The sequence below is a fragment of the Mesobacillus thioparans genome (genome assembly GCF_965138835.1).
Taxonomy (GTDB): Bacteria; Bacillota; Bacilli; order Bacillales; family Cytobacillaceae; genus Mesobacillus; species Mesobacillus thioparans.
The window spans coordinates 57,672-113,463 of sequence record NZ_CBCSFH010000013.1 but is presented as its reverse complement, the minus strand read 5'-3'; the positions used below and the strand labels follow the sequence as shown (position 1 = coordinate 113,463).

Below are 55,792 nucleotides of genomic sequence, written 5' to 3'. Positions count from 1 at the left end.
AAGATTGAAGGTCAATGTTTCATTCTCATTCTTCAGATCATTCGCGACCCTCGACCGGTCTACCAATTTTCCCTCCAGCCCGGCAACCTTCTCTTCTAGTTGCTTTTTATCCTCCTCAAGCTTCGCTGCAGTATCTGCTGTTCTGGCATTATCCAAAAGAGCAATCGCCGTGATGACTAATAAAATTACAAAAGCGGAAATTGTATAGTCTTTCTTCCATTTCATCGGTAACCCCCCTTAAAAAAATGATCATCTCAATATAATACGAATCACCCACTCATTAGATTCAAATAATACAAAAATATCCACCTCAATGTATACGAGGTGGATATCGTTTATTTCAGCTCAAAATAATCCATAGTGGATGTCTCTTCAAAACCGCATGATTTATAGAGGGTAAGCGCATTGGAATTGTCTGCCGCTACCTGCAGCATGATTTCCTGCGCTTTCGCTTCTTTTAAGTTTCCAATCGCCAGCAGCAATAGTGCCCGCCCGTATCCTTTACGGCGGTGCTCCGGCAGCACGCCAAGGCCAAAAATCGCACCAAGCTTCGAGGTCAGCTGCAGATTTACTTTCCCGATCACTTGCCCGTCTTTTTCAACAAGGTACGAAGTCATCCCGCGCTTTTCCTCTTCCTCAGGAAGGATCATATCCTCGACTTCGACACTCTCTCCTGTATCGTTAAAATAAATCACATTCTGCCTGGCGATTTCCTGCGCATCCGCATTCGTCGCCTTCCTGAAAGTGAGGCCTCCCAGCTGCTCAGGCGCAAAGCCCGGCGCCTCTTTTTTCAAGAACATCTCATACTCTGAGTGTTCGTATTGGGCTCCAGTCCCCGCGATGAACCCTTGCCCAGATACCGAGTTGCGGTCACTTAACAACAGCATGCTTCCTGAGCCCCTGCTTTTCCACTCATCCAAAACAAGCTCAAACAGTTTGGAAAAAATCCCCTTGCCGCGATACTCCGGATCGACTACCCCATTCACTTCCCATGGGCCGCCGAAGCAGCAAATCCCAATATAACCAATCAGCTTCTCTCCATCGAAGTACATGAATTCATTCACTGCCTGAATTCCCATGTCATTGCCGCTTACACCCAATTTATAATCAAGCTCCAGCTTTAATGCCGTCTGGTCATGTTCTATGCATCGCTCCTGGAGCTGGCCGACCCTTTTATAATCCTCTTCATCAAGACCCTCTTTTAACTTAATCCACGGTTTCGAGATTTCCCTCACGAGCAGCACTCCTTCTGTATAAAATCCCCACAATAAAGGATGTAACCATCATAACAATCGGGATGACCACACTGCGGTCCAACCCTTCAATGGTTCCAGCCACCAAGATCCCCACCAGCATCACTCCCGATATGATGAAAAAGATCAATGACCGCTCCTTCTTCTGTTTGGTCGTATATTTTATTCGCTTAAACATAGGCTCACTCCTCTTTCTCCTATGAAAATTATAGCAAACAGCCACACTTGCCTGGCATCAACTAAAAAAAATGGCTCCCAGTCATACTGGCAGCCATTTCTATATTAAAGGGGGATTTTACAAAGCTTAAGCAGCGTTGCGTTCGACGGCTTCACCGCGTTTGAAAACTGTTTTGCGGATGAATGGTACAACCCAGCGGTCCAATCCGTATTTACCTGCGTTGAAGCCAGCAGCCAGGATGATGAAACCGAAGAAGATGTCTGTTGGGTTGTGAGATACAGTTCCGGCTAGGAAGAAGCTGAAATTCATCACTAGTCCGAAGAACATTGCGGCAGTTGTCAGTGTACCAAGAAGTAACCCAAGACCAACAAGGAATTCCCCGAGCGGAACGATTGTGTTGAAAATATCGACATTCGGGATCGCGAAGTTTTCAAGGAAGTGCACATACCAGCCATATACCATGTGTCCGTCCGGACCTTTGACCGGGTTTGCGACCGCTCCTTTTAAAAAGCCAGTAGCGTCGAATCCAGGGCCAGTCAATTTGCCCCACCCAGCAGTCATCCAGTTGTATCCAAGCCATACCCTAATGACAGTCAATATACCAGCGGCAACATTGTTTTCTCTTAACCATTTTGCAAACATGTTCCTCACTCCAATAAGTTAATTAGTATTAGTACACTTATAAGATAACAAATATATCTTGGAAATAGAGGGTTTTGTGAATGAATTCACAATTCCGTTGAAATCTTTTGAACAATTGGTAACACTGGCATTTTTGCGGACATTTTTACACATCATTAATCATTTTAATCCCTCTTCCACCATGTATCAGAAACTGCGGATCTTGCCTCATACTCCAGAAAGAAACAAAAAATCTCTTCTCCCCTGCATATCATTCCAAATTTTAGACATCATATAGACGACTAAACCAACTAGGAGTGATCTGGATGAAAAAATCAATCATCATCGCAGGGTGTGCTGTTTTTACAATGGGCCTGGCCGGATGCGGGGCGAATAATAATGCAGCCGATAACAATCGTGACCAGCAGGTAGAAATCAACCAGGTCAGACGAGGCCCGGTTACTAACGCAGACAACAGACTTCAGCTTGCTGACCGTGCAGAACGCCAGGTTGAGCAGATGCCGGAAGTTGATGATGCACGGGTCATCATTTCCGACAACAATGCGTACGTAGCAGTAAGACTTGCAGACAATAACATCGACAACGATGGAAATGCACGAGTAAACGATGCAATGGATGGCAACGGCAGGACTTTTGCTGAAAATGGCCGTGTTGACCAAGATGACAACGCCGCCGGGAATGATGGCGTCATTGACGGCCAGGGCGATGCTGGAAAAGGAAACCGCCGGAACGCTGGCACATTTGGCACCGATAACGACCGGACTGACATGAATGGAACGGCCAGCAATAATGGCGAGGATTTAACTTCATTGGAACAACAGATTGAGCAAAGAGTCCGCCAGGCGAACAAAGGCATCGACAGTGTGTATGTTTCCGTTGACCGCAACGCGTTTGACAGAATGGGATCCTTCACCGACGATATCCGCACCAACAGAAACAGGGACGGCCTGTTCGATGACTTCCGCAATACAATGGACGGTTTCTTCGGGAGATAAGATCAAAAGCATAGGATTCAGTTCCTATGCTTTTTTGTTGCCCAGTAACTTGGATTCACTTCCTACGCTCATTTGTTGTTCTTTTCAAACAGGATTTCTTCCCTTCCCTCGCGAAATATAGCATAGGTCTATATTAAGGGAGAATAACATGGTCGTTGACACTGAGATAAAAGAGGAAATTTTTGAAGCGGTCACTCAATTGTTTGGATTTGAAATTCAAGACTGGAGACAAATCCATTTAGGATACAGGAACTTAAAATGGCAGGTCAAAACAGCGAACGGCGATTTATTTGTGAAGCAATATAACAAGCAGCGATATCCGCAGGAAAGGGTTCCGGGCCTGGAAAAAGCTCTGCAAATTCAAAACAGGTTGTTCAATGAAGGATTGCCCTGTCCTGAGCTTTTCTCATATAAAGGGAAGTTTGTTTTGAATACCGGGAATGGTGAACGTTTCGTTCTCATGGGTTTTAATCAGGGATTCACCCTACCACCTGGCAGTGCGAACCCCTTGCAAATGTACAGTCTGGGGAAGGTGATTGGCAGGATGCACGTGCTGCTAGAAAAGCATATTGTCAGGGAACCTCTGCATTGGGATCTTTCATCCAAGACTGAGATGCTGGAAAACTTGAATGAGAGATATGATGAAGCCATTGGTCTTGATTGCAGCAAAACCCTTCATCATTTGGAGAAACAAAGAAGGATCCTCGAGGAAAACGATACAGACTTATTTGCGCAATGTGAAAAAGGGTGGGCACATTGGGACTTGTTTGCGGACAATATTTTATTCAGTGAAAATGAGGTTTCTTCGATTCTTGATTTTGACCGAATGAGTGTGGTCTATACCGATTTTGATATTTCCAGGCCGATCTTGTCCTACTGCATTCATGAGAATCACATAAGCGTTGAGGGCGTTTCGGCATTTGTCAGCGGTTATCAGGAATTCAAACCGTTGCCGCTTGAAAAACTGGTTCGATCGATAAAATTAACCTGGTGGAGGGAAGCTGAGTGGATCACCGTTGAGAAGCCGGGAGACTCCACTCCCCTTAAACGTTTCCGGAAAGAGAATGTGTGGATAGCGGAAAATTGGGATAGGCTTGAGGACATGTTTTCATGAAGATAAAAATGCTGCCGGGATCTCCCGGCAGCACTATTTATGAATATGGGGGGAGTTAACTCAGGTTATGCAGCGTTACGGACGCCATCCTCTCCGCGTTTGAAAACTGTTTTGCGGATGAATGGTACAACCCAGCGGTCAAGGCCGTATTTACCAGCGTTGAAGCCAGCAGCCAGGATAATGAATCCGAAGAAGATGTCTGTTGGGTTGTGAGATACAGTGCCGGCTAGGAAGAAGCTGAAATTCATCACTAGGCCGAAGAACATCGCAGCAGTAGTCAGTGTTCCAAGCAGTAATCCAAGACCAACAAGGAATTCCCCTAGCGGCACGATTGTGTTGAAGATATCCACATTCGGAATCGCGAAGTTTTCAAGGAAGTGCACATACCAGCTATATACCATGTGTCCGTCCGGACCTTTGACCGGGTTGGCGACCGCTCCTTTTAAAAATCCGCTAGCGTCGAATCCAGGGCCAGTCAATTTGCCCCAGCCAGCAGTCATCCAGTTGTATCCAAGCCATACCCTAATGACAGTCAATATACCAGCAGCAACATTGTTTTCTCTTAACCATTTTGCAAACATGTTCCTCACTCCAATAATTTAATTAGTATTAGTACACTTATAAGATAACAAATATATCTTGAAATTAGGGTGGTTTGTGAAACTGTTCACATTTCTGTTGAAATCTTTTGACCGAATGGTGACAGCCCCTCACTCTAAACGCACTCTTAAAATTGCATTTTAGGCAGCATAAGGGTCGCTCCTCCTAAAATGCACATTATCCTTTTCTTCTGTATTCACCGAGTTGTCCGAAGTCGACCCTNGTTCGGACAGCTTTTCGGCTGGGATCACTAAACCTGTCCGAAGTTGACCCTAGTTCGGACAGCTTTTCACCTTGAAGCACTTAACTTGTCCGAAGTCAGCCCTAGTTCGGACAGCTTTTCGTCTGGGATCACTAAACCTGTCCGAAGTTGGCCCTAGTTCAGACAGCTTTTCACCTGGGAGCACCAAACTTGTCCGAAGTCGACCCTAGTTCGGACAACTTTTCGCCTGGAAGCACCAAACTTGTCCGAAGTCGACTCCAGTTCGGACAGCTTTTCGGCTGGGAGCACTAAACCTGTCCGAAGTCGACCCTGGCTCGTTCCCTTTCCGGCACCATACAAAGGATTTATACCACTTGTTCTAGAAAGTACATATAATGGTCAGGCTGAAAACAAAGAAGGAGGATTTGTCAGATGTACGAACTGAAGACGAAAGAAAATGACAATAGTGTTATTGAGTTCATCGAGTGTGTCGACAGCCCCAAGAAGCGTGAGGATGCGTACAGATTATTGGATATCTTCACAGAAACGACTGGGTATCCAGCTAAAATGTGGGGACCCAGCATCATTGGATTTGGTTCGTATCATTATAAATATGAATCCGGTCACGAAGGTGATGCTCCTCTTGTTGGCTTTTCACCACGCAAAGCCAAGATCAGCTTGTATTTTGCCACTGGCGACACAGAAAGGGAAGCATTGTTGAAGGAGTTCGGCAAACACACCTCAGGAAAAGCATGTGTGTACATAAACAAATTGATGGATATTGATATTGATGTATTGAAAGCCCTGATCAATCAGTCTGTTGCCTTTTTAAAAGAAAGATATCCTGCCAGATAAGGAGGATTACTAATGGAACCTATAACGATGCCTGATCTTACTGCCAGACCACATGGCTTCACCGTCGAACGGATTATGAGTTCCCCGCCAGATGTTCTTTTTGAGGCGTGGACCGAGAAGTTCGATGAATGGTTTGCGGCACCCGGTACGCTAATCATGAAGGCAGAGGTCAATTCAGTGTTTTTCTTTGAGACCGTTTTTAAATTAGACGAAGAAAGTGAGGAACAGCGGCACCCCCATTATGGAAGATTTCTGCAGATCGTCCCGAATCGCCTGATTGAATTCACCTGGCTGACCGGTGCAGGCGGAACTGAGGGTGCAGAAACTGTGGTCACTGTTGAACTAAATGATCATCAAAATGGAACACTTTTAACCCTGTCCCACAAAGGTTTTCCCGATGAAGAATCAAAAAGCCGCCATGATTCGGCATGGGAAATGATCCTTGAACATCTCGATCAGAAAATGAGTTAAATGGTTCTCACTCTTCCCTCACGCAACACAACTGTAAATAACTGGTCTTGTTAACGTCATATTAAACAGGAATCAAGTATTTAAGAGGAGTTTTTTCAAATGGAGGGAAACGACGATGAAAAAATCGACCAAAAATTTTGTCCTGGCTTCCATGCTTTCAGCCGGCGGCGCAGTTCTTTTGACAGCTGCTTACCGCAAGAGCCAGCGGGATGCGATTCGTTTTCTTGAAGATATCGACATGAGGAACAGCGAGAAAATCGACCAGATGGAAAGTGTCGATGCGGGCATCGATCCGGCGGAAAGAGGGCTTACCCAGCTTGATTCAGCCATGCGTGCCGAGTGGCAGGCCAATGGTTTCCCACAGACTCATATGGAGATGGAAGAATTGGAAAAGGAAACGGATGTTGAAAACAACACGAATTATGCACCAATGTAATAGATAGGAAAGAACCTCACCATCTGCTGGTGAGGTTCTTTTTATGCATCCTGCACAAATCTGTTCTCTTTTTTACCATGTAAAAAGTAATAAAGGACAAATCCTGCGAGAATTAGCGGCACCATAGCAAGATACAATCCATTATAGCCGTATTTCGGGATCATGAATCCTAGCATGAATGGCCCGACTCCTATGCCCATGTCCATCGCGATGAAGAACGTCGAGGTTGCGAGTCCCATGCGGTGCGGCGGCGTCATCTTGATGGCAACCGTCTGGGCGATGGATTGGAAGTTTCCATATCCCAGGCCGATCAGTGCGGCAGCTGTCAGGAAGATCAGGCTGGAACTGACCTGGCTCAGGGCATACATTCCCACAGCAAACACAAGCAACGCAGGATATGCCACACTGTTGGCGCCTTTGGCATCCATCAGTTTGCCGGTGAATGGCCGGGAAAATAATACCGCGAGTGCGTAAACGAAGAAGTACAAACTTCCTACCTCTGCCAGGCCTACCTCTTTCGCAAATGAGGCGATAAATGAGAGCGTTCCTGAATACGCAAGTGCAATGATGAACATGACAATCGATACTGGCAGGGCATTCGGCTCAAAATAATTCGACAGGCTGAATCTCCTGCTTTTGGTGCCGTCTGCGTGATAATCCACGACCGGTTCCTTGATCGTGAGCGCTAATGGCAAGCACGCCGCGCCGACGACCAGGGAGAATATGAACATGCTCAGATAGCCAAACTCATTGATCATCGCCAGGCCGATAAGCGGGCCAATCGCTGTCGATAAAATGACACTTAAACTAAAATAGCTGATTCCTTCCCCTTTCCTGCTGGCAGGGACCACCTGCGCAACAATCGTTCCGGTAGCGGTCGAGGCAAAACCGATCCCAATCCCATGCAAGAAACGGATGACCAGCAGGAAATAGATGTTGGAGGGAATGAGATAAAGAGCAGAAATAAGAACAAAAAACAGAATTCCTCCAAGTAACATTTTTTTGCTGCCAATCCGCAATATTTCCTTACCGCCGTATAATCTGGCAAAAAGAACCCCGATGATGAAAATGCTCGAGGCCAGTCCAGCCATACTGCTGGATGCGCCATATGTATCGGTCGCGTACGAGGCCATCGTCACGATCAAAAGATACATCGACAGCATAATGACGAAATTCACGAGCGAAATCGAGATGAAATCTCTCGTCCATAATTTTTCTTTTGACATCAAGCTTCCTCCTAGGTGTAATTTTTGAATGGTGATTGATATAATTATTTCGAAAAACGAATTAAATTATAACGCGTAAATGTCATTGTGTCCAGTAGCGACCATGGGTTCATATGCCGGGAACAATGGGATGATAATATCTTTTTAGTCAGGATAGAATAAAAATACTTCAGCCTTCCCCCTTCACGCCACAGTTTTGTTTCAATCATAAGTGGGTAGTTTTATTTATTATGAAAGGAGAGTACTTATGTGGAATGCAGCATTTTGGGGGGCAGTTTCGGGATCTGCAGTATTGCTAGGTTCCGTGGCGGCCATGATATTTTCCATTCCTACAAAGGTCATTGGCTGGATCATGGCCTTCGGCACAGGTGTCCTGATTGGCGCCGCCTCCTATGAACTGTTAGGAGATGCGGTTCATAATGGCGGGATCCTCGCCAGCAGCATCGGGTTTATCGCAGGAGCTTCCATCTTCACTCTGCTAGATATACTGGTATCCAAAAAAGGCGCATCCCACCGGAAACGTTCTGGGAAGCAAGCGACTAAAAATGCCGGAATTGCGATCTTCATAGGAACAGTCATGGATGCGATACCAGAATCGATCATGATCGGCGCGAGCCTGCTTGAACAAAATACCGTCAGCTTCCTTCTTGTCATCGCCATATTTCTCAGCAACATCCCTGAAGGACTCTCCAGTACGGCAGGATTAAGGAAAAATGGCTATTCCCACTTGAAAATAACAGTGATGTGGCTCTCCGTCCTGGCAATCGCCACTTTCTCCTCCTGGTCAGGCTACTTTTTCCTCCAGGATGCCTCGGAGGCTATAATGTCAGGAATCTCAGGATTCGCAGGCGGCGGCATCATTGCCATGATCGCTTCCACGATGATGCCAGAAGCCTATGAAGATAGCGGCCCCGTCACCGGCCTGATCACCGCGCTTGGCCTGCTGGCTTCATTGGTCCTGGATCATTTTTCCTGAACACCTATTGGAACCGACACGAATCCTAACGGGCACTTTGTGTCCGTACTTCTGCGGTTCCCCCCTTTTTTGGGAACATGTTGATTCTGCTTGTGACCGTGAACCAGCTTCCTCCCTTTTTTGGAACACATATTGATTCTACTTGTGACCGTGAACCGGCTTCTTCTCCCTTTTCGGGCACATATTGGCTCTACTTGTGACCGTGAACCGCCTTCTTCTCCCTTTTCGGGCACATGTTGGCTCTACTCGTGACCGTGAACTGCCTTGTTCTCTCTTTTGGGGCACATGTTGATTCTACTCGTGACCATAAACCGCATTTCAACCTTCTTCGCCCACAACATCTTTTTGTAAAAAAGAAAAACGGTCCTCAAATGCGAGAACCGTCCTTCAAGTGCATTCATTATTTCGGCAAAAGTACTTTATCAATCACATGGATGACACCATTTGATGCTTGGACGTCCGGGGTTACTACATTTGCATCATTCACCCGGACGGGGTTGAGCGAGATGGTGACGTTTTTCTTCGCCAGTGTTTCTGCTTTCATTCCTTCCTTCAGCTGGTTTGACATTACCTTTCCTGGAAGGACATGATACAAGAGGATTTGCTTTAGATCCTGTCGTGCCAGCAGTTCGTCTGCAGTGATGCCTAAATCTTTCAGAAGCTTGTTGAATGCTTCATCGGTCGGGGCAAAAACTGTGAACGGCCCTTCACCCTTCAGTGTTTCTACAAGGCCTGCTTTCTCAAGGGCAGCGGCAAGGATTTTAAAGTTTCCTGCTGAAACTGCAGTATCGACAATGTCCTTCTTATTGTCCGAGTTTCCAGCTGCAAAGCCTGGATTCGCCATCGATAGGACCATCATCATTACAAACGATAACACCATAAGTTTTTTCATCATGAGAATCTCTCCTTTTTAAAATTGAGGCATATCCGTCCTCTTTTTTTACAAGTCTCTGTTATACAAGGCTGTTGATTTTCGTTCGACTACAATCAACAGGTGTAAAAATAACATTGGGCTTTAACAGAGCCTTTTACAAAAGTAGTATTCACCATTGATGCAAAATCATCCATCATTATCAAAGACTGCTTCATTTTGGACAATTTGTAATTCTGACAAAGGTTCTTGAAACTTACTGCCTCGCAAAAACGTACTTACAACTAAAGGGAGTTGTTTTTCGAAAGGATGAAGGAAATGAACTATGCGAAGGAATGTCCTAAATGCGGCGGTACGGATATTGGAAAAGGCAAGCAAGCTGGGTATGCTGTCATGTACCCCGAAAACAAGGTGGTGAGCCTGGGTTCTGAGATTGTACATGTTATTTGCACAGACTGTGGCTTCGTCATCGAAAGTTATGTCAAGAAACCGGAAAAATTCAAATAAAGGCTGCCAGCATCAAACTGGCAGCCTTCACTCTTTTATTCAGACATAATGTTTTCCATTTCATTGAATTCTTCTTTTACCGCTTTGCCTGGTCCTGTTGTAATCTTACTTACAACGATCACGGCAATCAGGCTCAGAAAGAAGCCTGGGATCATTTCATACATGAACTCTGATAGTCCATCAATGCTGATCCAGATGATGACGGTTAACGCCCCGACAATGATACCGGAAAGCGCACCCCAGCGATTCATCTGCTTCCAGTACAGGCTCAGGAGCATGACCGGTCCGAATGCGGCACCGAATCCGGCCCATGCATTACCCACCAATGAAAGAATCGTATCGTTCGGAGTGTATGACAGCGCGATTCCGACCAATGCAACAAGCAATACTGCCATACGGCCAACGAATACCAATTCTTTGTCACTTGCTTCGCGGCGGAAGAACGCTTTGTAAAAGTCCTCCGTCAATGCACTGGATGTGACAAGCAGCTGGGATGAAATCGTACTCATGATCGCAGCCAAAATCGCAGCGAGCAAGAATCCAGTGATATAAGGATTGAACAGGATGTTCGCAAACATGATGAATACTGTTTCAGGATTCTCAAGCGCCACATTATTCACCTGGACATAAGCAATCCCGACAAGTCCGACAGCCAATGCACCGATGATGGAAACTATCATCCATGTCATTGCGATTCTGCGTGCCGGCTTCAATTCTTCAACTGAATTAATTGCCATAAAACGTACAATGATGTGAGGCTGGCCGAAGTAACCAAGGCCCCATGCCAATAATGAAATGATTCCAAGGAATGTCGTCCCTTGGAAAAGATCCATCAAAGTCGGATCGATGGCACTTACTGTATCCATGACATTCGCTGTTCCGCCAAGGTCCGTAAAAGCAACGACCGGCACAAGGACAAGCGCTAGGAACATGATGACACCTTGAACGAAGTCCGTCATACTAACGGCTAGGAAGCCGCCGAAAAGTGTATAAATGATGACAACACCCGCTGTCACGAACAATCCCATACGATAATCGAGCCCAAATGCCGACTCGAACAAAGTACCGCCTGAAACTAGTCCCGCTGATGTATACAGCGTGAAGAAAATGATAATGACGATTGCAGATACAGACCTAAGGATCTTCGTCGTATCCGAAAAGCGGTTTTCAAGGAAATCGGGGATTGTGATTGAATCATTCGCCAGCTCCGTATAGGTTCGAAGTCTGGGAGCCAAAATGAGGTAGTTCAAATAGGCACCAACCGATAAACCAATTGCGAGCCACGCACTGGAAATACCAGATGTGTACATCGCACCAGGCAAGCCCATCAGCATCCAGCCGCTCATATCAGACGCACCGGCTGAAAGTGCTGTTACCGAAGGTCCAAGACCACGGCCGCCAAGCATATAATCTGATAGATCAGACGTTTTGCGGTATGCATACAATCCAATCAGGATCATGGCGATAAAATAAATCGCTAAAGAAATAAAAATTTCAAAAGACACCAAATCTCTCCTTTTCGTTTTCCCTAAACGAAATAATTAACATAGTGGTATTGTATCCAGGCATCCAAAAAATACAGCCTAACCACACTAAAAAATCGATATGTTAATTATGCCGTCCAAGTTTTTCTTGCCCTCAAGGGGGCTTACGGTTATCTAACCTAACAAACATCCAGAATTGTTTCAAGGATGTTACACGGTATTGAGAATAGCCAAAAACCGCGCCATGACTAGTCTGTTAGGAATGGTAGCGCTTTCAAATTTTATTGAAGTAAATATATTATGAATATTCAGAAACACCGATTCAGCGATCAGGCAAGCACATTTTTGTAAAAATAAAAACCCCCGTGGAACAGGGAGTTTACTGTTAAAAATGCATTTTAATTTGTCGGTCAAATTGACTAATTACAGTCTTAATTGCACGGTCCAAAACCTGAATTGCACTCTTAACAGGATTAATTGCGCGTTCCAATACAAGATTTGCGCTCTCAACATGATTAATCGCACTTTCACCCATATCCAGGAAAAAAAAACTGCACGAGCAACTTCTAATGTGATGAATACATAAACAAATAAATCGCCATGATCAGGCTGCCGATTCCAAGCAGCATCAGGCTTCCATAAAACACTTTTCTCCATGTTCCACCGATGAAAAAGATGTTCAGCAAAAAGTAATAAATCAAGGCACTTCCTCCGATGAACAGCAGATATTCCTTGAGATATTTTGCTGGCATGTGGTTGGTGACACTGGTCAGCGCAAGTCCTGCAAAAATGAATGCACCGATGATATTCAAGGTCTTTTTGAAATTTGCTTCCGGGCTCCTCTCTATCTCAACATTATGTGATGTTTGCATTTTCGTTTCCATTTTCCCACCTCAAATAATAAGTCTTATACCTATTACGGTCCAACCCAAAAAATGTTCCGTCAAAAATGGGTTAACTTTTCCCAACCGAGACATGCACCCTTACCGATTTTATATTTTCACATAGTCTATAAGGACTAAGTAAAAGGAGGAGTTTAGATGAAACTTTATTTAGACCCCGGTCATGGCGGCTCAGATCCTGGCGCTCAGGGAAATGGTCTCCGCGAAAAGGATTTGACCCTCGATATCGCGCTTAAACTCCGTTCTATACTGGAAAATAACTATAACAACATCGAAGTCAGGATGAGCAGGACAAGCGATGTCACGAAAAGCCTGGCTCAGCGTACTAATGAGGCCAACTCCTGGGGAGCAGATTTTTACCTGTCAATCCACATCAACTCTGACAAAGGTTCAGCCAGTGGTTACGAGGATTACATCTACATCAGCCTTTCAAATAATTCAGCAACTGCGAGGTACCGCGACATCATCCACAACGAGGTGGTGAAGCTGAACAAGCTCAATAACCGCGGCAAGAAAAAAGCTGATTTCCATGTACTCCGGGAATCATCGATGGATGCGATGCTCTCAGAAAATGGCTTTATCGATAATGCCAAGGATGCCGCCCTTATGAAGCAGGATTCCTGGCGGCGCAGTGTAGCCCAGGGACACGCGAATGGGATCGCAAAAGCGTTCAATCTTACAGAGAAGAAAACTCCCGATCGCGAAGAACCAGCATCCGGCAGCGGACAATCTCTACACAAAGTGATTGCCGGATCTTTTAAGGATAGAGCAAATGCTGAGCAGCAAATCGCAGACTTGGACGCAAAAGGCTATGAAAGTTTCATTGCAACAGCGCAGATTTCCGGCGAGACCTGGTATCGTGTACAGGCTGGAGCTTTTTTGAATCGTGAAAATGCAGAAACTCGCGTAAAAGAGATTGAAAGCCAGGGAATTGAGGCATTTATCACGACAGAATAATATGTATAAACAGCCGAATCCTTACCGGATCCGGCTGTCTTCATGTCGTTACTTCTCGTAGCTTTCTTCCAGCTCGGTGATGAGCTCACCGACATATTCAACTGCCTCATGGTTTGGCTCCGTCCTGGACATGTCGACTCCAGCCTTTTTGATTAAGTCCAATGGCTTCATCGTACCTCCAGCCTTCAATACTTCGAGCCATTTTTTCACTGCCGGCTTGCCTTCTTCAAGGATTCGCCGAGAAACCAGCGTGGAGACGGTTAATCCGGCAGAATACGTATATGGATATAAGCCCATATAGTAGTGTGGCTGGTGCATCCAGGTCAGGCAGGCTCCTTCGTCCATTTCAACAGAGTTTCCCCAGAAATTTTTAAGAACCTCCAATTTTAACTTGGATAATAAATCCGCTGTCAACGGTTCACCTTTTTCAGCCAGATTATATACCCTGCGCTGCAGTTCACCCTCGAGCAAATGGGTAACAAAATTATGATAATATGTCCCCAACAACTGAAGGATGACCCCGCGCCTTTTATGAGTGTCCTCTGTGTTTTTCAACAAATGGTTTCCAAGAAGCATCTCGTTCATCGTCGAGGGTGCCTCGATAAAGTATCTTGATGGTCGGGTATTGGTCATCCTTTGATTTTTCCCTGCCAGGTAAAAATGTCCGGCCCAATTCATGGGCAAGTGTGAATGCACCGCGCATCGTATCTGGCCAGGTCATCAAAACGTATGGATGTGCGCCATGCGGACTCGAGCAAAATGCTCCCGTACTTTTCCCAACATTGTCCGCATAATCGACCCATCTCTCGGATAAAGCTGTCTTGATCATCTGGCTGTACTCTGGTCCCATGATTTCTAACGCTTCCTGCACTGTTTCAGCCGCTTCCTCGTAGCTAGTCTCTATTTTATAATCCGGATCCAAAGGGGCTTTAAGGTCGGCGTTTGTCATCTTATCCAGCCCCAAGACCCGCTTTTTTAAATTTGCATAGCGCCTCATATGCGGAGCCAGTTCTTTCTGGATGACATCCAGCTGGTTATCGTACATCTCCTGGGTGACCTGCTGATCATGCAGAAGCATGGCCGTGGCAGAATCATAGTTCCTTAGCCTGGCCATCGTCACCTCTTGATTCACCTGGGTTGCGTAGGTTGCAGCAAACGTATGTTTATACCGGTTTAATGTCTTGTTAAAAGATTCATATGAATTCCGCCTTACCGTGCTGGAAGGCGATGAGGCATATTTTCCTGCATACAAAGCAAAAGATAAAGGAATTTCATTTTCCTCATCATCAATAAAAGGCTCGAATTGCATATCAGACAATTTGCCGCGATTATAAATATTGTAAGGCGAACTAAACATTGACCCGAGGGCTGCCAGCGTTCCTTCCGTTTCCTCACCAAGTGCATGTGGTTTCCGATCCTGCAGGTCGCTCAAGTACTTTTTGAAAGGTTCCAATCCTGGCTCCTCATTTAAAAAACTCTCTAGTTTCCCATCCGGAAGCTTGATGATTTCCGTCTCTGCAAAAGCCAGCTCCGCTCTGACAGTTGACTGGGCATCACCTGCCAAAGCCGCATCCTTCTGTCTTCCGGAATCGGAATGGTCGACCGATTGCCGCAAATCTGCATACATCGAGACAAGGTTAAACCGCTCCAACAGCTTCTCCCTGGCCTCCAGGCATTCAAGCAGCTCAGCTGCACTATTCCCAAGCTTCCCCTTATATTTAGTGACTTCCGGCAAATCTTCTTTGACGGCCTTCAGTTCCCTCTCCCAGTCATCTCTCGTTTCAAAAAGAGCCGTCAAATCCCATGTTTGTTCTTGATCCACATCCTGCCTTTTCATTCTTTCATTTGATTTCGCCATCTTGCTCCCCTCCTCATGATTTTTCGTCTATTACAGCTATACCACAACAAAAAATCTATACACTTTGTATCTTTGGACGCCCAGGCACATGAAAAGCCCGGCACTCAAAAATGCCAGGCTTGGTTTCTCCGCTGTCAGATGTCCATCGTCCATCTTTCTTCTTGCGTCTTTTTAAGCTGCTTTTCCGTCTCTTCTGGATAGACCGTTCTGAATTTATGGTGGTCAGCAGGAATGATCTCCACCATTTTGGCGATCATGTCCTCAGGGTCAAACTGATCCTTCAATCCTTCTTCCTGCTTTTCCATATCCTCTTTCCTGGTAAAATTCTTCTCCTCATCGTACCACTTCCACTTTTCCTCGGCTGCCCGTTTATTGAAGCCCGTTTCGAACGCTCCAGGGTTAATCGTCGCTACTTTTACATTGAATTCGGCCAGCTCTGATTTCAATGTTTGCGCGATTCCCTCAACCGCATGCTTTGTAGCCGTATAAGGGCCGACATATGGTGTTGCCGAAATCCCAGCCATCGAGCTCATGAAAATGATCTTGCCACTGCCTTTCTCCACGAGCTTTCGCGCTGCGATTTGCACCGTTTCAAGTGTGGCAAACACATTCACCTCAAAAAGCGCACGGATGCGGTCCATCGGCACCTCAGCCAGCGGCCCGCCCTCATTGATCGCCGCATTCGCGACAAACACATCAAAATCATATTCACGGATCTGTTCACGATCCCGATCATTGGTTATATCAAGCTTGAACACTTCGATATCAAGCCCAAGCTCCTCAGCCTCCCGCATTAAATCCGTCTTCTGTGAAGTCAGCTCAGTCGTCGCAATCACCCGGTGCCCCTTTTTCGCAAGCCCGATAGAAGCCCCTCGGCCAAGCCCGCTTCCGGCACCCGTGATAAAAATCGTTTTCGCCATTTCCGATTCCTCCAATCCTATAACTCTAATAGTTCCCTCTTCCCACGAGGGTATCAGATGAAACATAGCGAATCTTGCAAAAAAACAAGCCCAGAGCATTAACTCTGGACTTGTTGCGGCTTGCAATCAATATAATGACTTGAGTTCGGATACCGATCACCTTTCGAGAATCCAATAGAACAATAAAATAGATCACCTTGTTCCGTGTCAGTATGAAGCACGAGAACCTTATAATGATTATTCGCTTCATCCATGATCCTTTTTACCAGAAGGCTTCCGATCCCGTGTCTCCTATACTCCTGCCTGACATAAAACCTTCTCAGCCTGCCAACTTCCCGTTCATTCGAAAACGTGTCTTGATTTAAGCCGCCAATCGCCATCAGCGTACCGTCCTCACTGAAAGCGCAAAACAAGCCTTCACCAGCATGGCTGAACGTATTACTGCCATTTTTATAGTCATTGATCAATCGTTCCAAAAACCGAAAGCCCTCTTCCTTGCTTTCAGCTAACAGGTCATCCAGTTCGATATCCAGCAGATTATCAAATTTTCTAACCTCATATTTTTCCATATGTAAATCCCCTATTCCCACACTTCCTTCAGCGTATCCCTGAAAAGCTGGTCAAGCTTCGGCGTAAGATCAGGCAAATCCACTTGAAGTGTTGATGCATATTCCCTTAATCGCGAAATCTCCTCATTAAGAAATTCGTTGATGACGTCAATTTTCGGTTCAAAGTCCAGTTCATCCCCGCTGATTTTCCTTTTCAGCAAGGTGTGGATTTCGTTCTTTAATTCCCCTTCAGGCAATAGGACCTCCACTAACTTTGGGAATTCTAATGGTGGAAATTCATTGTATTTCTCAATCCACTTCGCAGACAGCACTGGTCTCAGGACATTGAAATACTTCTTTATCCTGAATTCATCCCCCTGTAAACACACCCTGAAATTATTGCTCGCCATATTCAAATAATGGTGCAGGCAGGAATTCGGCGCAAAAACCTCTTTGCTGAGCTCCTTCATCTTATCGACCGTCGAAAAAGCCTCATAGTAAACGATCCCTGATCGCAGCCACTCCATTAATGGCGGATTCGATTTCCTGAATAACTTCAGGGCTTTTGTCAGCTCCCACCCGGTAATGTCCAGCAAATCATTGATTGGCAATTCGATCACATCTCTTTTCTTGCCGATGCCCATCTGGTCAATCGTCAAATAGTCTTCTTTTTTATGAACATAGATGAATCGGACATCATAATCGCTATCCTTCGACGGAAATTCCCAGGCCCTGCTGCCTGATTCAACTGCATACAGGATTTTCACATCAAAATCTTCTTCTATTTTTGCAAGGGATTGTAAAATGGTCTCTTTCAAAAGTATTCTCTCCATTCACTTTGCTGATTTAAAGGCCCATCTGATGGCCAAAAAGAGATACAGAACTGCGGCATATAAGACCACGCTGATCAAATAGAAAACTGGACTATCATATTTCCTGGTGATTCCATGCAGTCTGTCATATTCTTCAGCCGACAGAAAATATGACCTTATGCTCAAGATCGTAATCAATAACAGCAAGAATGCAAGAATCGCTTTTTTATGTAAAATCAACCTCTTCAAACCCAGCCTATAAGCTTTGGAAAACGCCAGCTTCCCATCCAACTCATTTCAATCGTTAAAAGGCGTCAGCAAATAGACCATCAGCCCGCCCCAGACTACCGCAAAAACCACTATTGCAGAGAATGGCACTAAAATCCCCTCTCTTTGCCTTCTAGATATTTCTTATAAGCATTTGGATTTTTCAAATGCTCGGGAACCGTTTTTATCACCTGTGCTTGAACCTCTTTTGACTCAGGCGAATGAAATGCCAGTCTTTTGCGGATAGCATTCAGCAGGTAGATTACACGAAATAAACTGCCTGCAATGATTCCAAAAGCAGCTATTCCGCCCACAATCGGTCCCATGACAAATAATAGATAGCCCAGAATCATACTTAATAATATGGATAAAATCAAATACATGCCGGTTCTCCCCTACTTCAATAAAATGAAATGACCCTGCAGTTCTTTCTCATTGACCGCAATCCTCGTCGTCAAATCTTTCGTACGCAGCACATACTCTTTGACACCGATGAATTCAGACTCAGCAATCAAAAAGAATTGCGTCCCCTTCTTCAAACCCCTGAAATTCTTTTTTAGCATATACCTCTTCATCTCGTTGCTCCTGTAGTTTCTCTTCGTTTAATTTCAACAAAAAGAAGCGTGAATCCTGCTGTGATTGACGCTTCTCCTGGTAATATTCACTTACTCTAAAAGAAAAATGCTGCCTCGATTGGCAGCATACATTCTATTCTATTAACGTGAAGCTTTCGGCGGCTGGCACACTTCGCATTTACGCTGGTGATTGTCCTTGAACTTCTTGAATGGTTTTTCGAAGTTGTTGCCGCATTCGCATTTAAAAAGCAGTTTTTGCGAAAAGCCATGGTACTCAGTCGTCAAAAGTTTACTCTCTGAATTTTTTTCCACAAACTCTTTAATCTTATCGATCGTCCATCGCTTGTTCATCTTCCTACCTCCATATTTGAATCGCCAGGCGGAGGCTTATCAGGCATCCGTGCAATTTTGGGCAAAATTCTTATGATTCTAAGTTCCTCATTATAACATGTGCTGACAGACAATAATATAAACCTTTTAATCCTTATTGTTCTTCTCAAGCAGTTCAATGATTCGATCCAGTTTTTGTTCGATGCTGTCCTGCTTATCAGGCTGCTTGGCCATAAGTGTCCGGACGAAATAGAAAACCGCAGCAAACATTCCGATTAAAAAAATGAAAAAGATTAACTGAAATAACAAATCCCCCATATTCACAGTAACACACCCTTTTTTGTTCAATTGTACTATACTTTGTTGCTCCGCTTTCGAGAAAAGCTGAATTCATTTACATTCCTCCCCTGCTGGATTTACTATTAAATTATATTCTGGACAGGGGTGGTAATTTTGGAAAAGTTTAGAGCAGGGATAATCGGAACGGGTTTTGGTGCAAAAGTCCATGCCCCAATGATGGATCATCATGAAGGGTTCGATGTTGTCGCCGTATCGAGTGTATCGCGAGGCAATATTGAGGAAGCACGGAAAGCCAGCGGGATCGAAAATATCTATACAGACTGGCGCCAGATGCTTGAACAGGAAACGCTCGATTTAGTGGTCGTCGCTTCTGCAGTCCATTTGCATAAGGAAATGGTGAAAGCTGCTTTCGAAAAAGGAATCCATGTTATGTGTGAAAAGCCAATGGCCCTGGATGTTACCGAAACGGAAGATATGATTGCCGAGCGGGACAAGGCGGGGAAACTAGGACTCATCAACCATGAATTCCGCTTCCTGCCGGCTCGTACAAAGGTAAAAGAAATCCTGGAGAGTGGGCAACTCGGGGAGATTTTGCATGTCCGTTACCAATGCTCTTTTGCAAGCTATACTGGCCTGGTATCAAAGCCCCGCGGCTGGCTGGGACAGGAAGAAAAGGGCGGCGGCATGCTCGGAGCGATCGGCTCTCATATGACCGATTCGCTTCAATGGTGGCTGGACAGCAACTTTAAAGAAGTGTTTGCCCAGCTCCCAATCCATGTTCCCACTCAGACGGACGAAAATGGGAATACCGAACACCGGACAGCGGACGATGCTTTCCAGATTATCGGTTCTCTAGAAAACGGCGCGACTGTAACAATGGAACTCATTTCTGCGGCGCGAAAAACCAAGACCACATGGCGCCTTGAGGTATTTGGCACAGAAGGCTCCCTGGTTATGCTCGACGACAACAAGGTACTGCATTCATCGGGTGACGAAGCTTTTGAAGAGGTCGGATTGGTTCCGGACATAGAAGCGCCTGATTCGATGCCAGATGTTGCAGCCCGTTATTATAACGGCTTCCAAAGAGCACTAAATGCACTCCACGAAACACTGGTTTCCGGAGAAAAGCACCCCTACCTCGCCGATTTCGAGCATGGACATTCGACTCAAAAAGTATTGGACGCAGTCAGGACCTCTGCTCGTGAAGGCAGGAAAGTAGAAGTGAAATAAATAATTCTAAATTGGAATTACGACCATAGGATTGGGAGGAAAAGGCTGCTATCAAAATATTAATCAAACGTTTGATTAAAAATGCCTAAAGCCCCTTATACCAGGCTTTTTACAAGTTCAAGCATGAGTCCATTTTGATCGGACTCATGCTTTTTTTGTCCACTGAAAAAACCTAATCCAGAGATTAGGCTTGTCATTTCTACAGGTCACGCAGCATTGTATTCAATGTGCTTAATTCCTCTTCGATTGCCGTAAGCCGCTTTTCCAACGGATGGAGATTGCCTTTCACAGATTCCAATTTTTCAAGATTATGCTGCAGCTGCAGGTACTCATCCTTCAGTTCGACGATTTTATATTCTATTTCTCTTTTATCCATTTGTTGATCCCCCTGTTTTGACGATTTTTCTTTAGAATACCATTCCAGGGGCATTAGGGCACACAAAAAGGCGTACAAAGTTGTACGCCTTTCATTTGATTATTTATTTACCTTTGATAAAAGCGTGAAACCGTAGAGGGCTGCGAGACCTACAAGGATGTAAACGACTTTTGCAATCGGGCTGTCCATGCCGCCGAAGATTCCTCCAACTAAATCCCATTCAAATAATCCAACAAGCAGCCAATTCAAACCGCCGACAATAAGCAATACTAATGATAACAGATTCAAAGTTTTCAAGATAACACCGCCTAATGTATAATTTTTGTATAACCTTACGAGATTAATTATACAAAACTTATACGTGTAAAGCAAACATTTTGTTAAAATTCTTCAAAAAGTTGATTTAACAGCTTTTTTTCTGTGTAATTATTGTATAACTTATCTATAATGAGGAGTGGAGGTGGAAAGTTTGTATAGCATTAAACAAGTTTCTGAACGATTGGATATCCCCGCCGTCACAATCAGGGCGTGGGAAAACCGCTACAATGTGGTCTCACCTAAAAGGACCGAGGGCGGTCACCGTCTGTATAGCGACAAAGATGTGGAAACACTCAAATGGATCAAGAAACAGGTGCATGAAAAAAACATGAAAATCAGCGACGCAGTCCGGCTTTTACAGGAAACCGCGACAGCACCTGCCACACCTCCATCTGAAAATAGCAAATTCAATGAATTGAAGGATCAGCTATACAATGCCCTGATCAATCTAGATTCCCAGAAAGCGAATCAGCATGCGGACCTCGCTTTTTCTTTATACGACTATGAAGAGGTATTCCAACATATCCTGGTCCAGGTTTTGTATAAGGTCGGGGATGAATGGGAAAATGGCGCCATCAGTGTTGGCCAGGAGCATTTCGCTTCACAGTTCATCCTCAACCGCTGCAGCCAATTTTTGCGGGTCCTCCCTGTCAATCCGACCCTCCCAAAAGTGCTGGCATTTTGTCCAGAGGGTGAACACCACCAAATCGGACTGATGGTCTTCAGCTTATTCTTGAAAAAGAAAGGCCATGACGTCATCTACCTGGGCCCGAACACCCCTCTTGAGGGTTTGGCAGATTTGATCAAAATGAAGGACATCAGCATTGTCGCCATTTCCATGACCAACCCGGATCCGGTCGGCAAGGTGGAGGATTGGATTCGCTCAAGTCTCAAAAGGTACCCAACCCTTAAATTCATTGTTGGAGGAAGCTGCGTCAAAGATTGTCCAAAGCTTGAGTCCAAATCGGTCACCTACTCGCTCGGTTCCGACTGGGATCAATGGTATGCCACGTATATGAGATGATTTTTTTAACAGAGATGCCATAGACAAGCTGCTTTTACAGAGCTTCTCTTAATAATGACTTACACTGTCCAGAAAAACTAGAGAGGGACTGTCCAAAATCTTAGGACAGTCCCTTTTTTACAAATCATGTTCCACAAAACGTCCGATATGGCCCAGCCGATGGCGGTGCGGGCTGGCAGAATTCCGTTTGCTCCGGTGAATGCTCATATGGGTTTGCGAGGATTTCAAGCAATTTCAGCATGACGCTCATGTCACCTTTTACCGCGGCATCCAATGCTTCCTCTACTCTATGATTACGCGGGATGACAGCTGGATTGCTGTTGCACATCAGTTCATGGACATCGTCCTTTGTTTGCGCCTGGCGCCCTAGTCTTTCCTGCCATTTTTCATGCCACTGTGCAAATTCTTCAGCCTTAAACAACCCGGTTTGTTCCAGCTTCCCGAAAGTCAGGGCTTTGAATGTATTCGTATAGTCAGCTTCGGTTTTATTCATGAGATTAAGGAGATCGGATATGAGTGCTTTGTCTTCTTTTTCCTCATGAAAAAGTCCCAGCTTCCGTCTCATGCCCGACAGGAATTCTGTCTCAAAGGCCTCCGGGTATTCAGAGAGAGCTTCCTCGGCCAGCTTCACGGCTTCATCTTCATCATCATGAAGCAAGGGCAATAAAGCTTCTGCGAATCGAGAAAGGTTCCAGCCGCCAATATACGGCTGATTTCCATAGGCATAGCGCCCCTCCCGGTCAATCGAACTGAAAACAGTTGCGGGGTCGAAGGTGTCCATAAAGGCACAAGGGCCATAGTCGATCGTCTCGCCACTGATTGTCATATTATCCGTGTTCATGACACCGTGGATAAACCCAACATGCTGCCACTTCGCAATCAGGGCTGCCTGTTTCTTGATCACTTTTTTCAGGAATGAGACGTATATGTTCTCCTCCCCTGCGAGTTCAGGGTAATGGCGCTTGATTGCATAATCAGCAAGCTCCCGGAGGTCGTCTTTCTTCCCCCAGTTGGCAGCGAATTGGAATGTACCAACTCTCAGATGGCTCGCCGCCACACGGGTCAGAACCGCTCCGTATTGCATCGTTTCCCGGATGATTTGCTCTCCTGTCGCCGCGACAGCCAGGCTTCTCGTTGTCGGGACCCCCAAACCTGCCATCGCTTCACTGATGATAAACTCGCGCAGCATCGCTCCAAGCCCCGCCCGACCATCGCCGCCACGGGAATATGGCGTCCAGCCTGAGCCCTTCAGCTGGATGTCAAACCTATCTCCATCAGGAGTGACCTGCTCCCCAAGCAGCACAGCGCGGCCATCCCCCAGCATCGTAAAATGCCCAAACTGGTGTCCCGCATATGCCTGAGCAAGAGGATTCCCGCCTTCTGGCACCTCATTTCCACCAAAGATCCCAGCTCCTGCTTTGCTTTGAAGCGCCTCGCTGTCCAGTCCCAGATCTTCCGCCAGTGACTCATTGAAAATAACCACTTCAGGCGCTTTCACTGGAGTTGGTGCTTGCAAGCTATAAAAAATATTCGGCAGTCGCGAATAGCTGTTATCCATTTTCCAGCCAATATGATTGTCCGTCATTGATATTCCTCCTTTACCACATGTCTTATCGTTCGTTCAGCTATCCATTAATGTATTCTTCCTATAGATTAATATACCCTGCCTATGTAGTGGTAAAGCTTTGTTTGTAGGAATGGAAGTTCTTAATCAAACGTTTGATTAAATTCTCCCCCTCATAATTCAACAAACAGAAGGTGTGAAGTTGTACATTAAAATCTTAGTGACATTCTGACAGCTCCCATCCTTCACACGCAAACCTGTCAAAATAAAGACGCTTTCTTGACAGCTCCCATCCTTCACACAGCAACCCTGTCAAAATCAAGACGGTTTCTTGACAACTTCCANCCTTCACACGGCAAACCTGTCAAAATCATCATGGTTTCTTGACAGCCCCCACCCTTCACACGGCAAACCTATCAAAATCAAGACGGTTTCTTGACAGCTCCCTCCCTCCCCACAACAAACCTGTCAAAAAATCCCGCGAGATATTCACCTGCCTACAAAACCAAAACAGCCTAACTCCACAAAGTAGAATTAGGCTGCTCCATATTTTATTGATTCCCGTTCTTCACCCAGCCGGCTACGATCACGGTGCGCTTGGCCTGGTATTTTACTGCTGCTTCTACGTCTTCGACCATCTTTCCGTCCTGGTCGACGGTGACACTTGTGCCGTATGGGTTGCCGCCAGCGCCGAATGTGACTGGATCGGTATAGCCGGGTGCTGCGACGATCGCGCCCCAGTGGTACATCGTTGTGTAGAGGGACAAAATGGTTGCTTCTTGTCCGCCATGCGGGTTTTGCGCAGAGGACATTGCGCTTACGACTTTGTTCGCAAGCTTGCCCTGTGCCCACAGACCGCCTGTCGTATCAAGGAATTGCTTCATTTGTGACGGCATGTTTCCGAATCGTGTAGGGATACTGAAGATGATGGCGTCTGCCCACTCAAGATCCTCCGGTGTCGCTTCCGGGATCTCCTTTGTTGCCTCGACTGTCGCTTTCCATGCTTCATTGCCTTCGATAGCTGATTCAGGAGCCAGTTCTTTCACTTTAAATACTTTGACCTCAGCTCCTGCTTCTTTCGCGCCTACTGCAGCCCATTTGGATAGCTGCACATTCGTACCACTCATGCTGTAAAAAATCACTGCTAATTTCACCATTTTATCTGCCTCCTTTTGTACTATGTTTCCACAAAGGTCCAGTCCGCAAACTCGGCTTAAAGATACTCTTTTTCAATATTGCGAGTGCTGCGGACTGTATCAATCGGGCGCACGAAGTCCTCGATCTGTTCCCTCTTCGATTCGAGGAACGGCGGCAGGGACAATTTTTCACCAAGAGTTTCATATGGCTCGTCACCCATGAAGCCCGGTCCGTCGGTTGCCCATTCGAACAGGATTCCCGGCGCCACACGGGCATACAAAGATTCAAAGAAGAAACGGTCGACATACCCTGATGTGCCAAAGCCGGCTGCCTTCATGTGGTCGATCCACTCATAAAGAACCGATGTGTCAGCAACACGGAATGCTGCATGGTGGACCGTTCCGAATCCCTGGCGCCCGGCCGGAAGCACTTTATTGTCCTCAACAATGACCTGCGCACCGTTCCCGCCTTCGCCCATTTCAAATAGGTGCAGGGAACCCTCTTTTCCGACTTCGCGCATATGCATCACTTTTTCCAGTACCTCTTTAAAATAATCGAAGCGTGCAATGCGGACGTGAAGCGGTCCAAGACCGGTAATCGCGTACTCCAGCGGTACAGGACCATTTTGCCATGGCGTTCCCGATGCCACACCTTCATTGTGCTCATCGGATACCAGCATATATTGCTGATCGTCAAAATCAACGAACGAAATCGTCTTCTTGCCGAACAACTCCTTGACGCCAGTGTGCTTGACTTCATACTTATCAAAGCGTTTGACCCAGTAGTCCAGCGCAGCATCTGTCGGTACCCGGAACCCTGTTTTGTAAATTTCATCTGTTCCATGCGAACCCTTTGGAATCCCCGGGAAATCAAAGAATGTCATATCCGTGCCCGCAGACCCTTTGTCATCCGCAAAAAATAAATGATACGTGCGGATATCATCCTGATTGACTGTTTTTTTCACAAGACGCATCCCAAGTACATATGTGAAAAACTCATAGTTCTTTTCAGCGCTGCTCGTGATTGCTGTTACGTGGTGTAAGCCTCTTAATTCGTTCATGTTCTCTCTCCTTTATCTTGAAATCGAGATATACTCCCAAAAAATTTTCTATCCTTACTATAACCTGTTTCCCCTTCGAAAAAACAAATTATCTTGAATTCGAGATAATTTTATCACGCACCAGCATAAAGTGCAAGAAAAAAAGCCTTTGGCAACCCAAAGACTCACTGCTTTAAAAGCTCGCTGTATTCCGGCTTCCTCTCCAGCTCTTTTTTAGCATAAGAGCAAACAGGATCAATTTTCAGGCCTTCATTCTTCGCTTTTTCGGCAACATGGCGGACAAGCTCCTCCGCTATGCCCTTGCCACGGTAATCTGGATCAACTCCGGTGTGATCGATCACGAGGAAATCATCGCCATCCCTCGTAAAGGTCACTTCCCCAACCTCGAGTCCATCTGCATCCTTCGCAACAAACCGGCCATCTTCTTCAACATATTGGAATGACATCCTTACACCTCCGATCATACGTACAAGATACTTAATTATACCCCTATAACCCTCATTCATGCATATATCCAGCTTGAAATCGGTAATCTAAGAAAAAACAGAACGGATGGTACCTTTGGAGAAAGTCAGGATGAATGAGTTTGATAAGATCGTCGAGCTGGGGAAAAAAGGTCAAAAAGCCTTAAACCAATATTGGCTGGACTATTCCCTTTATGCCTCCGTTGAATATTGGATGATGGTCCTGTTCTTTGCCGGCCCGCTCATCTTATTGTTATTTAAAATCGATCGGACAAAGATTTTCAGGATCGCTTTCTATGGCTACAGTGTCCATGTCTTTTTTGGATATGAAGATCTTTTCGGCAGGAATATGGGTTACTGGAATTATCCGTTCCCCGTCATCCCGGTCCTGCCTGGCATCTCTATGGACTCCAGCCTGATCCCGGTCACTTTTATGCTTGTGTACCAATGGACCCTCAACCACGAAAAGAATTACTACCTTTATGCAACCCTGACCGCAGCCATCCTTTCATTTGCGTTCAAGCCAATCCTGGTTGCTCTGGGGCTTTTTAAAATGTATGGGAACGTCCATTATTTCCACTTATTTTTAAGTTATTTTTCCGTGGTCATTTTGGCAAAAGTGATAACTGATTTTTTTGTATGGATGAAATCACACGCAAAAACAGAGCAAAACGACGGGAGTACAACATGACGTCAACCTTTTACAGCAGCGAAATAAGGCCCGATTCCTCACAAGGATTCGGGTCTTATTCATTCATCGAAAGACACTGGATGGCACATCAAACTGATTCCACAAATACAGGACAAACACCGCGGAGGCTATCCAGGCAAACAGGGGATTATGAAAATGAAGCTTTAAAATAAGGAACATAACGGAATTGAACAGCGCAGACCACCACAGGTTCCAGCCATTGAAGTATTTAATCAGGTGAAGGTTAACGTCCACCAGCTCATTCAAAAAATAGACGACTACCCATGCCAGAAAATAAAGGATCTTTTTTATGAGATTTTGCCTGGGAAAATGCGCCAAATAGGCCAGGCATGTCGCCGGATACTTGATTGCCATGATCGAAAAAGAAATATGGGTATTCGTGATTCCAGCAGCTTCGTCACCAGGCGAAGGATTGTACTTCCACATTGGAAAATGATCCGCTAATAAGTACATATAAAGAAAATCACCCAGGATAAAGAAAAGAACGGTTGGATAGTACATTTTCCAGTTCTTCCAGTCTCCCCACTTCACCAAAATCCCTGCCCAAACCAGTCCATAAATTGTATTAACCATAAGTTCGCCTCTTTTTTACAAATAAAGGAAATCGATTTTAGTATATCCAACAGGCCCGCTTGACAGTCATCGAATAATTAATGGAAGCAAGGATTGAGGATTTGATGAAAATTTAATAAAACCCTCGGATTCCCTTAACATTCATCCTTTAAACTCGAATCAAAGCGAGGAAGGAGATGAACGAATGAGGGAAATCCTGACTGCGAATGAAAAACAGAAATTGGCCGAACTTAAATTGAGGCTGCTTAATGCAAAGAATGATGAGGAAAGAGGTGCCTTACTCTCTGCCATCGAACGGCTTCTCAACAACGCAAAAAAGCGCCATAAACTCATGGCGACATTGGAAGGCGAGTAACAGTGGATCTCACTGTTATTTTTTTTGCCCATTAAAAAAGAAGAACAGGGACACCCCCATTCTTCTTTCTTCACTTATTTAACTTATTTCAGTTTTTCCAGTTCAGATAATGTTCCCTGGATGTCATCATCAGTCAATGGTGCAAAACCAGTTTCCGATGCGACTTCCTGTGCGTTTTTCATCGTGTAGATTGCGTAGTCAAGTACTTGTGCATTTTCTTTAGCCTTGTTCACATTCAGGTAAGTGAACACCGGGCGTGTGAATGGTCCGTATTGGCCATCTTCCTTGATTGTTGATAGAGATGGTTCAACTGGTCCGTTGCCGAAATCGACGTTCACTGCCGCTAATTTATCTTTGTTGTTCGCATAATAACCGTATCCGAAGAATCCGATTCCGTTCTTATCCTTGGAAACAAGATCAACCAGTGTAGAGTAGTCCTGCTGCAGGTTGATGCCTTCAACCAGGTCTTTTTCTTCTAGAATCTTTTCAAACATAAATTCGTATGTTCCATGGTTTTCGTTCGGTCCATATGTGTTGATCTCTTCAGCTGGGAAGTCAGGGCGTACATCAGACCATTTCTTCTTGCCGCCTTCAGCCAAGAAGATATCGATGACTTCTTCTTTCGTCAGTTCCTTCGCCCATTCATTGTCCTTATTGATGACAATCGTCAAACCGTCCAAAGCGACCTTCATTTCTTTTACATCGATGCCAAGCTCTTCTGCTTTTGCCTTTTCTTCGTCTTTGATCTGACGTGAAGCATCATTGTAGTCTGTACCATTTTCAACAAGGAATTTCTTGAAACCAGCAGAAGTCCCTGAGCGGCTTACTTCCACAGAAACATCTTCCTGCTTGCCCATATAGTTCTCAGCCATTTTCGCCATGAATGGATAAACCGTACCAGAACCATCAATCACGACGCTGCCTTCAAGTTGAGTTTCATTTCCATTAGAACCATCCTTTGCTTCAGCGCTGCTTTCCCCATCCGAACAAGCTGTTCCGAAAGCCATTACACCAGCAAGCATTGTAAACATCGCTAACTTTTTAAAACTCTTCATTCCTTAATTCCCCCTAATATTATGTCCGTTGCTACAAGTAAAAGATTACTAGAGAGTTATTAAAGAGGTTTTAAGGATTTGTAAATGTATTGAAAAGGATTGTTAAGAATTGTGAATCTCTTTGATCATCCACACCTGTTCTTCCCATTGTTTGAAGCCAATCGCTTGTAATAGCTCCAATAACCCGGTATCCTCCTCAGGTGTGTTGACCGTCGTCCTTTGGAATGATTTCTCCAGTGGCGAGAATAAGTGCTTCAGAAGCGTTTTCATAACATCATCCCTGTCTTCACGGCCTGAAGCCACTTCCAGCTGCAGCAGCCCGATATTCGCAACTTCTCCCTCTTTATAAAACTTTTTAAAAAGAGAGTAACCGACAACCTCATTCTGCTCATCACGCAGGATGACCGCGTTTCCACCGATGACATTGTTCTTGTGATTTTGCCACGGAGTTTCATGGCGGTAAAAATGGACCTTGCCCAATTCATTCGGTGCCACGTGCTCGACATGATAATTGCTTGCAGTGTCAAAAGCGTTGTCTGAAAATGGCTCATTGTACTGAAGGAATTTCAGCTTTTTCACCAGCTTAAACCCGAGAGATTGATATAGTTGAATCGCACCTTCATTTCTGGAAATCGCTTCAAGGGTCGCATACTTAACCTGATTTTCCTTGTAAATATCCAGTGCCGCGTTCATCAGCTGCTTTCCAATCCCCTTTCCCCGCAGCTCCTTCGCAATCCCGATCCCGCCATTCCAGGCAAACACGTCACCACCAATCTTCTTGATCCCGCTCAGCACAATCCCGGCTGGCCTGCCCTCATAGTAAGCGATGACAGAATGCTCCGGTGAAATTCCATCGAGCCCAAAACGCCCCGCGAATGTCTCAATCGTTTTCGACTGATCGTAAAAATAACCCTCAAACCCACGGTTATAGGCTTCCACCCCATCTCTTAACGGACAATCACTCAGTCTCTTGATTTGAACTTCCATGAACAATCTCCTCTTTTCGTTTAAAATAAACCGACTGTTTAGTTTATTTTATGATTTATTTTCATAAAATTGCAAAAATATTTTTCGACAGCATTTAAATTTTGCATTACCGCGGAACTTCTATATGCTCATATTAAAGGATGTGATTTGATGAACTATGTACTGGAAACCACCAATACTGGGCAAACCATCACCCTAGAAGAAGCCATAAAGGGCAGACCTACCATGGTCGTATTTGTCCGCCACCTTGGCTGACCGATCTGCCGGGCATATCTTGCGCAGTTGCGTGAGCGAATAAAGGAAGTAGAATCTACAGGCTATCAGGTCATTGCCGTAGCTCCATCCAAAGGAACTTTTATCAAGCAGTTCGTTGACCAGTTCGGTCCTTTTCCGTTTCCGATCCTTGGCGACCCTTCACGGAAAGCGTACCGCGGCATGGGCCACAAGACGATGCCAAAATGGAAACTGCTCGCGAAAGCCGGTATCGGATTCATTACCGGCCAGGTCAAAGACTTTATCCCTAAAAATGAAAAGCAAAAAGAGTTTGTCATGAAATCGATGAAAACACAGGACGTCTACATTCAGGGGGGAACATGGCTTTACTCAGCCGAAGGGAAACTCTTGTGGAAGCATGTCGATGAATCACCTGAGGACCACGCAAAAATCGATGAAGTCTTGGAGCAAATGAAAAAACGCTGAATCGCCAGTTTCGCGATCAGCGTTTCTTCTTGTCTTTTTTATCAGTAGCCTGTTCAAATAGTTGAGAAAGATAACCCTTAAGCTCAAAACCTTCTTCATTCATAAACTCACTAATTTGTTTCATTGTAATCTACCTCCGTTTTAATTTGTTGTTAGGAATAGTATTCCCACTCTAGCAAACTTTTAATCAGCCAAAGTTTGGAATTCTATTATTTAGACGGATGATAGTTGGGAAAGTTACATAATTTTTAGAAAAAAGAGGGCTGAATCAAATGCCCTCTCACTTATTCAACTTCCACATGCTGTAATTGAGCCGGAGCGCGTAGGACACCCAGGCAATATAAGGCAGCATCAGCCGGCCAGCAATTTTATCCTTTTGGTAGTATTGATAAGTGGTCAATGTAATCATCCCAAGCAGCAAGCCGATCTCCGCCAAAGCCGTCCCGCGCAGATTCCACTTGAAAAATAAGAACGACCAGAGAAAGTTCAAACCCAGCTGGATATCATATAGACTCTCCGCCGCGGCCGTCGGCTTCTTCTTCATCGAAACCCGGTAATTCGCAAGCCCCATCGTCGCATACAATCCCGTCCACACAACCGGAAACACCCACGACGGCGGCGCAAAATCAGGTTGCTTCAGCTTCCTGTATTTCTCCTTCGCATTCCGCGTCGCCAGCATCCCCGTGACCATCCCGCCGACCACAGGAATCAATAACTCCTTCACCAACCTACCCTTGTCCACCCTGCCATTCACAGACAATACACTCATGTTTCTCACCTTCCTTTTTCTTACTTTTACCTAATGCTTGAGAAAAAAACATTTGAGTGTGCAAAAAGGGGTGATGATCCGGTCACTATTTTGACAGCTTTACGCTTTGGGACATCCAACCTGTCATAATAACCGCTTGATCTTGACAGCTTTTAACCTTGAGACCTCAAACCTGTCATAATTACGGCTTTATTTTGACAGCTTTTNGCCTTGAGACCCCAAACCTGTCATAATTACGGCTTTATTTTGACAGCTTTTTGCCTTGAGATCCCAAACCTGTCTTAATTACAGCTTTATTTTGACAGCTTTTCGCCTTGAGATCCCAAACCTGTCTTAATTACAGCTTTATTTTGACAGCTTTTCNCCTCCAACCACCAAACCTNTCCGAACTTCGCCTTTCTTCTGACAGCTTTTCTCCTCCAACCNCNAAACCTGTCCGAACTTCGCCTTACTTCNGACAGCTTTCNNNNTCCAACCTCCAAACCTGTCCGAACTTCNCNCTACTTCTGACAGTTTTTCGACCACCACCCCAGCCACCCCAGCCTGCCTAAAAACAAAAAAAGCGCCAGCCTATATGGCTGACACTTTCTCCGACGCATCCTATTTCCCAATCACATAAGGATTCCCGCTGATGGTTTTTCTCACTTCTGCTGTAATCGTGATGGTTCCCTGCGGCGGGGCAGCACTGGTAACCTGCTTTGTTTCTCCGTGTCCATCATAATAAACTGGCTTTGAATGCATCTTAAATCCCCCTAAAATGGTTTGGTTGATATGAGTACGATGAGCAAAATGGCTGCGACGTGTGCGATGCTGTTGAGCTTGGCTGCTTTTTTATCCAGCTGATGATACTCGGCTGGCAGTTCGCTGTCTCCGCTGTTCATGACTATAGCGACTAGCTTTTCAATTGTTTTTGGCAGCATGGCTGCGACGACTGGTTGAATCAGCACGTAAATAACCAGTGATCCGATGAACCATCCCTGCGACCACAATGCCGGATTGACGATGGCCATCAGGATTCCGCTGGCTAACAACGTTAGCGATCCGACCTTCACGAGCATTTCTATTTTTTTATTGATCTCAAAACATACTTTTGCATTCGTTACTGACTTAGCACCGAACTTAGCTACCACTGGCATTCCAAAGCTCGCTCCTAAACCAACAACCGCCGCGATGACATGGACTAACACTAATCCTCCATATACCCCGCTAGATCCTTTTACCTATATATTGTATAACATAAATATTCCCTTAACGGGTAGAAAATTCTTACTTTTCTAACTTATCTATAGTGTTATTCTCCTATAACAATGAAAAAGGAAGCATGAACAATTATCCATGCCTCCTCTCCCTTACTCCCCGGTGCCCAGCCACATTTCCATCGCCAGCTCGAGTTCGTTATTCAATTGCTGTTTCCTGCTATACATCTGATCCAGCTCCACATAATCCTGCTTGACGCCCATCACCAGATCAAGCTCGATGATTTCCTTTTCCAGGCTTTCGATTTTCCTCAACAGGGCTGCGGCAGGGCCTGGTTGCGCCACCCGCTGCCCCTTTTCCTTATTCGCGCCAGGGTCAGCTTGCGCCAATATCTGCACCTTTTCCTTCCTCTCCTTTACAACCGGCACCGCCTCGCACGCCGCTCTCTCCCTTTTATAATCATCATAATTCCCTTCATAGCTCTTCAGGCCGCCATCCTCGACGGCAACCACGCGCTCGCCGATTTTATTGATAAAATAACGGTCGTGTGAGATAAAGAAAATCGTCCCTTTAAAATCGTCTAACGCCGCTTCAAGGGTTTCGATCGAGTCGATATCCAGATGGTTCGTCGGCTCATCGAGGATCAGCAAATTGATATCCTGGAACATCAGCATCGCCAGCTTCAGCCTGATCCGCTCACCGCCTGAGAGGAATTTCACCTTCTTGAAGACACTCTTTTTATAAAACATGAACTTCGCCAGATACTCGCGCGCTTTCCCCTCTACGATTGAGATATCCTCCCGGAAGCATTCCAGCACCGTCAGCTCTTCGTTTGAAAAAACAATCTTCTGGGGAAGATAGGCGGCCATCACATTCGCTCCCAACTCAATCACACCCGAATCAGGCTGCTCTTCTCCCAGAAGCATCCTCAGGAATGTCGTCTTCCCGCTTCCATTCGGGCCAACCAGACCCACTCGCTCACCATAATGGACCATCAAATCGGCACCATCAAAAATCACCTTATCTCCATAGCGCTTAGAAACCCCAACCGCCTTGATCGTTTCATTCCCGGACCTCATCGTTTCGTTAAAATGCAGCCTCATATTCCGTCGCTCAAAAACCGGTTTATCGATGCGGTCAAGCTTATCGAGCTTCTTCTGGATGCTCGCCGCGCGCCTGAAAAATGTCCGCGCGCATCGCCCAGTCACGCAGGCTCGTCACCTGCTTCTCCATATTATTGACCTTCTTCTGCTGCTCGCGGAACTGCTCATATTGCACGCGCATATTTTCTTCCTTTTGGCTGATAAAACTTGAATAGTTCCCCCTGTAGCTGATGGTCTCCATGTCTTCGATCTCGACGATTTTGTTGACAACGTTATCGAGGAAATAACGGTCATGCGAGACAATCAGCACAATCCCCTTATAACTTTTCAAAAAACCTTCAAGCCATTCGATCGATTCCATATCCAAATGATTCGTCGGTTCATCCAGCAGCAGGATATCTGGCTGATGGACCAGAATCTTCCCGAGGCCTACAGTCGTCTTCTCGCCGCCGCTCAGCAAATCGAAATCCCTCTGTAAAAAGTCCTCGGAAAACTTAAGCCCGGTGCTAACCTTGCTCAGCTTCTCCTCCTGTTCGTACCCGCCTCTTGCTTCATACAGATTCACTAGATCGCTATATTTATTGAGCGCTTTTTCCAGGGCGACATCTTCCAAAACCTGCATCTGTCCCTCCAGTTCGCGCATCTGTTTTTCAACCTCCTGGACCTCTTCAAAAGCAAGATTCAAGACGTCGATCACTTTTAAGCCAGCTGGGTATGAAGGCATTTGCTCCAAATAAGCGAATGATGCCCCCCGGGGCCGGTGGATCAGCCCCTCATCATAACCAGGACTCGAGGTCTGCGGATATCCCGGATAATAATGCATCTGCTCAATCCCGGCAATCACCTTAAGAATCGTGCTTTTCCCGCTGCCGTTCGCGCCGACGATCCCTACCTTATCCCCTTCGAACGCCTCCAAGGTAAAACTGTTCACGACGAGCGTCGCTTCCATATATTTTTTGATTCCGTGCACTTTCAGTTCTAACATATCCATTCCTTCTTTCATCCATAATGAAGCTACGCTTTTATGGACAGCACAAAGAAGAACCCATTTACTATGCTTTTTTTCCAATATAAAAAAGACTGCAGAAATCCCTACAGTCTTGAATCAACATTTTCAGCAGGCCAAGAAAAGCCATACGAAAATCTACGTGTCCCGATTCAGTAAAGTAAGTTTTCTTCTAATTGCCGATTCCATAAAGAGCATAACGAAATAAACCTATGCAAATAGGCTTTTTACACTCAATACAAAATTCTTATTAATAAAATTAATAAATTAGCAATTAGATGTTGGTTCCATAAACTTACTTTCCCTCCTAAACCATTTGCTTTATTATCTCAGCATTACATAATTTTGTAAATACGAGAATTTTCATGCTTCTTCTTCCTCCGGGACAGGCATAGGATGGTATAAAACTTGTCCTCAGAAAGGATCCCGTACTATGTTTCCGTTTCGAACCAAGCTTACTGCTTCTTTATATGCCTTGCTATCGATTAGTTTTTGGGGAGTTTCCTTTGTTTCTGCGAAAGCCGTCCTCGGAAAGCTTGACCCCTATTCCCTGCTGGTGCTTCGCTTTGGCATCGGCGCATTGTTTTTGCTGATGATTTTATTGCTCAACCGTTCCCGTCTCCGTATTTCGATTGGTTACATCCCACATCTGGTTGTACTCGGAATTCTCGGTGTGTTCATTCACCAGGTGCTGCAGGCAACGTCCTTGTTGACGATCAAGGCCTCATCTGCCGGTTGGCTGATTTCGTTCTCACCGATTTTCACCGTCCTTCTTTCGGTGCTGTTTTTGCATGAAAAGATGGATGTGAAAAAAGCTCTGGGAATGCTGGTGGCGATCACAGGCGTTTTTATCGTCACAACCACCCGCAGCGGCCATTCTTTCGAATTCGCCATGAACATCGGCTTCATCCTGATGATCCTCAGCACGCTGAACTGGGCAGTGTATTCCATCCTTTTAAAAAAGCTGCAAATCCCATATCCCGCTCTCGTCGTTACCTTCTACATGAGCTTGATCGGCTTCGTACTCACTCTCCCGTTCATGATCCGGAACAAAGGCTGGGAGGCGATTCCTCTGCTGACGCAGACAGAATGGGCCCATCTGCTGTTCCTCGGGATCTTCGTATCTGGAATTGGGTACTGGTATTGGGGGAAGGCGCTTGAGGTCCTGGATGCTTCGAGGGTATCCATTTTCATCTACCTTGAACCGTTGGTCACCCTGATTGCCGCCATTATTCTTTTACATGAAAAATTTATCCTCATAAGTGCGGTCGGCGGAATCATAATTATGATAGGAGTGGCGATTGTCAATGGCGGCCTTGCGCGTTTAGTGGCGAGTGCCATTTTTAAAAAATGAGGAAGGCGGGAGTGCACATGGCATTGAAGCCTCAGGCAAGGAATGTGTTAGATTCTTTAAAGAATCCTTCCAGGCAAGAGATGAAGGATGCGCTGGCAAAAATCAATATGACGATTGAAGAGTTGGAGCCATTGCTTAAAAATCCTTCTGGAAAGCCTTATTATCGCAAGCTCCTGTACAAAAGCGAGGATGTCGAGCTTCTGGTAATGAACTGGTCGGATTTAGAATGTGCTCCCCATGATCACGGCGATTCCCACGGATGGATCCATGTCCTCGGCGGGACTTCCATCAACTACGTGTACGAGGTCAAGAACAGCAAGCTTCCAAAGGAAATCTTCAAGGAGTACCATCATCAAGGACGGCTTTTTTTCGCACCTAAAAAAGGCGTCCATAAAATGCAGGGAAATGGTACAGAGGGACTTGTTACCCTCCACCTCTACTCCCCGCCAATCAGCGGAATGAAAGTATACGACCTCGAAAAATGCGCAGCCTGTGTTGTTTCGGATGATTGCGGAGCATGGTGGCCAGATGAACAGCGTCAGAAACTGAAAGATATCAAGCTGAAAAAAGAAGCATGAGGACGCTGACATCAAGCGTCCTCATGCTTTCCTATTCCCTGTGCTTCAAGGTCAGGCCTTTCAGGAAGTTACGGGCAAACTTATCGCCGCATTCACGGTAGTTCTTATGCCCTTCCTTCCGCAAAATCGCTCCAAGCTCCCCTTTGGAAACCCGGACACCAGCAAGATCGAAAAGCTCCAGCATGTCCTCGCTCGTCAGCGACAGGGCAATCTTCACCTTCTTCAACAGCTGATTGTTCACAGGCTCCCCTATCAGCGGCGGAGTGCCAGTTTCCCCTGGACGCTTTCCTCTTTTAAATGTGACAAGCCCATTTAAGAACTGCTCCATCATTGCATTGTTGACTCTTATGTAGCCCTCTGGAACTATCTCTTCACCATATTCATCTTCATCTATCCTCTGCAGCATCATGCGGACATCGTCTTTCGCCACGTTCACGCCGCCAAGCTTGAAGATCTCAACCATATCAGTATCTTTAATATCCAGTCCGTACCGCAGACGGATCATTATGTCATTGTTAAGCATTTAAAAAACCTCCTATAAAAAAGCTGTACCGTTAGTATTCCCGATTAACTACTGCAGTCTACCATTAATTGATGAAAAAGCCTATAGATTTCACCATAGAAAGCGCCTTTGTCCTTTTCTGCATATGTAGTTGCCTTATGGATGATCTCTAGAATGTCAATATTCATGATCACCTCTGATCGTCATTCCCCAATCTGTTTGGAGCTGAATAAGTTCCTCGGAATTAAATCGTAATGATTACGAAAATCATTTACAAACATGATTTTCTGTTTTACACTTTAAATCGTAATCATTTCGATTAACAAATAAATTAGTTAAGGAGTTCACTATGAAAATAACTAAGCTATCACTTGGTTTACTGCTGTTAGTGGGGTTTACACTAGCCGGATGTTCTTCCAGCAAGGAATCAGCCACAGTTAAAAATTCAGAAGCTGCCAAGCTGACGGTCTATACAACCATCTACCCTCTTCAGGATTTTGCCAAAAAAATCGGCGGTGAATTTGTGGATGTGGAAAGCATCTACCCTCCTAATGTAGACGCCCACAGCTTCGAACCAAGCACGAAAGATATGCTGAAGCTTGCAGAAGCTGATTTATTCATTTATTCCGGTGCCGGAATCGAAGGATTTGCGGAAAAAGCCGAGCAAGCCTTGAAAAACGAAAAAGTCAGGATTATAAAAGCCGCAGAAAACGTGGAAATGATCGAGTCCACCCATAATCATTCTCATGAAGGAAAAGAGGCTCAACCCGAAGACGAGCACCACGACGAAGAAGCTCCTCATTCCGAAGAAGAGCACCACGACGAAGAGGCCGCTCATTCCGAAGTCGAGCACCACGACGAAACAGCCGCTCACCCCGATGAAGAGCACCACAACGAAGGAGCCGCTCACTCGAATGAAGGACATCACGACGAAGAAGCCGCTCACTCCGATGAAGAACATCACGACGAAAAAAACACTCACCCGGACGAGGAGCACCATGATAAAAACTTAGATCCACATGTATGGCTTGATCCCATCCTGTCTATCAAACTGGCATCAAATATCAAAGATTCCTTGATTGAGCTTATGCCTGATCGTGAACAGGAATTTGAACAGAATTTCGCGCAGCTTGAGAAAGAGCTAAAGGAATTGGACCACGAATTCAAGAATGTGATTGACCGGGCTGAAAACAAACATCTGCTTGTCGCCCATGAAGCGTATGGATACTGGTCAGATAGATATGGAATCATCCAGATTGCTGTCAATGGACTTTCTCCTACCCAGGAGCCTTCACAACGAGAATTGACAAAGTTGATTGAAGAAGCAAAAGAACGTGATTTAAAATACATTGCGTTTGAACAAAATGTTACTTCCCGCGTGGCAGAAATGATTCAAAAAGAAATCGGAGCTGAGACAGTTACCCTGTATAATCTCGAGTCCATCTCAGCTGAAGATATGAAGAATCAAGAAGACTATTTTAGCCTGATGCGGAAAAATCTTCAGACGCTGAAAATAGTGTTAAATTGATAGTCTTTTTGCTAGATTGCACATATTTTCTTCATTCAATTAGTACAATCTAGTAAATGTAACTAGGAGGAGAAAATGATTCGATTAATCCGATCTAATTTATTTGACATTACAGGTTTTGCTGTCATCCTTGCATTTCTTATGCTGTTGAGCCTCGGGATGGGGTTTCAAAGTAAGCTGGAAATCCCTTCTTCCATTCTAAATCTGAATACCATATTCCTCAGTATTTTAATAGAAGCCTTCCCGTTTGTTCTGATTGGGGTGCTGATTGCAGGAATGATTCAGATTTTTGTCACCGAGGAGCATATCAGCAGGTGGATTCCGAAGAACAAATATTTGGCGATTGTCATGAGCTGCAGTGTAGGCGCTCTTTTTCCAGCCTGCGAGTGCGGAATCGTACCAATCATCCGCAGGCTTGTTGGTAAAGGAGTTCCTATAGCAGCAGCGATTGGTTTCATGCTGACTGGCCCCCTTATTAATCCGATTGTCATTGCATCAACTTACATGGCATTCGGGAATGATTTTAAAATTGCAGCCTTGCGCATGGGCATAGGTTTCGTCATCGCGATCATCATAGCCTTGCTTGTGGGGATGATTTTCAAAGGGACACAATTTAAATCTTCCGTTTCTATTGGAAGTCACAGCCATTCAAAGAATCAATCTTTTCTTGAGAAGTTTTGGGCCATGCTCCAACATTCCATAGACGAGTTTTTTGATATGGCCAAGTACTTAATCATCGGGGCTTTCCTTGCGGCCCTGGTCCAGACATATTTGCCGGCGAAAACTCTGCTCGAAATCGGAAGCGGAACTGCTTCTTCTCTGGCCGTGATGATGGGGCTTGCCTACTTCCTGTCTCTTTGTTCAGAAGCTGATGCTTTCATCGGTGCATCGTTCAGCAGTATCTTCCCTTCTACTTCAATTCTCGGCTTCTTGATTTTCGGGCCAATGATTGATTTGAAAAACACGCTGATCATGATGAGTGTGTTCCGTATTAAATTTGTCATGACCGTTTTGGCGCTAGTGGCAGGAACTGTATTTACCATTCTGATGCTGTTCAGCAGCATGCTTTAGGAGGCGTTGTCGATGCAATTCCATGCACAACAAGCCGCAAGGGCCATGATCCTGCTCGGCTTTTCCATTATGATCTATTCCATGCATTTCACGGATAAAATTTACTTGTTCATCAATCCGAAGTATTCGCTGCTTAGCCAGGCTGCTGCGTTCCTGTTCTTGATTCTGTTTTTCATTCAGATTACTCGCGTCTGGACTGTAAAAAGTTCGGATGACCATGCTTCGTGCAGTCATGGAGACCAATGTTGCTCCCACGATGACCATGAACATCATCATGACCACGGAACAACACCTTTTACGGCAAAAAAACTAATATCCTACTCCATCATCGTCCTTCCTTTGCTCACAGGCTTCATGCTTCCAGCAAAGGTTCTCGATTCTGCTGTCGCTGACAAAAAGGGTGCGATGCTTTCGATTGCCGGTTCGAGCAAAAGCGGGCAGGGTAGCCCGGGGACAAATGAAACGGCGGAACAGGCAGATAGCCTGGGAACCGGTGATGAAGGACAGCAACCTGAAGAGGGCTATCCCCAGGCCGACTTAACCGAAGGCACCGGGACTGCCACAGGTTATGAAAATCTAATGACTGATGAAGAGTACAATAAGAAGATGAAAGAGCTGGAAACAGGATCCACCATCCTTTTTAATGACAGTATCTATTCTTCCTATTATGAAGCAATCAGCTCCGACATCGATAAGTTTCAGGGCCGGAAGGTAAGCCTCTATGGATTCGTCTATAAAGAAGAGGGCTTCTCAGAAGACCAGCTGGTTGTATCCCGGTTCCTTGTCACCCACTGTGTCGCCGATGCAGGCATCATCGGATTTTTATCAGAATTCCCGGATGCAGCAAAGATCGAAAAGGACACCTGGATTAAAATAGAGGGTGTCATCGAAACAGGCTCCTATATGGACACTCCCCTTCCGCTGGTAAGAGTATCAAAATGGGAGATCAGCGAAGAACCGGAATCTCCTTATCTATACCCGGTCAGCATTAAGAGAAATTAAGGCAAGCTTGCTTAGGCCCCACCAAGAGTCTTTAAGCCAACACACATACAAGAATTATTCCAGCAAAAGAAGGAGAATAGACAGCTGATTGGCCTGACATTCGCCTGGTTGCTTTTGCCACTGCAGGCTGGGAGTTCATCACATTTCTCTTTTGACAGGATTTTATCCCAAAAAGAGCCATGATCGTTCAAGATCATGGCTCTTTTCTGGATCAAAATACAAAGGTAAGGCTTATAAAAATAATCTGCACAGGAAAATTTATAGCTCATCAAATCCATTCTCATCGGATGTTTTCGTGTACTGTCTCGATTTTTGCTCAAAGAAGTCAGTCTTGCCAAGATCGACTTCCTGATAGGCGATGATCCATCTTAACGGATTGGTCCGATATCCTTCGAAAGGCGCTGCAAAGCCCAGCTGTTCTGCACGTTTATTGGCCATGAATTTTATATAGGCTTTTACATCTGACATCAGCAGGCCATCGATATTGTTGCCGATAATATAATCCGCCCACTCAATCTCAAGGCCAGCAGCTTCCCGGAAGGCTGCAGTTCCAAACTCCCTCAATGATTCTGAGTCATACTCAGGATTCTCACGGAGAATCTCTTTGAAAATCTTCTCGAATAACCCAACATGCAGCTGTTCATCACGGTTGATGTAGTTAATCATCGTGCTGGTGCCGACCATTTTCTGATTCCGCGCCAGATTGTAAAAGAACGCGAAGCCTGAGTAGAAGAACAGGCCTTCAAGGATGACATCATAGACGATGGAATGCAACAGATTCTTAACATCAGGATTTTCGGCAAAATCTTTGTATCCGTCTGTTATAAACTCATTCCGCTTGCGCAGGATTGGCTCAGTCCTCCAGTAATCGAACACTTCCTGCTGCTTCGATTTGGATACGATGCTTGACAGCACATAGCTGTAGGAATGATTATGGATTACTTCCTGCTGCGCCAGTATGATCATCAGGGCATTTAAGCTGGAATCGGTTAAATAATCAGCCACTTTGCCGGCGTAGTCGGTTTGAATGCTGTCAAGGAGCGCCAGAAGCCCGATAATTTTTAAAAAGGCATCCTGTTCTTTTTCGGTTAGCATCGAAAATTGCTTAACATCCTTTGACATGTTGATTTCAAAAGGGGTCCAGAAATTGCCCAGCATTTTCTTATATTTTGGATAAGCCCATGGAAAGCGGACATCATCCCAATTCAGGATATTTGAACTTTGCCCATTTATAATCCCGGTCGAAGCATTTGGCGCATCGGCTTCGACAAGTGATCTTTTCTTCAATAGTTTCATCGTTTTCCTCCCCTTCATCTTAACTATGGCAGCTTTCACATTCGTCCCAATCACTGCTCGATGTTGAGCGGACGTAATAAGTTGTTTTCAAGCCAGATTTCCAGGCATCCAAATGCAGGTCCAGCAGCGCTTTTGCCTTGATTGTATTTTTCACATAAATGTTAAACGAAATGGATTGGTCAATATGGCGCTGCCGCCGTGCATTCTGCCTAATGCTCCAATGCTGGTCCACATTGTAGGCCGTTTTGTAAAACCACATCGTCTCAGCTGATAGATCAGGTGCTGTCACCGGAATCTTGTAATCTTTCTTTTCTTCTGAGTACTCGAGCCTGAAAATCGGGTCGATGCTTGCCGTCGAACCTGCCAGAATCGATGTTGAAGAGTTTGGCGCGACTGCCATCAGGTAACCGTTCCTGATGCCGTGCTTTTTAATTTCCTCAGTGAGATTCTCCCATCGTTCACCAGCATACTGTCTCTTCTTGAAAAACTGTCCTGTACACCAATCGGAACCTTCGAAATAAGGATATGCCCCTTTTTCTTTTGCCAGCTCAAGGCTTGCACTGATGGTTAAGCAGGCGATCTCTTCATAAAGAGCATCACAATATTCTACCGCCTCTTCGCTTTCCCACTTGATTCCTTTCAGAGCCAACAGATGATGCCAGCCGAATGTTCCCAGTCCGATCCCCCGATAATTCTTGTTGGTCATTTGGGCCTGCAGCACAGGAATTTCATTGATATCGATGACGTTATCCAGCATCCTGACCTGAATACGGATTACTCTCTCAAGTACATCATCCACCACACTTTTCCCCAGGGAAATCGAGGACAAGTTGCAGACGACAAAGTCACCAGGTTTTTTATAGATTAAAATCTTTCCATCCTCCACTGTTTCCTCTTCAAGGAGAGTCGGGCTCATATTCTGCGTGATTTCTGTGCACAGATTGCTGCAGTAAACCATTCCTTTATGGTGGTTGGCATTCAGCCTGTTCACCTGATCCCTGTAAAACATGTAAGGGGTGCCGGTTTCAAGCTGGGAAATCATAATCGATTTAAAGATTTCTATCGCAGGAACGACCTCACGTGACAAACCTGAATGATTGACGCAGGTCCAATATTTTTCCCTGAACGACCCAGCTCCCTTTTCCTCATCAAAATGATCTTCAAGCGAAAATCCCATTACGCGCCTTATTTCGTGTGGATCGAACAGATACCAGTCGCCCCGTTTTTCTACCTGCTCCATGAATAAGTCCGGGATGCAGATGCCCGTGAATAAATCATGTGTCCGCTGGCGCTCATCTCCATTATTGAGTTTTGCATCAAGGAACGGGAAGATGTCCTTATGCCACACATCGAGATAAACAGCAATCGCACCCTGCCGCTGCCCTAATTGATCGACCGAAACTGCTGTGTTGTTCAGCTGTTTCATCCACGGGATCACCCCGGAACTAATCCCTTTAAAGCCTTTAATATCGCTGCCGCGGCTTCTGATTTTCCCCAGGTACACGCCAATGCCGCCGCCATTCTTGCTCAAGGTGGAGATATCCGTGTTGGAATCATAGATGCTCCTTAAATCATCTGCTACCGTATCAATAAAGCAGCTCGATAACTGGCCATAGCTTTTGCCGGCATTCGCAAGCGTCGGTGTCGCCACGGTCATATAAAGATTAGAAAGCGCCCAATATGCCTCCTCAACCAATCCAAGCCGTTTTTCCTTCGGTTCTTCAGCCAGCAAGGTCATTACGATGATCATGAACCGCTCCTGGGGCAGCTCAGCAAAATCGCCTTTTTGAGTGCGTGCAAGATACCGTTCCGCCATCGTGACAAGCCCTATGTAGGTAAATAATTTGTCTCTGTTGGGATCGATTACTTTTTCAAGGTATTCGATTTCTTCCTGGGAGTAGGTTTTTAATATTTCGCTATCATAAATCCCGATCTCTATCAGTCTATTGATTAAATCATAGAAGGATCCATAACCAACTCCTTCTCGAAAGCCTGCACTAAGCTTGTACAATTTTTTCAAGTAAAACCGTGCAGCTGCATATGTCCAGTCAGGTTCATCCCGGCCGATTCTTTCGACTGCTGTCAAAATTAACATGTTATCAATCTGGTCGTCTGTCATATTCTTGGCTTCAAGGCCCTGGCAGACCTTTTCTTTGAATGGTGAAAAATCTAATCGAGGGAACGATTTTTCGATTTCTGTAATCAGTGTGGCTGCATGATCATCCTTTACTTGAATTTTCATCGATGACTCCTCCTGCTTGTTTACTTTTTCTCATTTCCAGCCTATGTTGCCTTCTCATGTCCGCCGTGTTGAATAGCTTCCATTCCTCAATACTTTCCGGAATGACCCCGGCGACCGGAACAGGCACACCATTTTCATCCTTTGCCACCATGGTTAAAATCGAGGTGGTCGTCAACGTCTTTTTGCTAGTCTTTAAGTTTTCACTTTCCACTTTCACGAATACTTCCATTGACGTCCTGCCTGTTGAAATCACGACGGCTTCCAGCGTTAAAATATCGCCGACTACCGCGGAAGACAGGAAATTCACCGAGTCAATCGAGGCTGTGACAACTGCTCTTCTGCTGTGCTTCATCGCTGCAATCGCTGCGATTTCATCAATATAGGACAACACCGTTCCGCCGAAAATCGTTCCAAGATGATTCGTGTCCGGAGGCAAAACCAGCCGGTTTTGCAAAGTCCTGGACACATTTGTAGATAATCCTTCCATTACTGACCTCCTGTGTGTAAAAAATGCTCCCTGAAAAATGAGAAAAACCCATCTCGGGGAGATGGGTTTAAGTAACGTTGATCAATTAACAACTCACATATGTATCTGCAAAAAATTCATGAGCCTATCAATTTATCCCCGTAATACCTTCCCAATTCCCGAAGAAGATAACACGCATAAATATGGCAGGTCTCCTGACTTGTGCTTCACCCTACTTTAAGGCCTTCCCATCCATTTTTAGACAGTGGTTCTTCCTTATTTCGTCAGCACTTACAGTTGCGGGAACAGTTCTGGACTCTCACCAGATTCCCTATTAAGTCTTGTTCAGACACCATGTTTACCGGTAAATACAATATTTAGTTGTGTTTTAATTAAACAACACAATATATCGTGTTATGAATTGATAGTAAATCATCTGCCTCGTAATTTCAACTAATTTCATAACAACACTAAATTATGGGCGTGGTCGATATATTGCAAAAAGTGTTCGATATCTCTTTAAATATGGTCGATAAAATCAAAAATCCGCTGATATATATCGAAATGTGGTCGATATAATTTGATTTTCGCAATTAGGGTAAAAACAGAAATAAGGGGACATACCTGTGCAAAGGTGGTACCTTCACCGCAAATAAAATATAGGGTATTTCCCCGATTCCTTTTCAACCCATCAATAAAACGCTACGCAACAAGCTTATATACCCTTATGAGCATTCTAAGCATCCCATAATTGCCTTCTTGTCAAAAAGTGTTCAAGACTTTTTGACAGAATTGTGATGGTGTCTCCAAATGTGAGGTTCGTCACACCTTGGCTGTGATATAAATGGTTTATTAATCTTGTAAACATTCAATCACATATGGAGGAATTAAAATGGCTCGCATAAATACATGGAATCCTGAAGACGATCGTTTCTGGCAATCTGAAGGAAAAAAACATGCCCAACGTAACTTGTGGATTTCGGTACCTTCCTTGATGCTCGCGTTCATTGTCTGGCAAATCTGGTCTGTGGTTGCAATTCGTCTTAATGATATTGGTTTTAATTTTACTGATCAACAGCTTTTCGCATTGGCTGCCATGCCTGGTCTTGTGGGTGCAACGCTGCGATTTGTGTACACATTCGGAGTGGGAATGATGGGCGGACGCAACTGGACAGTCCTGACAACTGCCGTGCTTGCGATTCCTGCTGTCGGCATCGGCTTCGCGGTACAGAATCCTGACACACCATACTCAGTGATGCTTTTACTCGCTGCACTTTGCGGATTGGGTGGCGGAAACTTTTCAAGTTCTTCATCCAACATCAGCTTCTTTTTTCCGAAAAAAGCACGTGGAACGGCGCTTGGCATCAACGGCGGTTTAGGCAACATGGGTGTATCTGTCGTCCAATTCGTAACACCGTTAATCATTACCACTGGAACATTCGCTTTCATCGCTGGCGATGGACAGAAATTATCTAACGGTCAGGAAGTTTTCCTTCAAAACGCAGCATTCATCTGGCTGATCCCGATTGCAATCGTCACAATCGCAGCATGGTTTGGCATGGATAACCTGCCTGGCACAAAGCAATCATTCGCTGACCAATTCGTCATTGTAAAAAGAAAGCACACTTGGATCATGACATGGCTTTACGTGGCAACATTCGGATCTTTCATCGGTTACTCAGCGGCATTCCCGCTTTTATTGAAAACACAGTTCCCTGAATATATTTCCTTAGCATTCTTAGGTGCTTTCCTTGCTGCAGCTGCACGCCCTATCGGCGGATGGCTGGCTGATAAAATGGGCGGCGCCAAGCTGACATCCATCGTTCTGGTTGTGATGATGGCTGGTGCTGGAAGTGTCATTTACTTCTTGGGTACAAAGCAATTCGGCGGCTTCCTGGCTTCATTCATGCTTCTGTTCATCGCTTCTGGTATTGGCTCTGGTTCAACATTCCAGATGATACCTGGAATCTTTGTTCCAAAAGAAGCTGCACCAGTCCTTGGCTTTACGGCAGCATTCGCAGCATATGGATCCTTCCTGATTCCAAAGCTGTTCGGCTGGTCCGTGAACATTTCCGGAGGTTATGCCCCTGCATTCTTCATCTTCATCGGCTTCTACGTGCTGTCCATTGTCCTGAACTGGTATTATTACCAGAGGAAAGAGTCTGTAGCAGTGTTTGAAGCAAAGAAGACAACAGCGTAAGTATGAAATCCTCTCCCCATTCCGGCGGGAGAGGATTTTTACCATTTTTTATGTTTAAAAGAAAAAACATTGGGTATTTTGTACTATATACAGAGAAAGAGAGAATGATTGTTTCACCAAAGGGGGAGATTAAGCTGCTTACACTTTTTCTATTCCAACGGGAACTGAGCCAACTGAAAAACGACTATCAATCAAGTGCCGACACAGCCATCAAACAGCAAATCCTCAAGGACATCGCGCTCCTGACAGAAGCCATAAAAGAAATGAAAAAGAAGTTGGAAGCAAAGCGTTCCCTGCATTATGCCGATGATATATAACCTAAAAAAGAAACCGTCACATGAACGGTTTCTTTTTTTCATCCTTCAACCAGACTGCTAATTGGCGCGGGTTTGCCGAACAAGTATCCCTGGAACAGCTGATATCCTTTCTCCTTTAGCCACTCAAAATCTTCCTCTGATTCAATCCCCTCCGCAAGCGGAACAGATCCCAGCTTCTTCGCTTCTGTTAAAAATGCAGAAGCGGTCCGCTGCTTTTGAGGATCGGCGGCAACTCCCTGGACATACTTCATATCCAGTTTCATGTAATGCGGCTGAAGATTGGAGAGCAGCTCCAATGTGCTGTATCCTTCACCAACATCATCAAGCGCATACCGGAAGCCCTTTTCTTTGTAAAAAGTGAGGATTCTTTTCAGATGATCTGTATCCTCGACGTTTTCCGTTTCAACGACTTCAAACACAAGCCGTCCCGAATCGACTCCCAGTCGGTCAGCCAGCATCGTGGTCGACTTGAGGCAAAATTCCGGAGAATAAATCGATGTCGGGATAAAATTGATGAACGCCTTCTTGTCGGTAAATGAAGCTGCCCTGACCGCGGCCATCCGGCAAATCCGGTCAAGTGCATATAACCGGTCACGTTTCCGAGCGGCACCGAAAATTTCACCGGGAAAAATCACGGAACCGTCCTCCCGGTAAAACCTGGCCAGCATTTCATGGGCATAAATCTCGGCTCCCGCGTCAACAATCGGCTGGGCATGGCTAGTAACCTGCTGCTTGCGGATGACTTCGTCGATCCACTCGCTTTCGAGGATGTCCTCCGCCTCCGAAAGAGTTCTCCACTTTCCTTCATCCAGCCGAAAAACCACTTCATCCGGTTCCATATGGTCTTGGCAAAAATCAAGGAAATCCTTCATCCCTGCTTCGCTTACAACCAGCGAACCGCCTTCCGCCCGCATCAGTTCACCATTACGCTCCATGTGACGAACCACTTCAGGATAGATGGACAAATTTTGGTCCCCTTCTACTCGTATCTCAAACTGTAAATTTCCAACCAAACACGCATTGCAACTCATATAATATAGCGTCCTCTCAAGTTAGTTATTTATTACTATATCACTGTGCAGATAATAGGTAAAATAGACCATAAGGTGAATTATATAGAAAGTAGATTTACAATTCCCAGCTGAAGCACATATGGAAGATAAGCCATTTTACTGAACTCTAAATCGCGCAAAAAAAAGCGCTTCATCCGTTTTATCGGAAAAAGCGCCCTTTCGTTTTACTATCTATCGTTATTATTTGAGTTCCTCAGCCAGCTTCATCACAACAGATGCCGCTCGCTCAGCGGATAGCAAAGCTCCTTCAAGATGGCCGCCATGCCCCGGTGCTGTTTCGGTACCTGCAAAAACAATCTTATTTTCCCACGAACTGACTCCAGCCGGCAGGCCATAGTCCGGGAAGCTGGTCAACGGAGGAAGGTCTTCTTTTACTGCTGTTTCAGGATCGCCTGACCAATCTTTGTAAAGGAGAGCAATCGGTTTTTTCGCCATCAGGCCAAAAAGCCGGGTCAATTGCTCCAAGACAAGCATATGTATCTGTTCCTCACCTAGTTCTTGCCGAATTTTTGCCGGAATGCCGAAGAAGCCAAAAAGTGCACCAAAGCCATTTTCAGGCGAGGCATCATGGATTTCCTGCAAAGGGCCGGCCCAGCTGGTGACCTGTCCGGAAAGACCTTCTTCCCTCCAGAATGGACGCTCATAAACCGCAACCGCCTTGGCTTGTCCTGCCATCCATGTCGGCTTGTCCCTAAGGCTGGCCAAGACATCAACAGGGAGAGAAGGTGAAAAGTCGATCCTGTCTGCGACAATCCTAGGCGGCAATGCCAGGATTACTGCTTCAGCACGAATGCTCATCTTTTTTCCATTGAATTCTTCCGCTTCAATTGTAACTTGATCATCGAGTTGGATTGCCGTAACCCGTGTATTCAGCTCGATTGTGCCCGAAGGAAGCGAGTCCGCAATAGCATCAATAAGAGACTGAATCCCGCCAGCCAGCCGCATAGACCTCTCAACAGCCCCTTCTGGCAGAGCATGCCGCTGAATCGGTCCGGATTGCGATTGCTCGAATAGCATGGCGCCCGAGGTATGCTGTTCTATGGTGGGCAACCCAAGTTCTTTGACCAGATCCGTAATGACAGGTTCATGATCCGGCCAGTACCAGGTTGGACCCAGATCAAACCTGCCGAGCTCCGGCATAGCTTTGGCCCCCATGCTCAAAACCCTTCCCCCAACTCGATCACGCGCCTCCAATACCCGGCAGCTGATTCCATTAGCTTGAAGCAAAGCAGCAGCACGAAGCCCTGCCAATCCAGCCCCGACAATAACGACCGGTTCCTTCATAGTTGTTCCCTCCAATCATTAACACGCTCGGGCATTTCTTCGGTTCTTTCCGCTGATTTTGTCCGAAATTGACCCGGGTTCGGACATTTCTTCGGCTCATTCCGCTGATTTTGTCCGAAGTAGANCCGGGTTCGGACATTTCTTCGGCTCTTCTCACTGATTTTGTCNGAAGTNGNCCCGNGTTCGGACATTTCTCCAGTTCTTTTCGCTGATTTTGTCCGAAGTAGCCCCGGGTTCGGACATTTCTCCGGTCCTTCTCACTGGTTTTGTCCGAAGTAGCCCCATGTTTTCTAAAACAAGCCAAGTACCCTCACATCACTTCAAACACGTAACCTTCCGCCTTACACCTCAATCTGTTTAATCACTCTAGCCGGGTTGCCGCCAACGACAACATTATCCGGGACATCCTTTGTGACGACTGCGCCTGATGCAATCACTACATTATCTCCCACCGTCACTCCTGGATTTATGATGGCACTCCCGCCTATCCATACATTGTTTCCAATCGTGATCGGCTTTGCATATTCCTTGCCAGAGTTCCGTTCAGCCGGGTGGAGCGGGTGCGTGGCCGTATAGATTTGCACGCCAGGGGCGAGCATGCAATTATCGCCAAAACGGACTTCACACACATCGAGGATGGTACAGTCGAAATTGGCAAAAAAGTTTTCACCTACATGGGTGTTATAGCCATAATCAAATCGGATATTCGGCTCCATAAAAACAGCGTCTCCGGTAGAACCTAGCAATTTCTTTAGTAACTGCGTTCTTTTTTCACCTTCTGTTTCCAGCGTCTGATTATAGATCCTGACTCTTCGTCTTGCTTCCTCACGATCTTTTACCAAAAGCGGGTCAGCAGGGTTGTACATTTCCCCGGCCAGCATCTTCTCTTTTTCAGATTTCACTTAAATACCTTCTTTCAACAGTGATGAATGGCTATTTCCCGCAGCATTTCTTATACTTTTTTCCGCTTCCGCATGGGCAGGGGTCGTTACGTCCCACTTTCTGCCTGGTGCTAAAATCGATTACATTCGAGGCACCCTGTGGCTGGCTAAAAGGATGTACCGGCATGGACTTCAAATGTTTTTCCTTCTCTTTTCGCAGCTCCGTTGGTTTGTAACCTTTCAGGGCCCACTGACGTGTATTGTTGTAAACTTCCATGATATGTGCTGTCAGCTGCTGCACAAATTCGAAGGTAGGAAATTCGAAACCACTTTGTAAATACTCGATCAATTTGGATGGCGGATCATTTGAATTGATCATGTAGATTAATGCTTCTGCAATTTCATCCTTGTCCTCTGCTGTCATCTCAAATGATTCAGCTAAAAACCGGAGGAATTTTACCATTTCGGGAGATCGATCAATGAATCCCGGCTCACCGGCATTTAAAAGCTGTTTCTTGGTAAACGGATAATTGTTCTAAAAGCTCAACTGGCATCGCATATTGCTTTTGGCCATCCAGAGTGACCGGAAAAACGGATCGCGTCTAATTCAGCTTTAGTCTGAGCTGATAAAACATCAATCAGCCGTACAGGTGCCTCAGCGTGCTTCCAAAACTTTTTTTCATCTATTTTTGACATCTTTGACTCCTTTTTTATCGCATTTTCCAGCATCTTTACGTGTCTTCTTCAAAACTTTGTTTACACAGAAAAAGCGCACCTCAATTGATGTGCACTTTTATCTTATCTTAATACAAAATACCACTGGAAGCAAAAGGACTTCCCCATGCTCCCAGTGGTTGTGGTCAATCTATTCCAAAAAGTGGGTAATAGATCTATAAATATAGCCGAAAAAACCGAAAACCCGCTGATCTATCATCGAATGTGATCGATATATATTCTTTTTCGCCAATAAGTGAAAAGCGTACCGGCCATCCAGCCAATTTACGATGCTTTTTTGATGTCGATGACTTTTCCATCCTTGCGCCATTTCTTGAATTCTGCAGCAGCGGTGAATAAAACGTCTGTTGACGAGTTAAGCGCAGTTTCAAAGGAGTCCTGGAGAACGCCGATGATAAAGCCTACTGCAACCACCTGCATGGCGACATCATTCGGGATGCCGAACAAGCTGGATGCAAGCGGGATTAGCAACAGCGAACCGCCGGCAACGCCTGAGGCACCTGCAGCACTGATGGCAGCCATGACACTCAGAATGATGGCAGTTGGAATATCCACCTGAATGCCGAGTGTATGGACTGCAGCCAGTGTCATGACGGAAATCGTCACAGCTGCTCCAGCCATATTGATCGTTGCGCCCAATGGAATCGAAACAGAATAGGAGTCCTTATCAAGCCCTAATTCTTCACAAATTTTAATATTCACAGGGATATTGGAAGCTGAACTTCTTGTAAAGAAGGCGGTGATCCCACTTTCCTTCAAGCATTTAAAAACAAGCGGATATGGGTTTTGCCTGATCAACGTGAACACGATGATTGGATTGACGACAAGCGCAACAACAAGCATGCAGCCAATCAGGACGGCAAGCAATTTTCCATAGCCAAGCAAGGAACTGAGGCCATTTGAAGTTATTGATTCAAATACGAGGCCCATGATACCAAGCGGAGCGAATTTTATCACCCAGGCAACGATCTTGGACATAGCATCGGCTAAATTCCCGATCACCGTTTTGGTTGAATCTGCTGCATTTTTCAGAGCAAGTCCAATCAGGACGGCCCAGGCTAAAATACCGATATAATTAGCATTTATAATAGCGTTAACCGGATTATCTACAATGTTAAGCAATAATGTTTTAAGCACCTCGACGACACTGCCAGGAGGCGTCATGCCCTCAGCGCCAGCTGTAAGCTTTAGGGTAACCGGGAACATGAAGCTTGCGAGGACGGCAATAAGTCCAGCTGCGAATGTTCCTAAAAGATACAGGGAAATAACCGTTTTCATGTTTGTTTTCTGCCCGCGTCTGTGCTGGGCAATCGCCGACATCACCAAGAATAATACCAAAACAGGAGCCACTGCTTTCAAGGCACCTACAAATAAGGAGCCTAAAATAGCAACCGGCTTTGCGGCATCCGGAATCGTCAGTGCCAGGATCACACCAACTAACAAACCGACAATGATTTGTTTCACCAGGCTTACTTGATTCAACTTCTTCAGTAAATTATTCATCGTCATCTCCCCCACAAGTAATTTCTCTTTGATTGCATAAGGTCAGTTAAAAGAAATCCATCAACTGTCCTCTTTAAAAATACAACTGTCCGTGTACTATGTATTATAGAGGTTGAAATATTATATTACAATATAAATGTTTGAATATATAAAATTCCAACTTTCTAAATACTCAATTAATCATACCTTAACTAGAGACCAGCTGTTAATAGATAATTGTTCCCAGAAAAAAATGATTGTTGGGGGTTCTTAAATACTACGATTTGAACCCTCCAACCGCTCTCCCTTTTGGCGGCAAAAAAAAAACAGCAGACCATTTTACTGATCTGCTATCTTTCAAACTATTATTTTATTGCTAATTCTGATGTCTCATGAGCATTTGCATGGAGATCAAAACGGTCTGCATTCATGACCTTGACCCATGCTGAAATAAAGTCGCGCACAAACTTCTCTTTGTTATCGTCCTGGGCATACACTTCCGCAATCGCACGCAGCTGTGAGTTTGAACCGATAGCGAGATCGACCCTGGTCGCGGTACGTACCACTTCACCGGTCTTACGGTCACGACCTTCATAAATACCACCATCTGCAGGCTTCCATTCAACCCCCATATCCAGCAGGTTCACAAAGAAATCATTGGTGAGTGTGCCGACACGGTCGGTGAATACACCATGTTTTGTCCCGCCATGGTTTGTACCGAGCACACGCATACCGCCAATCAGGACGGTCATTTCAGGTGCACTGAGGTTCAACAGCTGCGCTTTGTCCAGCAACAGCTCTTCCGGACTCACTCGATACTGTTGTTTCTGATAGTTGCGGAATCCATCGGCATATGGCTCAAGCACCGCAAAGCCTTCTGCATCGGTTTGCTCTTCTGTCGCATCCCCGCGCCCTGAAGCAAACGGAACGGTTACATCAAAGCCTGCATCCCGTGCAGCTTTCTCGATCGCGGCACTGCCGCCAAGTACAATCAAGTCGGCTAAGCTGACTTCCTGATTCAGCTGGCTTTGAATGTCTTCGAGAACATTAAGCACCTTCGAAAGCTGCTCAGGCTGGTTCACTTCCCAGTCTTTTTGCGGTGCCAGACGTACGCGGGCACCGTTCGCTCCTCCGCGGAAGTCAGATCCACGGAAGGTGCTTGCCGAGGCCCAGGCCGTTGTCACTAACTCACTGACGGTAAGTCCGGAGTCGAGAATTAGTTCCTTAATCTTGTCTACTTCCTTATCAGTCAATTCATACTCCACATTAGGAACAGGATCTTGCCAGACGAAATCCTCTTTTGGAACTTCAGGACCGATATACCTTGATTTAGGTCCCATATCACGATGCAATAACTTGAACCATGCCTTGGCAAAAGCATCCGCAAATTCATCCGGATTCTGATGGAATCGGCGGGAGATTTTTTCGTATGCCGGATCATGCCGTAAAGCAATATCGGTTGTGAGCATCATCGTCGGTACTTTTACAGAAGGATCTTCCGCGTCCGGGGCCAAATCCTTCTCGGCTGGATCAACTGCAAGCCACTGGTAGGCACCAGCCGGACTCTTTGTCAGCCACCATTCGTAGCCAAAAAGCAAATCAAAGTATCCATTATCCCACTGTGTCGGACTTGCCGTCCAGGCTCCTTCAAGACCGCTCGTGATCGTATCACGTCCCCTGCCGCTTCCATGTGCGTTTTTCCATCCTAAGCCCATCTCTTCAATCGGAGCTGCTTCCGGTTCTGCACCAACTTTGGCCGCGTCCCCTGCACCGTGGGCTTTTCCAAATGTATGGCCGCCAGCGATCAGGGCTACTGTTTCTTCATCGTTCATTCCCATCCGCGCAAAGGTTTCACGAATGTCCTTAGCTGCAGCAAGGGGATCCGGCTTGCCATTCGGCCCTTCAGGATTCACATAGATAAGACCCATCTGCACCGCAGCAAGCGGGTTCTCAAGCTCACGGTCACCTGTGTACCGTTTATCGCCAAGCCACTCTGATTCAACACCCCAGTAAGTGTCCTCTTCCGGGTGCCAGATATCCGGGCGTCCTGCGCCAAACCCTACTGTCTTTCCGCCCATCGACTCAATCGCAACATTGCCTGCCAGCAAAATCAAGTCAGCCCAGGAGATCTTGTTGCCATACTTCTGCTTAACCGGCCATAACAACCGGCGAGCCTTATCAAGGTTTCCATTGTCTGGCCAGCTGTTCAATGGAGCAAAACGCTGTGAACCGGTTCCGCCGCCGCCCCGGCCATCCCCAATACGATACGTACCTGCCGAGTGCCAGGCCATCCGGATGAACAAAGGTCCATAATGTCCATAGTCAGCCGGCCACCAGTCCTGGCTTGTTGTCATGAGTTCATGAAGATCCTGCTTAAGTCCGTCATAATCCAGCTTCTTGAATTCTTCATTATAATTAAAATCTTCTCCCATAGGATTGGATTTGCGATCATGCTGATGGAGAATATTCAATTGCAGCTGGTTCGGCCACCAGTCTCTATTTGTCGTCCCACTCGTTTTTTGACTAGTAGCACCCCCGTGCGTAAACGGGCATTTTCCAACCTTTGCAGTATCCTTGTCCATTTTCTTTCCCCTTTCGTAAAAATAAAAATGATTAAACTATCAACATTAATATCTATGAAAGAGACAAGGAATTTATTATCTATAAACGAAATCTTTTATGATTTGAAGCTAATGAGGATAGACCGGAGGAACATAGGGTTGGAGTAGATGGAGGATCGCTAACCAAAATACACTTCTACACTTTCTTCTTTTTGTGCTGTTGCCAAACAACTTTGGATAAATTTCAGGATTTGTTTTTGATCCCAGGATGTACAATCACTTTCCGATGGTGAATCACCAGTTTTAAAAAAC

At 45.5% G+C, this 55,792-nt stretch carries 63 protein-coding genes, 1 pseudogene and 1 riboswitch (2 of these 65 only partly in view); of the genes and pseudogenes, 20 read left to right on the top strand and 44 right to left on the bottom strand.

Annotated features, from left to right (window positions below):
* The 4 genes from ACNAZ4_RS18935 to ACNAZ4_RS18920 form a co-directional block, all read right to left on the bottom strand.
* Positions 1–225, bottom strand: partial view of a coiled-coil domain-containing protein gene (locus tag ACNAZ4_RS18935; protein WP_415817016.1) — the beginning only. The gene continues 411 nt to the left of window position 1, outside the view; only the first 225 of its 636 coding nucleotides appear in the window; the start codon lies at positions 223–225; its stop codon lies beyond the left edge, outside the window.
* A gap of 110 nt (positions 226–335) precedes the next feature.
* A complete protein-coding gene (locus ACNAZ4_RS18930) occupies positions 336–1,235 on the bottom strand; it encodes a GNAT family N-acetyltransferase (protein WP_415817014.1) in 900 nt (299 codons plus the stop codon).
* Positions 1,207–1,431 (bottom strand): hypothetical protein, encoded by a 225-nt coding sequence (locus ACNAZ4_RS18925; RefSeq protein ID WP_415817011.1) that lies wholly within the window; start codon positions 1,429–1,431, stop codon positions 1,207–1,209. The genes ACNAZ4_RS18930 and ACNAZ4_RS18925 overlap by 29 nt, the downstream gene beginning before the upstream one ends.
* A 126-nt stretch (positions 1,432–1,557) precedes the next feature.
* The gene (locus ACNAZ4_RS18920) at positions 1,558–2,073 is read right to left on the bottom strand and encodes a DoxX family membrane protein (RefSeq protein WP_415817009.1); all 516 of its coding nucleotides are present in this window, start codon (positions 2,071–2,073) and stop codon (positions 1,558–1,560) included.
* A 305-nt stretch (positions 2,074–2,378) separates the two neighbouring features.
* Between ACNAZ4_RS18920 and ACNAZ4_RS18915 the strand changes: the two genes are divergently transcribed.
* Complete coding sequence (locus ACNAZ4_RS18915; protein ID WP_415817007.1) at positions 2,379–3,068, top strand: YhcN/YlaJ family sporulation lipoprotein; 690 nt, start codon at positions 2,379–2,381, stop codon at positions 3,066–3,068.
* A gap of 148 nt (positions 3,069–3,216) precedes the next feature.
* Complete coding sequence (locus ACNAZ4_RS18910) at positions 3,217–4,182, top strand: phosphotransferase (protein WP_415817005.1); 966 nt, start codon at positions 3,217–3,219, stop codon at positions 4,180–4,182.
* Positions 4,183–4,247: 65 nt separating this feature from the next.
* On the opposite strand, the gene ACNAZ4_RS18905 is transcribed toward ACNAZ4_RS18910, so the two are convergent.
* A complete protein-coding gene (locus tag ACNAZ4_RS18905; protein ID WP_415817003.1) occupies positions 4,248–4,763 on the bottom strand; it encodes a DoxX family membrane protein in 516 nt (171 codons plus the stop codon).
* Between the two features lie 653 nt (positions 4,764–5,416).
* On the opposite strand from ACNAZ4_RS18905, the gene ACNAZ4_RS18900 reads away from it, so the two are divergent.
* The 3 genes from ACNAZ4_RS18900 to ACNAZ4_RS18890 all read left to right on the top strand — a co-directional run bounded on the left by ACNAZ4_RS18900 (position 5,417) and on the right by ACNAZ4_RS18890 (position 6,746).
* A complete protein-coding gene (locus ACNAZ4_RS18900) occupies positions 5,417–5,839 on the top strand; it encodes a DUF1801 domain-containing protein (RefSeq protein WP_415817001.1) in 423 nt (140 codons plus the stop codon).
* Positions 5,840–5,851: 12 nt separating this feature from the next.
* Positions 5,852–6,310 carry an SRPBCC family protein gene (locus ACNAZ4_RS18895; protein WP_415816999.1) on the top strand — a complete coding sequence of 153 codons (459 nt, stop codon included), beginning with the start codon at positions 5,852–5,854 and terminating at the stop codon, positions 6,308–6,310.
* Positions 6,311–6,425: 115 nt separating this feature from the next.
* Complete coding sequence (locus ACNAZ4_RS18890) at positions 6,426–6,746, top strand: hypothetical protein (RefSeq protein WP_415816997.1); 321 nt, start codon at positions 6,426–6,428, stop codon at positions 6,744–6,746.
* Positions 6,747–6,787: 41 nt separating this feature from the next.
* On the opposite strand, the gene ACNAZ4_RS18885 is transcribed toward ACNAZ4_RS18890, so the two are convergent.
* On the bottom strand, positions 6,788–7,972 hold the full coding sequence (locus tag ACNAZ4_RS18885) for an MFS transporter (protein ID WP_415816995.1): 1,185 nt from the start codon (positions 7,970–7,972) through the stop codon (positions 6,788–6,790).
* 247 nt (positions 7,973–8,219) lie between these two features.
* Here ACNAZ4_RS18885 and ACNAZ4_RS18880 point away from each other — a divergent pair, with 247 nt between their 5' ends.
* Positions 8,220–8,948, top strand: coding sequence for a ZIP family metal transporter (locus ACNAZ4_RS18880; RefSeq protein WP_415816993.1), 729 nt, complete (start codon positions 8,220–8,222; stop codon positions 8,946–8,948).
* A 400-nt stretch (positions 8,949–9,348) separates the two neighbouring features.
* Here ACNAZ4_RS18880 and ACNAZ4_RS18875 read toward each other — a convergent pair whose 3' ends face one another.
* Entirely contained in the window at positions 9,349–9,843 is a 495-nt protein-coding gene (locus tag ACNAZ4_RS18875; RefSeq protein WP_415816991.1) for a fasciclin domain-containing protein, read from the bottom strand.
* A 294-nt stretch (positions 9,844–10,137) separates the two neighbouring features.
* Here ACNAZ4_RS18875 and ACNAZ4_RS18870 point away from each other — a divergent pair, with 294 nt between their 5' ends.
* Positions 10,138–10,326 (top strand): transcription initiation factor TFIIIB, encoded by a 189-nt coding sequence (locus ACNAZ4_RS18870; RefSeq protein ID WP_415816989.1) that lies wholly within the window; start codon positions 10,138–10,140, stop codon positions 10,324–10,326.
* A 35-nt stretch (positions 10,327–10,361) separates the two neighbouring features.
* Here the strand turns inward: ACNAZ4_RS18870 and putP are convergent, their stop codons facing one another.
* Positions 10,362–11,831 carry a sodium/proline symporter PutP gene (gene putP, locus ACNAZ4_RS18865; protein WP_415816987.1) on the bottom strand — a complete coding sequence of 490 codons (1,470 nt, stop codon included), beginning with the start codon at positions 11,829–11,831 and terminating at the stop codon, positions 10,362–10,364.
* Positions 11,832–12,376: 545 nt separating this feature from the next.
* A complete protein-coding gene (locus ACNAZ4_RS18860) occupies positions 12,377–12,694 on the bottom strand; it encodes a hypothetical protein (protein WP_415816985.1) in 318 nt (105 codons plus the stop codon).
* Positions 12,695–12,850: 156 nt separating this feature from the next.
* On the opposite strand from ACNAZ4_RS18860, the gene ACNAZ4_RS18855 reads away from it, so the two are divergent.
* Positions 12,851–13,669, top strand: a complete 819-nt coding sequence (locus ACNAZ4_RS18855; protein WP_415816983.1) for an N-acetylmuramoyl-L-alanine amidase — start codon at positions 12,851–12,853, stop codon at positions 13,667–13,669.
* A 48-nt stretch (positions 13,670–13,717) separates the two neighbouring features.
* Here ACNAZ4_RS18855 and pepF read toward each other — a convergent pair.
* The 9 genes and pseudogenes from pepF to ACNAZ4_RS18810 all read right to left on the bottom strand — a co-directional run bounded on the left by pepF (position 13,718) and on the right by ACNAZ4_RS18810 (position 19,297).
* A pseudogene (gene pepF, locus ACNAZ4_RS18850) lies at positions 13,718–15,527 on the bottom strand (oligoendopeptidase F).
* A gap of 134 nt (positions 15,528–15,661) precedes the next feature.
* Complete coding sequence (locus ACNAZ4_RS18845; RefSeq protein WP_415816981.1) at positions 15,662–16,447, bottom strand: SDR family oxidoreductase; 786 nt, start codon at positions 16,445–16,447, stop codon at positions 15,662–15,664.
* 98 nt (positions 16,448–16,545) lie between these two features.
* A complete protein-coding gene (locus ACNAZ4_RS18840; protein ID WP_415816979.1) occupies positions 16,546–17,016 on the bottom strand; it encodes a GNAT family N-acetyltransferase in 471 nt (156 codons plus the stop codon).
* Between the two features lie 11 nt (positions 17,017–17,027).
* Complete coding sequence (locus ACNAZ4_RS18835) at positions 17,028–17,813, bottom strand: nucleotidyltransferase domain-containing protein (RefSeq protein ID WP_415816977.1); 786 nt, start codon at positions 17,811–17,813, stop codon at positions 17,028–17,030.
* A gap of 15 nt (positions 17,814–17,828) precedes the next feature.
* A complete protein-coding gene (locus ACNAZ4_RS18830; protein ID WP_415816975.1) occupies positions 17,829–18,047 on the bottom strand; it encodes a hypothetical protein in 219 nt (72 codons plus the stop codon).
* Positions 18,048–18,184: 137 nt separating this feature from the next.
* Positions 18,185–18,457: a hypothetical protein gene (locus tag ACNAZ4_RS18825; protein WP_415816973.1), complete on the bottom strand. Its 273-nt coding sequence runs from the start codon at positions 18,455–18,457 to the stop codon at positions 18,185–18,187.
* A 12-nt stretch (positions 18,458–18,469) separates the two neighbouring features.
* Positions 18,470–18,649 (bottom strand): hypothetical protein, encoded by a 180-nt coding sequence (locus tag ACNAZ4_RS18820; RefSeq protein ID WP_415816971.1) that lies wholly within the window; start codon positions 18,647–18,649, stop codon positions 18,470–18,472.
* A gap of 141 nt (positions 18,650–18,790) precedes the next feature.
* Positions 18,791–19,000 (bottom strand): hypothetical protein, encoded by a 210-nt coding sequence (locus tag ACNAZ4_RS18815; protein ID WP_415816969.1) that lies wholly within the window; start codon positions 18,998–19,000, stop codon positions 18,791–18,793.
* A 126-nt stretch (positions 19,001–19,126) separates the two neighbouring features.
* The gene (locus ACNAZ4_RS18810; RefSeq protein WP_415817050.1) at positions 19,127–19,297 is read right to left on the bottom strand and encodes a DUF4083 family protein; all 171 of its coding nucleotides are present in this window, start codon (positions 19,295–19,297) and stop codon (positions 19,127–19,129) included.
* A 135-nt stretch (positions 19,298–19,432) separates the two neighbouring features.
* Between ACNAZ4_RS18810 and ACNAZ4_RS18805 the strand changes: the two genes are divergently transcribed.
* Entirely contained in the window at positions 19,433–20,509 is a 1,077-nt protein-coding gene (locus tag ACNAZ4_RS18805; RefSeq protein ID WP_415816967.1) for a Gfo/Idh/MocA family protein, read from the top strand.
* 199 nt (positions 20,510–20,708) lie between these two features.
* Here ACNAZ4_RS18805 and ACNAZ4_RS18800 read toward each other — a convergent pair whose 3' ends face one another.
* Together ACNAZ4_RS18800 and ACNAZ4_RS18795 are read right to left on the bottom strand one after the other, a co-directional pair.
* Complete coding sequence (locus ACNAZ4_RS18800) at positions 20,709–20,885, bottom strand: SE1832 family protein (protein WP_415816965.1); 177 nt, start codon at positions 20,883–20,885, stop codon at positions 20,709–20,711.
* A 99-nt stretch (positions 20,886–20,984) separates the two neighbouring features.
* Positions 20,985–21,182 (bottom strand): DUF378 domain-containing protein, encoded by a 198-nt coding sequence (locus tag ACNAZ4_RS18795; protein ID WP_415816963.1) that lies wholly within the window; start codon positions 21,180–21,182, stop codon positions 20,985–20,987.
* 172 nt (positions 21,183–21,354) lie between these two features.
* Here ACNAZ4_RS18795 and ACNAZ4_RS18790 point away from each other — a divergent pair, with 172 nt between their 5' ends.
* The gene (locus tag ACNAZ4_RS18790; protein ID WP_415816961.1) at positions 21,355–22,227 is read left to right on the top strand and encodes a MerR family transcriptional regulator; all 873 of its coding nucleotides are present in this window, start codon (positions 21,355–21,357) and stop codon (positions 22,225–22,227) included.
* Between the two features lie 124 nt (positions 22,228–22,351).
* On the opposite strand, the gene ACNAZ4_RS18785 is transcribed toward ACNAZ4_RS18790, so the two are convergent.
* The 4 genes from ACNAZ4_RS18785 to ACNAZ4_RS18770 all read right to left on the bottom strand — a co-directional run bounded on the left by ACNAZ4_RS18785 (position 22,352) and on the right by ACNAZ4_RS18770 (position 26,434).
* Positions 22,352–23,812: a protein adenylyltransferase SelO gene (locus tag ACNAZ4_RS18785; protein WP_415816959.1), complete on the bottom strand. Its 1,461-nt coding sequence runs from the start codon at positions 23,810–23,812 to the stop codon at positions 22,352–22,354.
* A gap of 530 nt (positions 23,813–24,342) precedes the next feature.
* Positions 24,343–24,948, bottom strand: a complete 606-nt coding sequence (wrbA, locus tag ACNAZ4_RS18780; protein WP_415816957.1) for an NAD(P)H:quinone oxidoreductase — start codon at positions 24,946–24,948, stop codon at positions 24,343–24,345.
* Positions 24,949–25,004: 56 nt separating this feature from the next.
* Positions 25,005–25,988: a ring-cleaving dioxygenase gene (locus tag ACNAZ4_RS18775; protein WP_415816955.1), complete on the bottom strand. Its 984-nt coding sequence runs from the start codon at positions 25,986–25,988 to the stop codon at positions 25,005–25,007.
* A gap of 164 nt (positions 25,989–26,152) precedes the next feature.
* Positions 26,153–26,434: a GNAT family N-acetyltransferase gene (locus ACNAZ4_RS18770; protein WP_415816953.1), complete on the bottom strand. Its 282-nt coding sequence runs from the start codon at positions 26,432–26,434 to the stop codon at positions 26,153–26,155.
* A 130-nt stretch (positions 26,435–26,564) separates the two neighbouring features.
* Between ACNAZ4_RS18770 and ACNAZ4_RS18765 the strand changes: the two genes are divergently transcribed.
* Positions 26,565–27,143 carry a hypothetical protein gene (locus tag ACNAZ4_RS18765; RefSeq protein WP_415816951.1) on the top strand — a complete coding sequence of 193 codons (579 nt, stop codon included), beginning with the start codon at positions 26,565–26,567 and terminating at the stop codon, positions 27,141–27,143.
* Between the two features lie 63 nt (positions 27,144–27,206).
* Here the strand turns inward: ACNAZ4_RS18765 and ACNAZ4_RS18760 are convergent, their stop codons facing one another.
* Complete coding sequence (locus ACNAZ4_RS18760) at positions 27,207–27,737, bottom strand: CBO0543 family protein (RefSeq protein WP_415816949.1); 531 nt, start codon at positions 27,735–27,737, stop codon at positions 27,207–27,209.
* Positions 27,738–27,921: 184 nt separating this feature from the next.
* Between ACNAZ4_RS18760 and ACNAZ4_RS18755 the strand changes: the two genes are divergently transcribed.
* Positions 27,922–28,092: a hypothetical protein gene (locus ACNAZ4_RS18755; protein WP_415816947.1), complete on the top strand. Its 171-nt coding sequence runs from the start codon at positions 27,922–27,924 to the stop codon at positions 28,090–28,092.
* An 83-nt stretch (positions 28,093–28,175) separates the two neighbouring features.
* On the opposite strand, the gene ACNAZ4_RS18750 is transcribed toward ACNAZ4_RS18755, so the two are convergent.
* Together ACNAZ4_RS18750 and ACNAZ4_RS18745 are read right to left on the bottom strand one after the other, a co-directional pair.
* Positions 28,176–29,147, bottom strand: a complete 972-nt coding sequence (locus ACNAZ4_RS18750; RefSeq protein ID WP_415816945.1) for a PstS family phosphate ABC transporter substrate-binding protein — start codon at positions 29,145–29,147, stop codon at positions 28,176–28,178.
* Positions 29,148–29,249: 102 nt separating this feature from the next.
* The gene (locus tag ACNAZ4_RS18745; RefSeq protein WP_415816943.1) at positions 29,250–30,134 is read right to left on the bottom strand and encodes a GNAT family N-acetyltransferase; all 885 of its coding nucleotides are present in this window, start codon (positions 30,132–30,134) and stop codon (positions 29,250–29,252) included.
* Between the two features lie 258 nt (positions 30,135–30,392).
* Here ACNAZ4_RS18745 and ACNAZ4_RS18740 point away from each other — a divergent pair, with 258 nt between their 5' ends.
* Positions 30,393–30,833, top strand: coding sequence for an AhpC/TSA family protein (locus ACNAZ4_RS18740; RefSeq protein ID WP_415817048.1), 441 nt, complete (start codon positions 30,393–30,395; stop codon positions 30,831–30,833).
* A gap of 280 nt (positions 30,834–31,113) precedes the next feature.
* Here ACNAZ4_RS18740 and ACNAZ4_RS18735 read toward each other — a convergent pair whose 3' ends face one another.
* The 5 genes from ACNAZ4_RS18735 to ACNAZ4_RS18715 form a co-directional block, all read right to left on the bottom strand.
* Complete coding sequence (locus tag ACNAZ4_RS18735) at positions 31,114–31,602, bottom strand: TspO/MBR family protein (protein ID WP_415816941.1); 489 nt, start codon at positions 31,600–31,602, stop codon at positions 31,114–31,116.
* A gap of 600 nt (positions 31,603–32,202) precedes the next feature.
* A complete protein-coding gene (locus ACNAZ4_RS18730) occupies positions 32,203–32,343 on the bottom strand; it encodes a hypothetical protein (protein WP_415816939.1) in 141 nt (46 codons plus the stop codon).
* Between the two features lie 11 nt (positions 32,344–32,354).
* Positions 32,355–32,789 (bottom strand): DUF2269 family protein, encoded by a 435-nt coding sequence (locus ACNAZ4_RS18725; protein WP_415816937.1) that lies wholly within the window; start codon positions 32,787–32,789, stop codon positions 32,355–32,357.
* 162 nt (positions 32,790–32,951) lie between these two features.
* Entirely contained in the window at positions 32,952–34,007 is a 1,056-nt protein-coding gene (locus ACNAZ4_RS18720) for an ATP-binding cassette domain-containing protein (RefSeq protein WP_415816935.1), read from the bottom strand.
* Entirely contained in the window at positions 33,943–34,887 is a 945-nt protein-coding gene (locus ACNAZ4_RS18715; protein WP_415816933.1) for an ATP-binding cassette domain-containing protein, read from the bottom strand. Before ACNAZ4_RS18715 ends, ACNAZ4_RS18720 begins: the two co-directional genes overlap by 65 nt.
* A 454-nt stretch (positions 34,888–35,341) precedes the next feature.
* Between ACNAZ4_RS18715 and ACNAZ4_RS18710 the strand changes: the two genes are divergently transcribed.
* Together ACNAZ4_RS18710 and ACNAZ4_RS18705 are read left to right on the top strand one after the other, a co-directional pair.
* Positions 35,342–36,262, top strand: a complete 921-nt coding sequence (locus ACNAZ4_RS18710; RefSeq protein WP_415816931.1) for a DMT family transporter — start codon at positions 35,342–35,344, stop codon at positions 36,260–36,262.
* A gap of 17 nt (positions 36,263–36,279) precedes the next feature.
* Positions 36,280–36,840: a cysteine dioxygenase gene (locus ACNAZ4_RS18705; RefSeq protein WP_415816929.1), complete on the top strand. Its 561-nt coding sequence runs from the start codon at positions 36,280–36,282 to the stop codon at positions 36,838–36,840.
* 31 nt (positions 36,841–36,871) lie between these two features.
* On the opposite strand, the gene ACNAZ4_RS18700 is transcribed toward ACNAZ4_RS18705, so the two are convergent.
* Positions 36,872–37,363, bottom strand: coding sequence for a YehS family protein (locus tag ACNAZ4_RS18700; RefSeq protein ID WP_415816927.1), 492 nt, complete (start codon positions 37,361–37,363; stop codon positions 36,872–36,874).
* Positions 37,364–37,691: 328 nt separating this feature from the next.
* On the opposite strand from ACNAZ4_RS18700, the gene ACNAZ4_RS18695 reads away from it, so the two are divergent.
* The 3 genes from ACNAZ4_RS18695 to ACNAZ4_RS18685 all read left to right on the top strand — a co-directional run bounded on the left by ACNAZ4_RS18695 (position 37,692) and on the right by ACNAZ4_RS18685 (position 40,943).
* The gene (locus ACNAZ4_RS18695) at positions 37,692–38,870 is read left to right on the top strand and encodes a metal ABC transporter solute-binding protein, Zn/Mn family (RefSeq protein WP_415816925.1); all 1,179 of its coding nucleotides are present in this window, start codon (positions 37,692–37,694) and stop codon (positions 38,868–38,870) included.
* A 75-nt stretch (positions 38,871–38,945) separates the two neighbouring features.
* Positions 38,946–39,941 carry a permease gene (locus ACNAZ4_RS18690; RefSeq protein WP_415816923.1) on the top strand — a complete coding sequence of 332 codons (996 nt, stop codon included), beginning with the start codon at positions 38,946–38,948 and terminating at the stop codon, positions 39,939–39,941.
* A 12-nt stretch (positions 39,942–39,953) separates the two neighbouring features.
* Positions 39,954–40,943 carry a TIGR03943 family putative permease subunit gene (locus ACNAZ4_RS18685; protein ID WP_415816921.1) on the top strand — a complete coding sequence of 330 codons (990 nt, stop codon included), beginning with the start codon at positions 39,954–39,956 and terminating at the stop codon, positions 40,941–40,943.
* Between the two features lie 258 nt (positions 40,944–41,201).
* On the opposite strand, the gene ACNAZ4_RS18680 is transcribed toward ACNAZ4_RS18685, so the two are convergent.
* From ACNAZ4_RS18680 to ACNAZ4_RS18670, 3 genes are read right to left on the bottom strand one after another with little or no spacing between them, the layout of a single operon-like run.
* Positions 41,202–42,239, bottom strand: a complete 1,038-nt coding sequence (locus ACNAZ4_RS18680) for a ribonucleotide-diphosphate reductase subunit beta (RefSeq protein WP_415816919.1) — start codon at positions 42,237–42,239, stop codon at positions 41,202–41,204.
* Positions 42,240–42,258: 19 nt separating this feature from the next.
* Entirely contained in the window at positions 42,259–44,481 is a 2,223-nt protein-coding gene (locus ACNAZ4_RS18675; RefSeq protein ID WP_415816917.1) for a ribonucleoside-diphosphate reductase subunit alpha, read from the bottom strand.
* Positions 44,459–44,968 carry an acyl-CoA thioesterase gene (locus tag ACNAZ4_RS18670; RefSeq protein ID WP_415816915.1) on the bottom strand — a complete coding sequence of 170 codons (510 nt, stop codon included), beginning with the start codon at positions 44,966–44,968 and terminating at the stop codon, positions 44,459–44,461. Before ACNAZ4_RS18670 ends, ACNAZ4_RS18675 begins: the two co-directional genes overlap by 23 nt.
* Positions 44,969–45,135: 167 nt before the next feature.
* Positions 45,136–45,319, bottom strand: a riboswitch (cobalamin riboswitch).
* A 520-nt stretch (positions 45,320–45,839) separates the two neighbouring features.
* Between ACNAZ4_RS18670 and ACNAZ4_RS18665 the strand changes: the two genes are divergently transcribed.
* Both ACNAZ4_RS18665 and ACNAZ4_RS18660 read left to right on the top strand, forming a co-directional pair.
* Complete coding sequence (locus ACNAZ4_RS18665) at positions 45,840–47,147, top strand: MFS transporter (RefSeq protein WP_415816913.1); 1,308 nt, start codon at positions 45,840–45,842, stop codon at positions 47,145–47,147.
* Between the two features lie 50 nt (positions 47,148–47,197).
* A complete protein-coding gene (locus ACNAZ4_RS18660) occupies positions 47,198–47,464 on the top strand; it encodes a hypothetical protein (protein ID WP_415816911.1) in 267 nt (88 codons plus the stop codon).
* A gap of 38 nt (positions 47,465–47,502) precedes the next feature.
* Here the strand turns inward: ACNAZ4_RS18660 and ACNAZ4_RS18655 are convergent, their stop codons facing one another.
* The 8 genes from ACNAZ4_RS18655 to ACNAZ4_RS18620 form a co-directional block, all read right to left on the bottom strand.
* Positions 47,503–48,429, bottom strand: a complete 927-nt coding sequence (locus ACNAZ4_RS18655; RefSeq protein WP_415816909.1) for an EAL domain-containing protein — start codon at positions 48,427–48,429, stop codon at positions 47,503–47,505.
* A gap of 288 nt (positions 48,430–48,717) precedes the next feature.
* Positions 48,718–49,821, bottom strand: a complete 1,104-nt coding sequence (locus tag ACNAZ4_RS18650; protein ID WP_415816907.1) for a flavin monoamine oxidase family protein — start codon at positions 49,819–49,821, stop codon at positions 48,718–48,720.
* 341 nt (positions 49,822–50,162) lie between these two features.
* Positions 50,163–50,723 (bottom strand): sugar O-acetyltransferase, encoded by a 561-nt coding sequence (locus ACNAZ4_RS18645; protein WP_415816905.1) that lies wholly within the window; start codon positions 50,721–50,723, stop codon positions 50,163–50,165.
* A 31-nt stretch (positions 50,724–50,754) separates the two neighbouring features.
* The gene (locus ACNAZ4_RS18640) at positions 50,755–51,165 is read right to left on the bottom strand and encodes a YecA family protein (RefSeq protein WP_415816903.1); all 411 of its coding nucleotides are present in this window, start codon (positions 51,163–51,165) and stop codon (positions 50,755–50,757) included.
* Between the two features lie 80 nt (positions 51,166–51,245).
* Positions 51,246–51,398, bottom strand: coding sequence for a hypothetical protein (locus tag ACNAZ4_RS18635; RefSeq protein WP_415816901.1), 153 nt, complete (start codon positions 51,396–51,398; stop codon positions 51,246–51,248).
* 303 nt (positions 51,399–51,701) lie between these two features.
* Positions 51,702–52,940, bottom strand: coding sequence for a serine/threonine transporter SstT (gene sstT, locus ACNAZ4_RS18630; RefSeq protein ID WP_415816899.1), 1,239 nt, complete (start codon positions 52,938–52,940; stop codon positions 51,702–51,704).
* Positions 52,941–53,284: 344 nt separating this feature from the next.
* Positions 53,285–55,501 (bottom strand): catalase/peroxidase HPI, encoded by a 2,217-nt coding sequence (gene katG, locus ACNAZ4_RS18625; RefSeq protein WP_415816897.1) that lies wholly within the window; start codon positions 55,499–55,501, stop codon positions 53,285–53,287.
* 158 nt (positions 55,502–55,659) lie between these two features.
* Positions 55,660–55,792, bottom strand: the 3' end of a protein-coding gene (locus ACNAZ4_RS18620; protein WP_415816895.1) for a hypothetical protein. Its footprint extends 197 nt past the window's final position; the window shows 133 of its 330 coding nt (coding positions 198–330); its start codon lies off the right edge, out of view; its stop codon occupies positions 55,660–55,662.

Bases quoted from the DNA above. Each gene is read 5' to 3' on its own strand.
- ACNAZ4_RS18870 (WP_415816989.1), top strand. From the start codon at position 10,138: ATGAACTATGCGAAGGAATGTCCTAAATGCGGCGGTACGGATATTGGA.
- ACNAZ4_RS18775 (WP_415816955.1), bottom strand. From the start codon at position 25,988: ATGAACGAATTAAGAGGCTTACACCACGTAACAGCAATCACGAGCAGC.
- ACNAZ4_RS18715 (WP_415816933.1), bottom strand. From the start codon at position 34,887: ATGTTAGAACTGAAAGTGCACGGAATCAAAAAATATATGGAAGCGACG.
- ACNAZ4_RS18755 (WP_415816947.1), top strand. From the start codon at position 27,922: ATGAGGGAAATCCTGACTGCGAATGAAAAACAGAAATTGGCCGAACTT.
- ACNAZ4_RS18760 (WP_415816949.1), bottom strand. From the start codon at position 27,737: ATGGTTAATACAATTTATGGACTGGTTTGGGCAGGGATTTTGGTGAAG.
- ACNAZ4_RS18855 (WP_415816983.1), top strand. From the start codon at position 12,851: ATGAAACTTTATTTAGACCCCGGTCATGGCGGCTCAGATCCTGGCGCT.
- ACNAZ4_RS18910 (WP_415817005.1), top strand. From the start codon at position 3,217: ATGGTCGTTGACACTGAGATAAAAGAGGAAATTTTTGAAGCGGTCACT.
- ACNAZ4_RS18845 (WP_415816981.1), bottom strand. From the start codon at position 16,447: ATGGCGAAAACGATTTTTATCACGGGTGCCGGAAGCGGGCTTGGCCGA.
- ACNAZ4_RS18770 (WP_415816953.1), bottom strand. From the start codon at position 26,434: ATGTCATTCCAATATGTTGAAGAAGATGGCCGGTTTGTTGCGAAGGAT.
- ACNAZ4_RS18915 (WP_415817007.1), top strand. From the start codon at position 2,379: ATGAAAAAATCAATCATCATCGCAGGGTGTGCTGTTTTTACAATGGGC.
- ACNAZ4_RS18705 (WP_415816929.1), top strand. From the start codon at position 36,280: ATGGCATTGAAGCCTCAGGCAAGGAATGTGTTAGATTCTTTAAAGAAT.
- ACNAZ4_RS18895 (WP_415816999.1), top strand. From the start codon at position 5,852: ATGGAACCTATAACGATGCCTGATCTTACTGCCAGACCACATGGCTTC.
- wrbA (WP_415816957.1), bottom strand. From the start codon at position 24,948: ATGGTGAAATTAGCAGTGATTTTTTACAGCATGAGTGGTACGAATGTG.
- ACNAZ4_RS18875 (WP_415816991.1), bottom strand. From the start codon at position 9,843: ATGATGAAAAAACTTATGGTGTTATCGTTTGTAATGATGATGGTCCTA.
- ACNAZ4_RS18880 (WP_415816993.1), top strand. From the start codon at position 8,220: ATGTGGAATGCAGCATTTTGGGGGGCAGTTTCGGGATCTGCAGTATTG.
- ACNAZ4_RS18820 (WP_415816971.1), bottom strand. From the start codon at position 18,649: ATGAAGAGGTATATGCTAAAAAAGAATTTCAGGGGTTTGAAGAAGGGG.
- ACNAZ4_RS18800 (WP_415816965.1), bottom strand. From the start codon at position 20,885: ATGGATAAAAGAGAAATAGAATATAAAATCGTCGAACTGAAGGATGAG.
- ACNAZ4_RS18785 (WP_415816959.1), bottom strand. From the start codon at position 23,812: ATGACGGACAATCATATTGGCTGGAAAATGGATAACAGCTATTCGCGA.
- ACNAZ4_RS18885 (WP_415816995.1), bottom strand. From the start codon at position 7,972: ATGTCAAAAGAAAAATTATGGACGAGAGATTTCATCTCGATTTCGCTC.
- ACNAZ4_RS18900 (WP_415817001.1), top strand. From the start codon at position 5,417: ATGTACGAACTGAAGACGAAAGAAAATGACAATAGTGTTATTGAGTTC.
- ACNAZ4_RS18690 (WP_415816923.1), top strand. From the start codon at position 38,946: ATGATTCGATTAATCCGATCTAATTTATTTGACATTACAGGTTTTGCT.
- ACNAZ4_RS18640 (WP_415816903.1), bottom strand. From the start codon at position 51,165: ATGGTAAAATTCCTCCGGTTTTTAGCTGAATCATTTGAGATGACAGCA.
- ACNAZ4_RS18840 (WP_415816979.1), bottom strand. From the start codon at position 17,016: ATGGAAAAATATGAGGTTAGAAAATTTGATAATCTGCTGGATATCGAA.
- sstT (WP_415816899.1), bottom strand. From the start codon at position 52,940: ATGAATAATTTACTGAAGAAGTTGAATCAAGTAAGCCTGGTGAAACAA.
- ACNAZ4_RS18810 (WP_415817050.1), bottom strand. From the start codon at position 19,297: ATGGGGGATTTGTTATTTCAGTTAATCTTTTTCATTTTTTTAATCGGA.
- ACNAZ4_RS18920 (WP_415817009.1), bottom strand. From the start codon at position 2,073: ATGTTTGCAAAATGGTTAAGAGAAAACAATGTTGCCGCTGGTATATTG.
- ACNAZ4_RS18815 (WP_415816969.1), bottom strand. From the start codon at position 19,000: ATGAACAAGCGATGGACGATCGATAAGATTAAAGAGTTTGTGGAAAAA.
- ACNAZ4_RS18890 (WP_415816997.1), top strand. From the start codon at position 6,426: ATGAAAAAATCGACCAAAAATTTTGTCCTGGCTTCCATGCTTTCAGCC.
- ACNAZ4_RS18765 (WP_415816951.1), top strand. From the start codon at position 26,565: ATGAATGAGTTTGATAAGATCGTCGAGCTGGGGAAAAAAGGTCAAAAA.
- katG (WP_415816897.1), bottom strand. From the start codon at position 55,501: ATGGACAAGGATACTGCAAAGGTTGGAAAATGCCCGTTTACGCACGGG.
- ACNAZ4_RS18905 (WP_415817003.1), bottom strand. From the start codon at position 4,763: ATGTTTGCAAAATGGTTAAGAGAAAACAATGTTGCTGCTGGTATATTG.
- ACNAZ4_RS18730 (WP_415816939.1), bottom strand. From the start codon at position 32,343: ATGCATTCAAAGCCAGTTTATTATGATGGACACGGAGAAACAAAGCAG.
- ACNAZ4_RS18860 (WP_415816985.1), bottom strand. From the start codon at position 12,694: ATGGAAACGAAAATGCAAACATCACATAATGTTGAGATAGAGAGGAGC.
- ACNAZ4_RS18710 (WP_415816931.1), top strand. From the start codon at position 35,342: ATGTTTCCGTTTCGAACCAAGCTTACTGCTTCTTTATATGCCTTGCTA.
- ACNAZ4_RS18680 (WP_415816919.1), bottom strand. From the start codon at position 42,239: ATGAAACTATTGAAGAAAAGATCACTTGTCGAAGCCGATGCGCCAAAT.
- ACNAZ4_RS18635 (WP_415816901.1), bottom strand. From the start codon at position 51,398: ATGTCAAAAATAGATGAAAAAAAGTTTTGGAAGCACGCTGAGGCACCT.
- ACNAZ4_RS18745 (WP_415816943.1), bottom strand. From the start codon at position 30,134: ATGGAAGTTCAAATCAAGAGACTGAGTGATTGTCCGTTAAGAGATGGG.
- ACNAZ4_RS18735 (WP_415816941.1), bottom strand. From the start codon at position 31,602: ATGAGTGTATTGTCTGTGAATGGCAGGGTGGACAAGGGTAGGTTGGTG.
- ACNAZ4_RS18670 (WP_415816915.1), bottom strand. From the start codon at position 44,968: ATGGAAGGATTATCTACAAATGTGTCCAGGACTTTGCAAAACCGGCTG.
- ACNAZ4_RS18660 (WP_415816911.1), top strand. From the start codon at position 47,198: ATGTTTAAAAGAAAAAACATTGGGTATTTTGTACTATATACAGAGAAA.
- ACNAZ4_RS18675 (WP_415816917.1), bottom strand. From the start codon at position 44,481: ATGAAAATTCAAGTAAAGGATGATCATGCAGCCACACTGATTACAGAA.
- ACNAZ4_RS18925 (WP_415817011.1), bottom strand. From the start codon at position 1,431: ATGTTTAAGCGAATAAAATATACGACCAAACAGAAGAAGGAGCGGTCA.
- ACNAZ4_RS18825 (WP_415816973.1), bottom strand. From the start codon at position 18,457: ATGTATTTGATTTTATCCATATTATTAAGTATGATTCTGGGCTATCTA.
- ACNAZ4_RS18750 (WP_415816945.1), bottom strand. From the start codon at position 29,147: ATGAAGAGTTTTAAAAAGTTAGCGATGTTTACAATGCTTGCTGGTGTA.
- ACNAZ4_RS18700 (WP_415816927.1), bottom strand. From the start codon at position 37,363: ATGCTTAACAATGACATAATGATCCGTCTGCGGTACGGACTGGATATT.
- ACNAZ4_RS18685 (WP_415816921.1), top strand. From the start codon at position 39,954: ATGCAATTCCATGCACAACAAGCCGCAAGGGCCATGATCCTGCTCGGC.
- ACNAZ4_RS18695 (WP_415816925.1), top strand. From the start codon at position 37,692: ATGAAAATAACTAAGCTATCACTTGGTTTACTGCTGTTAGTGGGGTTT.
- ACNAZ4_RS18650 (WP_415816907.1), bottom strand. From the start codon at position 49,821: ATGAAGGAACCGGTCGTTATTGTCGGGGCTGGATTGGCAGGGCTTCGT.
- ACNAZ4_RS18665 (WP_415816913.1), top strand. From the start codon at position 45,840: ATGGCTCGCATAAATACATGGAATCCTGAAGACGATCGTTTCTGGCAA.